The organism is Sorangium sp. So ce363, from assembly GCF_051520435.1.
Taxonomy (GTDB): Bacteria; Myxococcota_A; Polyangia; order Polyangiales; family Polyangiaceae; genus Sorangium; species Sorangium cellulosum_B.
Genome location: NZ_CP150333.1, coordinates 10,879,534 through 10,937,204, shown reverse-complemented (window position 1 = coordinate 10,937,204; position 57,671 = coordinate 10,879,534). Strand labels below are relative to the sequence as shown.

The window sequence follows — 57,671 nt, the reverse complement described above, 5'->3', positions numbered from 1 at the left end:
CTACCCGCTCTGGGCCGCTGCCGTGACCGTCGCGGTCACCGCGCTGCGGCTCGGGCGCAACGTGGGCCGCGGCCTCGTCGCGCTCTGCTTCTTCCTCGCCTTCTGGGTGACGGGGCTCATCCTGCTCGAGACCGACGGCACGCTCGTCCTCGCCGAGCACGTCATCCCGAGCGGGATCATCGTCTCCGCGGGCCTCGCCCACGCCTACGCCGACATCGCCGGCGCCTCGCGCCGCCCCGTCGTCTTCGCCTACGCCGTGTGCGCCGCGGTCGCGCTGCTCGGGGCCGTCGACCCGCGCCTCCTCTACGGTCCTGGCGCCCGCTCGCCGGGACCGCTGTTCTTCCCGCTCTCGGTCGTCATGGGCGTCGCCTGGGTCGTGGTCGGCGTTCGCCTCGGGCGCGCGGCGCTCGCGGCCCGGGGGCTCCAGCGGCGGCGCATCGCCGCGCTCTTCTTCGGCAGCGTGCTCGCGACGCTCGGCGGCGGCTTCGTCGTGGTGCTGCGTGTGCTCCGGCTCGGCGACGTGCTCCTCGGCGCGCCGCTCCTGCTCCTCGCCATCCTGCTCGTGGCCTACGCCGTGCTCATCGGCGAGCTGGGACGCTCCCGCCGCGTCTTCGCGCAGGGGCTCGCCTACGCCGGCCTGACAGCGCTCCTCTCGTCGCTCGGGCTCGTTGTCTTCTTCAAGGTCCTGCCCGCGCTCGCGCCGGGCGGCGGCGCGTCGCTCGGCTGGCTCGCCTTCGTCGTCTTCCTCGCCGCGCTGCCGTCCGATCCGCTGCGCATGCTCGTCGTGGAGCACCTCGGGCGCCGGCTGTTCTCGAGGCCCATCGGCGTCCGCGACCTCGCCGACGAGATCGAGCGCGTCGAGGTGCGCGCCGACCAGGCCGAGCGGCTCGCCGAGCTCGGCCGCCTTGCGAGCGCGGTCGCGCACGAGATCCGCAATCCGCTCGGGGTCATCGCCGCGCAGGCGAAGCTGCTCGAGCGGCAGGGCGCCAGGCCCGAGACCGTGGCGTCGCTGCGCGCCCAGGTCGACCGGGCGAGGCGCTTCCTCGACGACCTGCTCCGCTACAGCCGTCCGAGGCCGCTCGAGGTGAGCGAGGTCGACGTGCTCTCCACGCTGCGGCTCGCGGCGAGCCAGGTCCGGCAGATCGTCGGCGAGGGTGCGCCGCCCATCGAGGTGGCGCCCGAGGCAGGCGGGTCGATCTTCGTCGAGGCCGACCGCGGAGCGTTCCTCGACGTCGCCTCGGCGCTCCTGCAGAACGCGGCCATCGCGCTCGACGGGAGCCCCGAGGGGCGGATCCGGGCGGTGGCAACGCGCGGCGAGGGCGGCTTCGTGGTCGTGCGCGTGGAGGACAACGGCCCGGGGGTGCCGGCCGAGATCGAGGCGATGCTGTTCCAGCCGTTCGTGACGGGTCGGGGGCGAGACGCGAAGCACCCGGGCACGGGCCTCGGCCTGGCCGTCGCGGCGCGCTGGCTGGAGCGGCACGGGGGAGCGCTGCGCTACGAGCGCGGCCCGGGGGGCGGCGCGCGCTTCGAGGCGCGGTGGCCCGAGAGGGCGGCGGAGGCGGCGGGGTGAGGTGACGCGGATGACCTCGGCCGGGTAGGTCTCGGGATCGAGACCGTGGAGCTTGCAGCTCGCCACGAGCGAGAAGAGGTTGGCCGCGGCAGAGGCGTGGTCGAACACGCGCCTTGCGGAGATTCGGCTGGAGAGCCTGGATGTGCGCTCGAAGGAGGAGGATCAGCACTTGTGGACCGAGGCCGGGCAGGGATCGATGACGGTGCCTTCTCTGATCATGGAGCTCGAGATCGAGGGTGCTGTGATCCGTTGTGGTGCCGAGCGTTCGGGTCCAGCAGCTCGGTCGAGGTGCTTGCGCTCCAGGGAGCCGTGCCGGTTGCCGCGGTGCCCAGCGACGCGATCCGGGGACCGCCACGAGAGCGAGCCGGACGACGGGAGGAGCGCCGGGCTACCTTTTCGCGGATGATGCCGGGGGCGAAGGCGGGACCCTCCTTAAATGGGTTGTGATCCGTTGCGGGGCGGAGACCGCACGCTGCTACACATTGGACGGAATGACGACCGCGGGAGGGCTCATGGCCACGCGGGGGCGGGGGTGATGCGGGGGTACGGGAGGAAGGCACGCTTCCGGTGACCTGCATGCTGCCCTCGAACCGCTTCGCACCATAGGGATGGGAACTTTACGGCGGGCACCCAGCCAGCGGGGCGGATCCCAGGTCCGAGTCTGCACCCTGACCCAGCGCAAAGGCGAGCGAGCGGGTGTTAGCGCGATGGGTGCAGGCGGCGGGCGGGTCGATGTGCTGCCGGCGCGGACCTGCGACCCAGGCGGTGCCCCCGAGCCGGACGGGCTGCTCTTGACACCGAACGAGATCTCCGCTGGCCTTGTAGATTGGAGTGGCCATGCGGGGAGCTGGAGCGACGACGAGAACCGGAGCGATATCTCCGGACGCCTGCACGCGACGGAGCGTAGCCAGCGTAGTCCTCCGGTGTCTACCCGCTCATCCCGGATCGGGCAGCCAATAGCTCACGAGTAGCCTTATTATGCGTATCCGCCATCGGCCCACATGAGCAGTCTTTCAGCACCATAGCCCAATCCAACCAAATGGAACCAATCGTCTACGGAGAGCTAGGCATCTCAAAGGCCGACAAGGACGCCATTGCGCATCTAGAGAACCCATTCTGGAACCAAGCACAACCGGCTCCAGGTCCCTGGGACACACTTCCCTATGAGCGGATCGGCGGACTTGGCTTCGAGCGGCTTTGTTTTCACATTTTAGTCGCACACGGCCATGTTCCTCGCTACTTCGGAACCAACGGTCAAGCACAGTACGGGATCGACCTAATCTGTGGCAATGGCCTATGCTGCACCGTCTACCAATGCAAAAACGTGAAGCAAATTCGAATGCACCACTTGGAGAGCTGGCTCAAACACTTCGAGTCCAACTGGCTGTCCGGGAATGTGCATGGCTTGATCAGGCCGGAGAAGTTTGTCCTTTTTTGCCCAATTGATCTTCGGCAACGCGAAGAGCTGGAGAACGCAAAGTCGGAATTTGCAAAACGAACCGGCATTGGAGTTGAGATACAAGACCGAAATGTTATCGACGCCATTCTTCGCACTCGTCCAGACATAGTTGCTGATGTTTTCGGAGACCAAGCCGCCGAGCGATACTGTGACGTGCGGTCTTGGAACAGCGGTCTATTTCGCGCGCTACTTCCAGGATCTGGCGACAAACTCATCATCGATAGATTTCTCGAGCTGGAAGCGAAGAACCACATCGTTCATGACACAGCTATCGCCGAACGATTTTTTCGCTTGTTCGAGCAACGTCGACATGTGCTGCTCCTCGGCCCTTCTGGCAGTGGAAAAACAACCACGGCGCTAGCATTGGCACGCAATCTTGGTGTGCGTTGCCAACGGATCTTCGTCGTGAGCGACTGGGTAGACACTGCTGAGGATATCGTTGTTGATGGAATCAAGGCACGCACAACTCGACCTACAATATTCCTCCTGGACGATGTCCATAAAGATTTCGAGAAGGCTGGGAGGATTATGCGCCGCAGCCTCTACGCATGTAGAGATCGGCCCATTGGCCTCATTCTGACTGCCCACTCCGGCCGTCAAGAAGAAGAGCAAGCCATCGATCCCGAAGCAGAACTTATTGAAGAGTGCCTCGAGAATGAAACAGTAATTCACCTTGTCCCGAATGAACAAACATTTAAGGCGATTATTCAACGCGTGCGGCCCGACCTGGCGAGTCTTTCGCAGCCCGAGATCCAGCGCATGTGGGCACTTACCGCCGGAGACCTCGCACTGCTTCAATATGTTCTGGAGATGATCAAATCGCCCGAATGCCCAGAGCAGATAGATTTAGATGAATTGTTGGACCTCACATTAAAACGGTACTTCGGGCGAAAAAATATTGATGCTCGCAACCTCGAACACCTTGCGGCGATTGCACAATTCGACGTTCCAGTCCAGGTCGGATGGCTTGACAATCCAATCGAATATAAGCACCAGCCAGCGATCAAGCGACTAATCGTGGAAGATGGTCGGCCCCTTGCATATCGCTTCGTTCATCGCGCGCTCGCGGAACTTCTATTTATGGCGCTATGTAGAGCCCATGGACATCTCGATCCGATCAACGTTGCAGTTGTGCATGCGGATAAGGTCCTTGGTTCTGAGAGCATGACATGGCGCACCCGGCGAGGTCAAGTGCTCAAGAGCATGCTGAACACTCGGCTTCGACTCATGGATCATGGTCTCTTCAGAAGAAGGCTCCTATCGGAGTCTCGCACCATGGATCTGGTTGCAGCGCTGACGGGCGAAGAAAAATTTCGACTGTTGAGCTTTGCGACACAATTAACGAGCAGTGCCGAGTCCGGTGGCACTTACCGTCGTATGCTTGGCGAGGCCCTTGTGGCCGCATCGACCGAGCCGCAGTCGCTGAGTGCATACACGTTCGTGGATGCGCTTGTTCAGCTGCTTCCAATAGTTCGGCATATTGACGCAGAGCGCACCGAACAGATCGAGCATCAGATAGGGGCAGGCAATCTGGTTCGGCTCATACGGCAAAACGGCACAGTGTTCGACCTGTTGAAGATAATTCGGCACGGATCCGTTCGATTCACCGCCGATTTACTGAACAGAATGGACGAGAGCGCTGTGCAGGCGCTGGTCGATAACACGCTATCCGCTCGACGATCGATCAGTACGATCCACCTTCGCATGCAAGGATTCGCCGGTCACATAATGCCGGACGGGCGAAGTAAATTAGAGCATTTTGAACAGAAGCTAGGTGCCGAGCATATGCTTCGGCTGATCTGCCTCAACGGCACATTGGTCGATCTTCTAAAGGGGCTCCAGAATGCATCTGAGCGATTCGCGAGTGCAATGATCGTCGGGCTCGACGATGGCATGGTCGATGAACTGGTGGATAGGAACATCTGCGTTGGACGATCAATTGGCACTGTCGGGTTAGCCTTGCGTGACTTGCGAAAGCGAAAATTGTCCGATGGTCGCAGCCAACTCGAGATGCTAGAAAACAAGCTTAGCGTTGGCCATATGCTTCGACTGATTCGAAGCAACGGCACAGTGATCGAGTTGCTGAACATCCTTCAGAATTCGTCCGTTGCGCGAGCTCGCGCGATGCTCAAGGAGCTAGATCAGCCCACCGCGAATGATCTAGTTGAGAAAACGATCGGCGCCATGCGCTCCATTGGAACGTGCAACCTGTCAATACGGCACCTCCGCCACCATGCTGTCGAAAGTCTACAGCATTTGTTCGCGATGATCGGGGTTGCGGGCTGGTGGAGGTTGTTGCTTAACAATGGCGATATGGACGATCTGGCGCGCATTCTTCAAGATGTGCCCACTTCGATCCGGGAGCAGTTGCTATCGTCTGCCGCAAGGTTAACACCAGAAGCCTGGCGTGGCATGGTTGAGCGGAGTAGCTTTCAGGCCATCTCCGGATTTATGTACTACAATATCATGACATTCCCGAGTGATGCGAGAGGGTCACTCGATGCAGCGCTATTGAACGGTGCCGACTCAGCGGCGCAGCGGGCAAACTGGCATGGGATAGCAAAGGGCCTTGCGGTGCTAGAGAACGTCGCCATCAGCCCGTGCCGTGACGGACTTCGACGAGCTGCTTTCGCTAGATTCGACGGCATGCTGCTTCAGGAGGTTTCGTTTGAAGATCTAGACGAAGCAATAAACTTTGTTCATTGTGTCTGGCGCGAGCGACCCAAGAGGCGGCCTGAGATTGCATCTCGACTCTGGTCCTTACTCCCCGACACGAATCAATGGCGAAGGGATCCTAGGACGATTGTGTCGGCAAGGTTTCTCCTTCGGATTTGCTGCGATCAAATAGTGAACGAGGCTGACGCAGTCAAGGTCCTCCGAGTTGTCGCGGAACTCTTGGTTCGGCTGCCGTTGGGCGACGTGCATTCTACACCAGCATGTCTTTTTATTTGGAACCTTTACGCTCTCTGGTTCGAGCGCGGCCGTGAGGTCGCCGGCACATTCGAGGCACTTGCGCCCCAGAGTTTCTGGGATGATGCTATCAGGGTTACGGGCGAACGTCTCCGAAAACGTGGAACTCGGCAAGATCGCATAGATCACTTGGCGCTGGCGGGAGCTCTTGTTGTCCTCATTCCCGCCACACGGGATCGAATCCGAGTTCGTTTGCAAGGCGCGGTAACAGACGTGAAGGAGCTTGAGAGGAATGTTAGCCAGCTAAGTTTTCTGTCTGCCTATTTCGCGTATCATGCCTTGGCATTGGTGGCGCCTGTGCAGCGTACTGTTTTTAATGAACGCAAGCGGCAGCTTCGCAAAAAGCTCGAGATGTACGAAGATATTGGCCCCGCGCTCGCCTCGCTCGCTGCCAGTCTTTGATTTCAAAAAGCAGGTGGCTTGGCATAGCCCAGACTGTGTCTTGTGTGATATTGTGCGAAACGGATCGTGTCGACGGATCTAGGCAGGGTGCCACCTCGTGAGCAGGGCGACTAGGCGGCTGCAGCCCCGGCGTAAGCGCGAAAGGCGGCCCCATGCGGCGGCTCAGGCTCCAGACTATTTGGCTCACCTGCTCGTCCTCACGACGAGGATATACACGATGCGCTCCCGTGCAGGCGTCTGATGCAGCATCCACCAGGATAGCGCGAGCATCGATCTGGCCTTGCGGACGTCACCCTTGAACGACGACGAGAGCCATTGGCGCGGCGACCGCGACGCCCCGGCAGCGGTACGATTTCTCGTGGTACATCGCGGCCTGGTGGGCGGCAACAGCGTCCAGCGCGGCCGCTGCGGCGTTCAGGATGGGCTCAAGATCGCGCGCGTCGGGCGCTGGCGAGGTCGACGATAGGCGCTACCCGCGGAGTCGTCGGCGGCGCGCTGAGGAGCTCCGAGAGGGTACGAGCGGCGATCTGCGCCGTCGTGAGGTCACCCGCCGCATGGGCAGCGGCGATGGTCTGCGTTAGGGTCGCGACGAGCGCCTGGCGCGGGTTGCTCGCCGGCGATGCTTCTCGGGCTGCTTCGGGTCGGGGAGGGGTCGCCGACGCTGCCTCATGCGCGGGCACCGAGGGCACCGCCGGAAGCGTCACGGAATCGTCCGGCCGACCAGTGATCGCGGGGTTGGCGCTCGCCATCGGCAGGTTGACGTCGGCCTCGACCCCCTCGAAACCGGCTGAAATCCACCCGATCGTGCCATCCCGCTCCCCCTGGAAAAGCGACGCCATATTAAAAGCTTATCCATGTATCCAAGGGAGCCGTCTTTCTCCACAGCCTGCGCAGCGCACAGCGACGTACCTCAGGCGCCCCGCTCCTGAGGTCGGCACCGGCGTCGAGGCAGCAGCTATGATGTTGCCCCGCCACGGAGACTGGGCGCTGTTGGGCAGCTGAACGGAAGGGAAACGACGTGAGAAGCAGGGATGTCATCAGCTCGTTCGTCGCACACGGGGCGGCAGCGTTGATCCTCGCCGGCTGCGGCGCGAGCGAAGGCGACGGCCTTGGCAGGGCGCACTTGGCTGTCGGACAGGAGCTCGCTTCGGAGGCGGAGCCCAACGGGACGGCGCTGCAGGCGAACGCCATCTCCGACGACACGGTCGTGCGCGCCAACCTCTTTCCAGACGGCGACACGGATCTCTTCTCGTTCCAGGCGCCCGCCGGGAGCCGCGTCTACGCGGCCGTGATGAGCGCGTCTTCCACCGCGTCGCAGGACGCCGACCTCGACATCCTCGATCAGGACGGCACGACCGTTCTGGAGGCCGACGTCTTCAACGGGTCGTTCGGGGGCTCCTCTCCGAGCATCGCTGGCACGCCCCTCGCGACCGCGGGAACCTACTACGCGCGCGTGCGCGCGCCCTCCCCGACCATCCAGCTGCATCCCTACGACCTCCACCTCAAGGTGCAGAGCGGCGCGCCCACGGCGGAGGTCGAGCCGAACGACACGACGCCGCAGGCGCTCCCCGCGACCGGCTGGATCGCTGGCACGCACAGCAACGCGAGCGACGTCGACAGCTACTCGCTCTCCCTCAACGCCGGCGACACCCTCTTCGCGAGCCTCGATCAGGATCCGACGCGCGACCTCACGCAGTTCGCCGCCGCGCTCGCGATCGGTCCCTTCGGGTCCGGGTTCGACATCCAGGTGGACAACCAGTCCGGGCCTGTCGAGACACCCTACTCGGACGCCATCTTCGCGACGGTGAAGGCCGCGGGCACCTACAGGGTGACCGTGACCGGCTCGGTGACGGCGGGTGATTACGGGCTCAGCGTGAGCGTGCATCCGGCGACGCCGAGCGTGGGGTGCACCACGTACGACAGCGCGAACGTGCCCAGGGAGATCCTCTTCGGCGCGCCCACGACGTCGTTCATCGACGTCCCGGGTGCGCCCCGTATCGGTGACCTGAACGTGAGCGTCCGGCTCAGCCATCCCATGCCCCCCGACGTGGACGTGTACCTCGTCTCGCCGGCCGGCAACACCAACGGTCTCTTCACCGATATCGGCGACAGGACCTACCCGAACCTCGAACTCACGATCGACGACGAGGCTGCGTTCCCGGCCGGACACTTCACCCTGCTGAACGGCATGATGGTGCAGCCGGAGCGCGACTACCGCTTGCACTGGTTCGATGGGGAGAACGGCGGGGGCCGGTGGACGCTCACGCTCCGGGACGATACGGACAACTCGAACAACCTCGGCGTGTTGTCCGCGTGGAGCCTCACGATCTGCGACGCGCCGATCCCCGCGCTCTCGTGCTCGAGCGGCGACGCCCCGTCCACCCGGCTGTCGGCGGACTTCGAGGGCGGCGCGCAGGGCTTCACGCACGCCGGAGCAGCCGACGCGTGGGCGCTAGGCACGCCGAGCGCCGCGCCGATCGCGATGTGCAACGGCGGGACGCAATGCTGGAAGACGAACCTCTCGGGCGTGTACAACGCGAGCTCGAATCAGGACCTCGTCTCCCCGCCGATCGACCTGTCCGGAGTGCAGGCGCCCATCCAGCTCCGCTGGGCGATGAAGTACCAGCTCGACAACGCGTCCTCGGATCACGGGTGGGTGGAGATCCGAGAGGTCGGGGGGGCGAACGCCAGGCGTCTCTGGGAGTTCCTTGACGCATCGATGACCACGACCGTCGGTAGCTCCAACCTGGTGCTCCAGGAGAGCGCGGGATGGGGCACGCACTACGCCGACATCAGCGGATACGCCGGGAAACGAGTGGAGGTGGTGTTCCACCTCGACAGCGACGCGAGCGTCCAGCTTGCCGGTCTCGCGATCGACGACGTGTCGGTCCTGGGCTGCCCGCGCAGCAGCACGGGCGAAGGCGGCGGTACCGGCGGCGGAAGCACCACGGGTGAGGGCGGCGCGACGGGCAGCGGCGCCGGCGGCGCGGGGACCGGCGGCGCCACGGCGACCAGCGGCGCCGTCACGAGCGGCGCAAGCACCACGGGTGAAGGCGGCGCGACGGGCAGCGGCGCTGGCGGCGCAGGGGTCGGCGGCGCCGCGGCGGGCAGCGGTGGCAGCACCACGGGCGAAGGCGGCGCGACGGGCAGCGGCGCCGGCGGCGCGGGGACCGGCACCGCCACGGCGGTCACTGGCGCCAGCACAAGCGGCGGCAGCACCACGGGCGAAGGCGGCGCGACCGCCAGCGGCGCCGGCGGCGCGGGAACCGGCACCCCCGTGTCGGGCAGCGGCGCGGGCGCCAGCCCGAACGGCGACCCGCCCGCCAGCAGCGACACGACGGGCGGCTGCGGGTGCCGCTTCGTGGGTCGCGAAGAGCCCCCGTGGCCATGGCCTGCGGCGCTCCCGCTCATCGCGCTGCTCAGAATGCGTCGCAAGCGGTTGCGCTCCCGAAGCTCCTGAGGAGATCCTGCCCAGATGACCCCTGAAACCGTCGATGTCCTCGATCCGGACCTCTACCTCGCCGGCGCGCCGCACGATCGCTTCGAGATCCTCCGCCGGGAGGCGCCTGTCTACTGGCACCGCGAGCCGGCGGGCAGGGGGTTCTGGGCGATCACGCGGCACGCCGACGTCGCCCGCATCTCGCGCGATCCGGCCGCGTTCTGCTCGGGGCGCGGCCTCTTCATCGAGGATCTCCCGCCGGGGGACATGCGCGACAACCCCGATGTCATGATCATGATGGATCCGCCCCGGCACGCCCGGTTCCGGGCGCTGGTCAGCAAGGGGTTCACGCCCCGTGTCATCCAGCGCCTCGAAGGCCACGTGCGGGAGCTCGTGACGAGGCTCATCGACGACGCCTGCGAGCGCGGCGGGTGCGACTTCGCCAGCGACATCGCGGGCAAGCTGCCTCTCTCCGTGATCCTCGAGGTGCTCGGCGTCCCCCGCGAGGATCAGGAGCAGATGCTCGACTGGACGACGCGGTTCTTCGGGGCCAGCGATCCCGCCTATGGCGTCACGCCCGAGGAGCTGAACGCCGTGCTCCACAACATGAACGCCTATGCGCACCAGCTCGCCGAGCAGCGGCGGAAGGAGCCCAAGGACGACATGCTGAGCTTGCTCATGGCCGCCGAGGTGGACGGCGAGAAGCTCTCCTACACGGAGTTCGGCGGCTTCTTCAACCTGCTGCTCACGGCCGGCCACGACACCACGAAGAACCTCATCTCCAACGGGATGCTCGCGCTCCTCGAGCACCCCGACCAGCGCCGGCGCCTGCTCGACGATCCCTCGCTCCTCCCGACCGCCATCGAGGAGATGCTGCGCTTCACGCCGCCGGTCTATTACTTCCGGCGCTCCGCGGTGCGGGACACCGAGATAAGCGGGCAGCGGATCGCCGCCGGCGACAAGGTGGTGCTGTGGTACGTCTCGGCCAACCGCGATGAGGCGGTCTTCAGCGATCCGCACAAATTCGATGTCGGCCGGACGCCCAACGAGCACCTCTCCTTCGGCATCGGCCCCCACGTGTGCCTGGGCCTCGTGCTCGCGCGCCTGGAAGCGCGGGTCGCCTTCGAGGAGCTCCTGCGCAGGCTCCCCGATCTCGAGCTCGCCGGGCCGGCCGTGCGGCTCCGCTCGAACTGGGTGAGCGGCGTGAAATCGATGCCGGTCCGGTGCGCGCGCCCTGCCCGGTAGCGCGGCGCGCCGAGCCGCATGCGGCGGCGGCGCCCGGGGCCGCGGCGGTCCCGCGCACCCGAGGCGCCGCTCGAGGCGCTTCGGCGCTCGCTCGGCTGACCGATCATGACCAGTTCTTCTCGCTGAAGCGGTACACGACCGTTCCGAAGGCGTGCGCGATCCGGGAGGCGCCGTCGACGACGGCGACGTCGGTCCAGCAGATCCGCGCATCGCGCGCACGCACGACGGCGCGCGCGACGAGCCCGGCCCTGGGCAACGGCCCGAGGACCTGCGCGCTCAGGGCGATCGTCGCGCCCGACGCCCCCGGCGACGGCGGGACGACCGTCCACGGGCAGGTGGCGCCTGCGGCATCGATGAGCGTCAGGACGGCCCCTTCGTGCGTGGCGCCGTTGCCGTCGAGGTTCGTCGCAGCTGCATCCATCGCCATCTCGACCGCCCCGCGGCGCATGCCCAGGAGGCGCAGCTGCCTTCGCGACAGGAATGGACTGGCCGCCATCGCCGCGCGGATCGCTCCCGCGCCGCCGCCCTCCGCGTCGTCCGAGGGAGCGACGCCGGCGCGCTCTCCCTCGGGAAGATCGGTAAGGGGAGGGAATTCCGCCGGTGTGCTGTCCGGCCCGGCCTCGCTCACGGTCGACGAGGCGTGTGCGACCGCATTCCCGTCCACGTCCGTGATGAGCGTCTCGAAGAAGCCCAGCTCACGCACGCGGCGCAACGCGCGCGTCTCGACCGTCACCGCCTTGCGTGCCGCGCGCAAGTAGCCCACGTGCATCGAGACGGTGCGGAGTGGCTCCGTGACCGCGCGAGAGGGATCACGCGCGATGGCGTGCGCGGAAATCGACACGAGCGACGCGAGCGCGCCGCCGTGGACCAGCCCGAACATGGTATTCCGCTCTTCGTAGGGCAGGAAGAGGCGCGATTGCGCGTCGTCGGCGGCCTCGATCTTCACCCCGAGGTCGGCCGGGTAGGAGCCGTCCTCGAACCACGTCTTGACGTTCTCGGTCATGCGGTAGTCTGCTGAGGTCGGCCGGAGTCGTCCAGCCTCGCGTACGGACCCTCCGGCCGTTCGTCCTCCAGGCACGAGGTACCGGGCGAAACCGGGTGAAGCAGGGAGAGCGCCCCGCGCCCCGCGCCCCCGCTCCGCACAACCCTGGATCCGCGCCCTGACAACGCGGTACGGTCACCCGTGACCGAGACCGTCCTGCTCATCGACGACGATCCGGGGTTCCGCGACGCCTACCGCGAGCTGCTCGCGCTGGAGGGGTACGCCGTCGCCGAGGCCGGGGCCGCCCCGAAGGCGCTCTCGGAGCTCCGCCGCACGAGCGCGCGCCTCGTCGTGCTCGACCTGATGCTCCCGCCGACGGGCCGCGCCGAGGAGGGCGCGGCGCTCGCGGACAAGCTCCTTGCCGAGCGGCCCGCGGCCAAGGTGATCGTCGTCTCGGGCGCGGGCGAGACCCCGCTCGCCTTGCGCCTCGTCGAGCGCGGCGCGTACGACTTCCTGGCCAAGCCCGTCGACCCCGACGTGCTGCTCTCCGTGGTCGCTCGCGCGGCCGCGCGCCTCGCGCTGGAAGATCGGGTGGCGGAGCTCGAGCGCTCGCTCGCCGCCCGCGAGGGCGACGCCTCGGCGATGCTCGGTCAGTCGCCGGCCTTCCTCGAGGCGAGGACGCTGTGCGAGCGCGCGGCGCCGACCGACGTGCCGGTGCTCATCACCGGCGACTCGGGGACGGGCAAGGAGGTGTTCGCCCGCTACCTGCACGCAAGGAGCCGCCGGAAGGACAAGGCCTTCATCGCGGTCAACTGCGGCGCGCTCGCGCCGACCCTCCTGGAATCGACGCTGTTCGGCCACCGGAAAGGCGCCTTCACGAGCGCGATCAAGGACGCTCCCGGCCTGTTCGTCGAGGCGGACGGAGGGACCCTGTTCCTCGACGAGATCGGCGACATGGAGCCGGCGCTGCAAGTGAAGCTCTTGCGCGTGCTCGAGACGGGCGAGATCCTGCCGGTGGGCGCGGCGCGCCCGCTGACCGTGGACGTCCGTGTCGTGTCGGCCACCCACAGAGCGCTCGAGTCGATGGTGGCGGACAGGACCTTTCGCGACGACCTCTACTGGCGCGTGCGCGGGATCGAGATCGCCTTGCCCCGGCTCGCGGATCGCGTGGGCGATCTGCCGCTCCTCGCGCAGCACTTCCTGAACCTGTCGCGTGCCCTCGTGCCGCGCTCGCCGGCGACCGCGATCTCGCCCGGCGCGATGCGCCGGCTCGAGGCCTGCGAGTGGCCCGGCAACCTGCGAGAGCTCCGGCACGAGATGCAGCGCGCGCTCGTGATGGCCGGGGGCAGGGGAGAGATCCTCGAGGAGGACCTCTCGCCGGCGCGGCGAGGCAGCGGTCCCGCGGCGCCGGCAGGCGACGAGCCGGCCGAGGGGGCGACGCTGGAAGAGAAGATCGCGGCGCTGGAGCGGCGCGAGATCGCCGCCGCGCTCCGGGCGACCCAGGGCAACAGGAGCCAGGCAGCAGCGCGGCTCGGGCTGTCGCGGCAGGGGCTGCTCAACAAGATGGATCGTCATGGGCTGAAGTGATCCCGGTCGCTCGTGTGCTCATGAAGGAAGATTTTGATCGAGCGCGAATGACACGGGATCTCACGGCCTGACGTGATCTCGGTCACTCATGTGTTGGTGAAGGAAAAATTCAATCGATCGAGAACGACACGGGATCGGAAAGCGCCCACAAAAACATGAGCCGCGCCGAGCGCAGGCCGGCACTGAAGGAACCGAGAGCGCGGCTCCTCATGGGCTGCAGCTGGGGCGGGTGGATCGAGAACATGGTCCCGCCGGCTCGGGGTCGCCTGTGCGCCCCGATCCGGCGCAATGCCCGCCGCCTGACACGCGCGATGTCGCTCGCTCTTCGCGAGGAGCGCCCATCGCGCGATGCGCAACTTCAGGAGGAATCATGACGCTTGGCAGGTTGGTGCTCGTGGGGTGTCTGTCGCTGGTTGGCTCCGCTCTCGTCGCCTGTGGGAACGGCGACCCGGATCGCTTCGGCGAGGGGAGGAGCAACGTGGTCGGGACTCCGCCCCCGTCCGAGGGGGACGGCTGTACGCTCACCCAGGGCTACTGGAAGAACCACGAGGAGAGCTGGCCGACATCGAAGCTCACCATCGGAGGAGTCGAGTACTCCCAGGCGGAGCTGCTGGAGCTCTTTGAGAAGGCGCCGCGGGGCGACACCAGCCTGATCCTGTGCCACCAGCTGATCGCCGCGCTGCTGAACGTGGGTAGCGGCGCGAGCGACGCTGCCCTGGGCGGGGCGCTCGCGGACGCCGAGGCGTGGATGAAGGACAACAAGGACGCCGATGGCCGGCTCCCATACGGCATCAAGCAAGGCGGCGCGGCCGAGGATGCCGTCGCGCTGTCCGGTGCGCTTGCGGACTTCAACGAGGGCGGCATCGGCCCTGGCCATTGCGACGGCGGCCCCGGTAGCGGCTCCGACGACCCCGGGGATAGCAGCAGCTCCGGCGATCCGGGCGGCAGCGACGACGGCGGGCACGATTGCCCCGACGACGGAAGCACGGGCGAGAGCGATGGCGGCGGCGGCTCCGACCCCGGCGGCAGCTCCGACGGCGGCGGCTCCGACCCCGGCGGTGGCGAAGGCGGGTCGGCTCCGACGTGCGCGGATCCTTGCAGCGACGGCTGCGCCGACGGCTACATCTGCGTCGTTGGGTGCTGCGCGTTCATTGCCAACTGAGCCGGGAACGACGAGCTCGCGCAAGCCGAGCTCTCATGACAGCTCGCGCGGGTGCCGCGGCTGCCGCCGCTGCGCCCCCGCCGAGATCAAGGTGGGCGTCGCGCCGGTCCAATTTGATTGACGCCGCGTATGTGAGCGCTCACAATCGACTCGTCGATCCTTCTTCCGCTTTGCCACGGATAGGCGTGCCATGCGCACCGGGCCTTTCGTCACTTCTGCGCGTCCGCCGTGACGGTCGGGCTGGTGCCTCCAGGTGAGGCGCATCCTCGCCCGAGATCATCGCGGGATCGGCACGCGGCGAGCGCGGATAGACGAATCGGGCGATCACGAGAGGGTCTAGACGATGCCGAGATCAGGTGCTTATTCCTCTTTTCCTGTCGTCGCCTTGATGTTTCTCGCTTGCTCGTCCGAGACAGGCTCGTCCGGCACGGGAGGCGGCGGAGCCGATCAGGCCACGGGCGGCGCGGGCGGGGCCCACACGTCTGCGAGCGGCGGAGAGACCACCTCGACAGGGGGAACGAGCGATGACGCCAGCTCCTCCAGCAGCGGCACGACAGGTGGGTCGACCGGGGGCGGACCGCAGGCCGGGGGCGGTGGCATGGGGACCGGCGGCACGGAATCGCCGGCGGGCAACCCGAGCCCAGGCTGCGGCAAGTCGGGGCGGCCCGAGAGCGGAACGGTGAAGGTCGACGACGATCACATCTACACGTTCCCGGACAGCTACGATGGCAACACCCCTCTCCCCCTCTTGATGGGCTTCCACGCCTGCGGCAACCCGATCGACCAGTTCATCAACCTCACGCGAGGGTCGGCCTTCGAGACGGAGTACGTGCGCGCCGTGGGGAGGTCGTCGGACGGGGGTGGATGCTGGAACTACAACAACGACATCGCCAAGGTCCTGCGAATCTACGACGATCTCATGGACAGCTACTGCATCGACATGGACCGCGTGTTCGCCACCGGCCACAGCTCCGGCGCGCAGATGATCCTGCAGATCTTGACGCACAAGTCCGATGCCGAGCACATGAACTTCAGGGCGGTCGCGCCCGTCGCGGCCTCCGATTACGGCGCGCTGCAGGTGTCCATGCCCGTGATGTACATCCAGGGCAAGAACGACACCGTCCGCGGAGGAGACGGAGCGAGCGCGGTCGCGAGGTTCCGCACCGCCAACATGTGCGAGATGAGCTCGACGCCGTATTCCCAGGTGACGGCCTGCCAGAGCAGCGGCAAGACGGTGAACCCCGGCTGCATCTCCTACAGCGGCTGTTCGGAGCCGACGATCTGGTGCTCCCACGACGATCCCGCGTACAGCAACACGAGCCACGGCGTGCCGTGTTTTGCCATCGGGGCGATGTACGACTTCTTCACGGGCATGCCGTGAGGACGCGCCGAGCCGCGATCGCGAGCGCCGCCTGCGGGCCGCCGCCCTGAGCTCAGGGGTTCGGGGCAAACGCCACGCGGACCGTCACCGCAGCGGTGACACGGATGTTTCCGGGCTCGACGGGGAAGCCGTCCGCGCCTCCGAGCCCCTTCATCTGCTGCGCAAATTCATAACGCTCCTGCTGGACGACCGAGATCGACTGCAGCTCGGCGATCCTGACGTTCGCCGCCTTGGCCACCGCCTTGGCGTTCGCCTGCGCGTCCTGCACGGCAGCCGCGATGGCGCTGCGGCGCGCCTCGGTGCGGTCGTTCAAGAAGAACTCGAGCCCGCCGACGTCATTGGCGCCCGAGGCGAGCGCGGCCTGGAGGATCCTCGAGCCTGCGGCCTGGAGCTCGGCCGGCGACGCGCCCCGCAGCGCGACGGAGAGCTGGCTGGAAGCCGAATAGCCGATGATCCTGGGCTCGGTGATTTCCTCATGCCCCACGCGCGACTCTCGGATCGGCGAGAGCGAGATGTCGACCGTGCGGATCTCCAGCCCGGGGATAGCGAGGCCACGCAGGGCGGCGAGCACCGCCTGCGACCTGCCCGCGGCCTTGTCGCGCGCGGCCCCGAGCGTCTTTTCGCGCACCTCCACGCCGATGCTCGTGCGCATCGAATCCGCAGGCCGCGCGACCTCGCCGATGCCGCCGATCGTGATGGTCCGGTTCTCGTCATTCTCCGCCGTGGCGCAGGGTTCCTTGGCTGCGAGGCGATCCGCCGCGAGGACCTGGGCGACGGGGCGCCCGGCCAGCGCGGTCGACGAAATGCAGGTGATGACGCCGAGCGCGAGCCCTGCGATCAGGCTTCCCGTGAGGGTCGGCATAGTACGACGCATCGCGATTCTCCTCCTTCGAGCGGATCGTCTGCCCTGGCAGTCGAATTGGCTGTCAGCGCACCGAATCTAGGGCGGAGGCGGCTCGACCGCGAGGGGCGGGCTTAAGGGGCCTTCGCGTCTGTAAAGTACGGCCTCTGCCCGCGACGCGCCCGCATGCCCAGCTGCGGGCCTGCCCCGGGTTGACAGAACATCCTTCTCTGCCCGGTTCGCGCCTCACGCGCCCAGCTCGAAGAGCTGCATCGCGACCAGCGCGACGCAATCGGGCTCGCGCGAGTCCGACACGATCTGCCGGAGCTCGTGGAAGTACCTCACGTGCAAGGCCCGCAGCCGCGCGAGGTCGCCGCGCGCGACGCTGACGAGGTTGTAGGAGTACAGCCCCGGATCGCCGCGGCGCTGCCGGCCCGCGGCGACGTCGAGCCAGTGCGCCTTCAATCGCTGTCGCGGCTCGGCCGCGCCGCGGGTCATGTCGACCGTCTCGGCCGTGGCGGCGTACCGCCCTCCGCGCCATCGGATCAGGCCTGCCCGCGACAGGGCCTCGAGGCACGCGCGCACCTCGTCTTGCGGGAGCGCGAGGCGAGCGGCGACCCACGCGTCGTCATGGCAGGGGAGGGCCGCGTAGCCGGCGAGCTCGAGGACGCGCAGGACCGCGTGAGACCAGGGGAGCTCCGTCGCTATCCGCCGGCGCTCCTCGAGCACACCGAAGTCGCGCGCCACCGAGGGCAGCTGTCCCGGAGGGACGAAGAGCGCGAGGAAGTCGAGGAGCCGGTCGGTGGTCGCGTCGACGAGGGCCAGCACGTCGGGCAGCCGCGGCTGGGAGGTGCCCGCGATGAAGCGCGACACCTGGGACGCGCTGCGCCCGATGCGGGCGCCGATCTCGGCGTTGCTCAGCCCGCCCTTGACGACCTGAAGGAGGGTGGCCGTGAGGGCCGGGTCGGAGACGGCGACGGCCGCGCCGAAGGCCGACTCCTGGCGCACGAAGTCCGAGAGCACACGATGGACGTCAACGCCGTTGTACGCCGCGACGCGCAGCACCGTGGGGAACGTGGGAAAGCGCCGCCCGGACTCCCAGCCGAAGGCGACGTTCGTTCCGTAGCCGAGCCGGACGCTCAGCTGCCGCTGCGAGCGCCGGCCGCGGAGCGCCCGGCAGAAATCCCTCGCGATTTCATCGTACTGCGATGGTTTGTATCGCATCTATGCATCGATACTAGCACATTGGAGCGATAGATAATGCGTAACTGCGCTACGCGACGCTTGCGAGGGCTCCTGCGCTGCGGCAAGTGATGCTGATGGAGGCTGCGATGAACGTACGGCTTGCTTGCTGGCTCCTGGCGGGGCTGCTCATGGGGTGCACGCGCGGGGGACAGACGGGGGAGGTCGCCGCCGATCCCTGCGACTTCCTCCCGCAGTCAACGGGGCAGGCCGTGGAGCATGCGCTCTCCGACCCGACGCCCCTCGGTGTGAGCGGCCAGGAGGCCATCGACGCGACCGGGGGAACCGGAAGCTTCGACGTGAGATGGGCCAACGGGACGACGAGCGCCGTGAGCTGGTCCCTCGTCGCCGACACCGAGAGCTCACCGGTCGTGGCGTACATCGACCGCAGCAGCGAGTGCTCCGACGCGTATCTGCAGATCCTCGTGCTCGGGAATCTATCGAGCAGCGACGGCATCCTCCACCACGAGCAGCGCGGGGCGCTCTATCGGGGCGACGACGGGGCCGCGCACCTTCGCCTGTCCTTCCTCTTCGACGAGAACCCGTTCCCGGACGTGTACGCCGGGCGCGGATCGGGGGACAGCTGCGCCGGGTGCGGCGGCGCATTCGAGCTCTCCGTCGAATCGCGCTGGGCGGCGGGCGAGTCGACCCCTCGGGGCCATGTGGACCTGATCGAGAACGGGACGCTGCTCGGCGAGGTGGGCGCCTTTTGAGGGCGCGCCGGTCAGGGCAAGGCGGTGGTGATCACCTCCTTGACGGTCGCTGTGCTCTGGCCGGGGCGGTCGACACAGGACGGGTAGTACTGGCCGGCCCCGTTGAGGGTCTGGCAGACCCGGCTGCAGGGTCCGACCATGCGGATCACCCCGCACCCCACGAGCTGGCCGTCGGACAGCAGGTGGCCCGCGGCGCAGTCGCGCTGGTAGGCGCGTGAGTTGTCGACCGTCGCGCTGTTGTAGCAAGCGTTGAGGTAGGGCTGCGCCGCGAACAGGTTGCCCCAGAAGGCCCCCTCGACGTCCGGATAATCGATGAGCTCCTGGCTGGAGGAGAGCGTCTTCAGCGGATCCCGCAGCGAGCGGGCGGAGAGGAGGACCGGTACGCGATAGTAGTTCACGCGCGCCGCCACGCAGCTGGAGACCATGCGCTGCCCGAGCTCGTCGAGCGGCCCGGTCGCCCAGGTCGGCGCGGCGCCGAGCAGCCCGGGGTAGCGCTCGTTGTGGATGGTGCCGCCGGAGTCCGTCCACGAGAAGGCGAAGTACGCCGTGCTGTTCAGGGCGCAGCTCGTCGCATACCGCATGAACTCGCGCGCCAGCGCGCCGCTCGGGCCGGGATCCCGGATCGCGGCGAGGTTTTGCGCGCTGAGACCGTTGAGGTTCAGGGCGTTGAGGTTCAAGGCGTTGAGGTTCAAGGCATTGAGGTTCAGGGCGTTCGCGCTGAGCGCGTTGCCGCCCAGAAGGGCTCCCTGGGATTCCTCCACGAGCTCATCCAGCGCCTCGGTGTCCCCCACCTCCGCGGCGCAGCCCGACAGCACCCCGGCCCAGACAAGCACGATGAATGTCTCCTTGAGCGACATGGGTTCCCCCCCATTTCTGGCGCATACCCGGCGGCTCCCTGCGCGCGGCGCGCGAGCGCGGGCTTACCAACATCGCCCATAGGTTGACTATGGGTTCAATATTCTATCTTTTCGCATTATCACGCCCGTGCAAGGTGATTCAGCGGCGACGAGGGTGGGTGTCCGGGGCGTCCGATTCTGACAGCGCCGTCAGCTCCGTGTGCCAGCGACGGAGGCGACTGCCCATGACGGTCGGCGTGGTGGAGGCGGCCGCGAGGGCGCGCTCGATCTGCAACCGGGCATCGACGTACCGGCCGCGACGGAAGGCGGCGAGGGCCCGCGCCTCGAGCACCTCGATCCGCTCCTGCCCTACCGAGCAGCGCGCGGAGCGCTCCTCGAGCGCGGCCCACGCGGCGCCGTCGTCGTCGCACGTCGCGAGCTCGATCATCGAGCAGAGCACGTCCTCCGAGGGCTTCAGCGCGTCGCCGCCGGCTTCCTCTTGCGCCGCGCGCAGCCGCAGGGCGATCCCGCGAGCGCCCGCCTCGTCGCCCTGGTAGAGGCGCAGGCGCGCGGTCAGGAGCGCCACGGCGATCGGCGCGTGGTGCTCGTCGCAGCGCGGCCCCATCGCCTGGACGGCGCGCGCGTGGGGCGCCGCGGCCTCGAGATCGTCCATCAGGTACAGGTACTCGGCGAGGTTGTAGCGGCCGACGAGCTCGAACGCGGGCTGGCCGAGGTCGCGCCCGAGCGCGATGGTGCGCTCCAGGTCGGCGATCATCCCGGCGCGGTCGCCCTGGAGGGCCCGCGCGAGCGCGCGGTTGTTCAGCGCTGCGCCGAGGTGCATGAGATCGCTGCGCTCCTCGCAGCTGAGGATCACCGCGTCGAGGTCTCGCGCCGCCTCGTCGACCCGGCCGAGGCTGGCCAGGATGAACCCGAGCATCAGCCGGGCGATGATGTGTGTCTCATAGCCCTCGTCCCCGAGCCGCGCGGCTTGCTCCGCGGCGCGCGACAGCACCATGGCGGCTTCGTCCTCGCGGTCGTCCCGGTGGAGCGAGCGGCCCACGCCGAGGAGCAGACGGGCGCCGAGCAGGGGGGAGTCCACCCAGCCGGCGAGGCGCTCGGCGGCCTCGACCCGCTCGCTCGCGGCCCGGTACTCGCCTGTCCAGTCGAGGATCATGGCCTCATCGAGGAGGAGCTCGATCTCCGCCCCTGGCTCCGACGCCTCGGCCGCCTCCTCGCGCGCCGCGGCGAGGTCGGCGAGGGCCTCGGTGTGGCGCCCGAGCCGGAAGCGAGCGAGGCCCCGCGCGTGGCGCGCCGCAGGGAGCAGCGCGCCGACCAGCTCCTCGGCGCGCCCGTAGCAGCCCTCGGCGTCGAGGTAGGCCCGGCGCGCGGCCGCGAGCTCGGCGCCTCGGACGAGCAGCGACGCCGCGCGGGCGGTCAGGCCGCCGCGCTCGCAGTGCGCTGCGAGCACCAGCGGATCGGCCTCGCCCGCGCCCTCGAGCCACTCGGCGGCGAGGCGGTGGCCGAGCGCTCGATCGTCCTCGGTGAGCTGCGCGTAAGCGCCCTCGCGTAGGAGCGCCTGGCGGAAGCAGTACTCCTCCTCGCCGGGGAAGCGGCTCTCGTGGCGGCGGACGCAGAGCTCCCCGGTGACGAGCGCGGAGAGGTGATCCGCGAGCAGCGCGGCGTCGCCGCCGAGCAAGTGCGCGACGGCGCCTCGCCAGAACACCTCGCCGAGCACGCTGGCGGCGCGCAGGATCCGGCGCGCAGGGGGCGGGAGCGCCTCCAGCCGGACCTGCACCATCGCCACCACGGTGTCGGGCATCGCTTCGCCCCGGCCTTCCGCCGTCGCGCGGATCAGCTCCTCGAGGAAGAAGGGCTGGCCCTCGGACTGGGTGACCAGACGATCGACGAGCGCCCTGTCGGCCGCGCCGCCCAGCGCCTCCCGCGTGAGCTGCGCGCACGCCTTCGGCGAGAGCTGCCTGAGCCAGATCTCCTGCCGCCCGCGCTCGCCCCAGAGATCGGGGTAGGCTTGCTTGATCTCGGGGCGCGCCGTGGCGAGCACGACGAGCGGCTGGTCCGCGAGCTCGCGCAGCGCCGCGTCGATGGCCGCGACCGAGGCGCGATCGGCCCAGTGCACGTCCTCCAGCGCGAGCACCACCGGCTGGGCCGCGCACTCGGCGCGCAGAAAATCGCGCAGCGCGCGCTGCATCTGCTCGCCGAGCAGCTCGGGATTCTGCCGGGCGGCGCGGAGCGGGAGGCTGTCCTCGTCGGGGAAGGGGACGCCGGCGAGCTCTCCGAGGAACTCCTCGATCCGGCGCCGCTCCGCCTCGGGCGCGCGGCGGGCGACGCGGGCCCGGAGGAGCGCGCGCCGCTCCTCGATCGGCTCGCCGCCCTGGATCCCCGCCGCGCCCCGGATCACCTCCGCGAGCAGGCCGCCGATGGAGCCCGCGCGCAGCGGATCCCCGAGCCCCGCCCAGATCTCCGCGGGCGCGCCGGCGCGCCGGAGGGCCGCGAGGTGCTCCTGGAGCAGGCGGGACTTGCCCATGCCCGCGGCGCCGATGACGAGCACCGCCCGGGCGGCGGGCTCGCCGGCGCAGGCGGCGAAGGTCTGCTCCAGCAGGCGGAGCTCGTGATCGCGGCCGACGCAGGGCGTGGGCCTGCCGAGGAGCGGGCGCCACGGCTCGGCGGCGCTGCGCTCGCCGCGCAGCTCGACGGCGCCGGACGCGGTGATCGCGGCCTCGAAGCGGGCCTCGAGCAGCCCGGCGGTGGTCTTGTCGAGGAGGATCTGCGGCGCGCCCGCGCGGCCCGCGCTCCGGAGCAGCCCCGCCGCGCGCTGGATGGCGTCGCCGACCGGCAGGCCGCGCCCGAGCTCGCCCCAGCCGACCGTGATCGCGATCGGGCGATCGGGGACGCGCTCCCGCAGCGCCAGCGCGCAGCGCGCGAGCTGCGCGGCGACGTCGGTGGGCACGTGCGGGCGGCCGACGATGAGCACCGCCGTACCGTCGGCGAGCAGCTCCAGGCGCCCGTCGAAGCGGGCGGCGACCTCCCGGAGCGCGCCGGCGTCCGCGTCCGCCTCGCTGACCGAGAGGGTGGCGCTCTGCGCGGACGCTGGCGCGCGGCCGATCACCGCGACGCCGTGGAAGCGGCGCTCGCTGCTGGTGAGGGCGGAGCTCGTCGGTCCCGAGATCGCCCCGCCATGGACCTCCTGCGCCGCGAGCGCGGCGTGGGCCGCGGCCCCGTCGCGCGGGCGCCGCGCCGGATCCTTCTCGAGCATCTGCGAGACCAGCGCGTCGAGCCACGGGGGCGCGCCGAGGCAGCGCTCCGACAGGTGCGGCGGATCGTCGAAGATGATCCTGGCGAGCAGGGCGACCAGGTGATCGGCCTGAAACGGCGGCGCGCCGGTGACGCACTGGAAGAGCACGCAGCCGAGCGAGAAGATGTCGGCGGGCGCGCCGACCTCATCGCCGCTGCGCGCCTGCTCCGGGGCCATGTAGTCGGGCGTGCCGACCAGCATCCCGGCGCCGGTGATCGGCGCCATGTCCGGGAGGCGGGCGACCCCGAAATCGAGGAGCCTGGGCTCCTCGATCCGGCCGCCGACGAGGAAGATGTTGGCCGGCTTGAGATCGCGGTGGACGATCCCCAGCGCGTGGGCGGCGCCCAGGGCCGCGGCGACGCGCGCCCCGAGCTCCACTGTCTCGGCGACCGAGAGCCGCCGACGCGAGAGGAGCCGGGAGAGGTCCTCTCCCTCCAGCCATTCCATGACCAGGAAGGGCGTGCTCTCGCGCGCGGCGCTGTAGGCGACGTACCGGACGATCCCGGGGTGTGCGAGACGGGCGAGGAGCTCGGCCTCCCGCGCGAAGCGCGCGAGGTGGTGCGGCGACGGATCGTGCAGCACCTTGGCGGCGACCCGCCTTCCGGTGGTGACGTCCCAGGCGCGGTAGACCGCGCCCATGCCTCCGCTCTCCGCGAGCGCTTCGACGCGGAAGCGCCCCCCCAAGAGCTCCCCCGAGCGCACCGCTCAAGGATAGACGGAGAATGCCGTTCGTCCAGCGATCCCCTGGATTCAGGCCGCGGATCCTGCGCGCGGCGCCCCGGACGCATCGATGGTCGACCCCGATTCCGACCCTGGCCGATGTCGCCCCGGGCTCGCTGGGGAGGCGCCGATCGGGAGATCGGCGCTTCTGCCTGAACGTCCCTCCCGAGAGAACGAGGAGGGGCGTGGAGTCACTTCTCGAGCGTGAGCAGACCCAGCCTGTACGGCAATTTGCCGTAATCCCCCCCGACGTTCGGATCTCTCCCCTGGTAGAGGAACTGCATGTTGCACGCGTTGATGGTCATTCGCTCGTCGTTCGCGGAGCGGATCATCTCGCCATGGCTGATGTCGTCGCTCCAGTCCCCGCCTTCGTACGTCACGTTGGCAGGGCCGGCGAAGGGCTTCTGCTTGGTGTCCGCCAGGGGAGCCCAGGGGCCGTCGAGGCTCTCGGAGGTCCACGACCTGAAGAAGCGAGGGCTGTTGTCGAACGCCTCCACCAAGAGCAGGTACTTGTTCGTGCCATCCACCTTGTAGACGTTGCTGGCCTCGAACAGGAGCCCCGAGCTGGGAGCCGTCATGACGACCTCGTACCCATCGAAAGCCGGGAATTTATCGATGCTGACCTTGGAGCGGTAGAGCTTCCCGTCGTCCCGCGAGAAGAACAGATGACAGTTCTTGTCGTCGCAGATGTTCCAGAAGTCCAGCGCGCCAAGGACGTTCCCCATGGCGCCAGGCTCACCCTTGAGCAGCGGCTGGGGCCGGCTCCAGCCGTTGACGTTGTTGATGTCGTCGTTGGTCGAGTACCTGCCGTTCCACTGGTAGATGAGGTACCACTTGTTGTGCGGCCGGAAATAGAAGACCTGGGGCGCGACCGTGCCGCCGGTGGGCCAGTTCGCCATGTGCTGCTGCGGAGCGGAGTTCGCCTGAGCGAAGTCGGTGAAGTTCAAGTACACGGAGCTCCACGACCCGCTGCCCGACGTGGTGTCGAACACGGTGGCAAATACGTGGTACTTGCCGTCTTCGAACACGATCGTCGGGTCCTTGACGGAGGCGAAGGTGCGACCGGCAGGCGGCTTGGGGCCGATCACCGGAGGCCCCGACTTCCACTTGAACGTGGTGGGCAGGTCGCAGGTCACGGGCGAGCCGCCCGCGCCTGCGCCGCCGCCGCCGTCCCCCGGAGCGCCGCCGCTCCCCCCGGTCCCGGACGTCGGGTCGCCGCCCGTGCCCGGGTCGCTTCCGCTGCTCGTGCTCGTGCTCGTGCCGGGGCTCGATCCACCCGTGCCGCTCGCGCTCGTGCTCGCGCCTGTCGTGCTGCTGGCGCTCGTCGTCGGGTTCTCCGAGCCACCCGTACCATCACCGGGCGGCTGCTCGTCCCCCGTGTCGCTGGCGCAACCGGCGAGCGCGGCGAGCACACAGCCGAGGGCAGAGAGACGAAGGAGGGAACGGGAAGGAGTCAGGGTCTGACGGTGCAAATCGAAGGGAGTGATCATGCTGGTCTCCAGAGGGATGCCCAGTCGGGCAGCGAGCTCCTCAGAGCCCGACCTTCAAGGTGGATGTGCACGAGGACGATGGCCCGGCGCCGCATGGCGGCTTACCCAGGGCAAAGCGGAAGGATACCTGGGACATTGTGAGCGTTCACATTGCTGGCGTCAAACAAAAACCGGCGCGCGATCCTCCTCCCGGCGGCTCGCGCGCACCGGTGCGGAGCACGGCGAAGTGCGGCGCATCTTGGCACAAATTCGTGACGGGTTGTGCCGCTGCGCCTGTGCGCCAGGCGCGAGATCCAGAGATCTCGTTCATCTCCGCACTGACGCACGTGTCGCTTCACCGTGACGGCATGAAGCGTACGTCAACCGTGGTTGCTCTTGCGGTGATGTCTCTCGTCCCCCTCTGCATGACGCCCACGTGTGGTTCCGCCGAGACTTCGTTACCTGGCACCACCTGCGACGGCGGCGAGTCGACGGGTCCAGAGCAGAAGTTCCGCCCGCGGGCCTCGACTGGCCAGGATCTCGGCCGATCCCGAGCTCACCGTCGAGGGTTGGCCGGACGAGTCGTTCGCGCCTCTCCTCGTGAAACGCTCTACCGTGATCCCGCGGCTGCCACCGGGGCGGCGGCGCGGCCGGGAAGGAGAAAGGCGCAGCCGATCGTCAGGAGCAGCGCCGCGCCGAAGATGGACGTGGCCATCGTGTGCTCGCGGTTCACCACATCGGCCGCCGGGCGGTCGGTGAGGACGAGGCCGAGCACGGTGAGGCCGACGATGCCGCCCATGTAGCGCATCGTCGATGTGAGGCCTGCGGCCATTCCGCTCTTCTCGCGCGGGACGTCGCTCATCGCCGCGGACTGCGACGGCGCGGACGTCAGGCCGAGGCCGGCGCCGAGCATCACGAGCGCGGGGATCGCGTCCGTGAGCGCGCCCAGAGGCCGCGCCGCGAGCAGGAGCATGCCGGCCAGGGCGAGCGAGCAGCCGGCGAGCGCCAGCGCGCGCGGCCCGAAGCGATCGGAGCCGCGCCCCGCGAGGGGCGAGACGACAACCATCGTCCCCATCATGGCCAGCAGCGTCGTGCCGACGTCGCGCGGCCCGACGTGGAACAGCCGCCCCGCCACCTGGGGCAGCTCGAAGATCGTCGCGTACATGGCGAAGTTCTGGAGCGCGATGAGCAGGCTGCCGCCGAGGAACGCGCGCCGCCTGAACAGGGAGAAGTCGATGACGGGGTCCGCCGCGCGCCGCTCCCAGAGCACGAAGGGTACAAGGCCCAGTGCGCCGAGCACCGCGGCCCAGCGGAGGTGCGCGGCCTCGAGGCCAAGGACGAGCCCGATGAGCGACCCACCCAGCAGCACCGAGCCCACGACGTCGAACCGCGGTCGCGGCGCGGCAGGCGTCACGGCCGCGGGGCGCGGCGGCCCGCCGATGTGCGCGAGCGCGGCGGAGAGGAGCAGCACCGGGACGTTCGCGAGGAAGATCGAGGTCCACCCGAAGGTCCCCACGAGCAGCGCCCCGATCGTCGGTCCGGTGCCCGCCGACAGCCCCATCACCGCCCCGAAGGCGCCGAAGGCGCGCCCGCGCACCTCGGGCGGCAGCTCCGTGCGGAGCATGGCCGTCGCGCTCGGGACCACGATCGCGCCGCCCGCGGCCATCACGACGCGCGACGCCGCGAGCACCGGGAGCACCGGCCAGAGGTAGGCGAGCGCGGCCCCGACCGCCAGGAGGAGCTGGCCCAGCCCGAGCGCGCGCCGGTGGCCGAGGCGATCTCCGAGCTTCCCACCGGGGCTCTGCAGGACGATGTTCGTGAGCAGGTAGCTCGTCACGAGCGCCTGCCGGAGCGCGCCGGAGTCGACGCGAAGCGTGCGCGACATCTCCGGCAGCGCCACGGCGACCATCGTGGAGTTGAGCGGCGCGAGCGCCGTCGAGAGGGCGATGGCGGCGAGGAGCCGCACCGGCAGGCGCGACGAAGGCTCAGGCACGGGCGAGCTCGCCCGCGCCGTCCTGACGGTCGCCCCGGCGCAGGAGCGCCACCCGGCCCTCCGTCCCGTCCACGAGGATCTCCTGGCCATCCGTGATGCGCTCGGTCGCCCCGGCAGCCCCCAGGACCGCCGGGATCCCGTACTCGCGCGCGACGATCGCCGCGTGGGAGACCGCGCCGCCGACGTTCGTCACGACGCCCGCGGCCAGCGTGAAGAGCGGCGTCCACGCGGGGTTCGTGTAGCGGCAGACCAGGATCTCCCCCGCCTTCAGCCGCTCGAACTCCCGCTCGTCCCGCACGATGCGCGCCTTGCCGCGGACCACCCCGGACGACGCCCCGATGCCGCGGAGCTCGTCGCCCGAGGCGCCTCCCGCGCCCGCCCCGAACGACATCTTCTGCCACCTCGCGTTGACCACCCCGTACGTCGCGCGCCGCCGTCGAACGAGCCGCTCCACCTCGTCGAGCGGCGGCGCCGCCCCCTCCAGCCACCCCCGGAGCTCGGCTTCCGTCAGGTAGAAGACGTCGTCAGGGCGCGGCAGGCGCCCGCGCTCGCAGAGGCGACGCGCGATCTCGGCCACGATCGCCTGCAGCGCGGAGAACGAGCGCACCAGATCGAAGTGCGTGCGCTCCCGGAACACGATCGCGCTCCGCAGCCGCTCGAGGGTGCGGCGGAACGCGTCGGGCAGACCCGGCACGAGGCGAAGCGCGCGGGTGACCTCCTCGAGCGCGGCCCGGTAACGCGCGAGCCCGGCCTCCTCGGACGGCGGCTCGGCGACGTCGAGCAGGCCGCGAAGGAGCCCCCACAGCGGCGCGGGATCCTGCCGCCACGTCGGCGTCGATAGGTACAGACCGGTGCTCTCCCGGTGCCCATGCTCGTCCAGGAACGCGTCGACCTCGGCCAGGTAGGCCCGGCCGGCCTCCGATTCGCGGAGGGCCTCCGGGCGCCCCTCCCGGATCGCGCCGGCGACCTCCGGCCCGGCGCTCACCGCCCTGCGCGCGAGGTGGAAGATCGCGAGGTTCACGTCGGACGTCCGGGTGCGCAGGCCCGAGACGAGGTCGCGCATGACGGTCGCTGCCCGCTTCGGTCCCACGGCGAGGGCGACCGGGACGCGGAGGGCGATCGCGGCCAGCTGGCTGGCGCTCCTCTCGAACCGCTCGCCCAGGACCGCGGTCGTGGTCTCCGTGATCCGGTCGGCGCGGCGGAGGAGCGCGGCGTCGTCCAGCGCGCGGAGATCGACCGGCGCGCAGGCCTCCTGGAGCCGCTTGAACCCGTCGCCCTCCCACCACGCCATCGCGTCGTCGCGCAGGCTGGCCGCGACCTTCTGCGGCAGCCGGAGCAACCGGAGGGTGGGTCGCGCCCGCGGTGGAACGAAGATCGGGCGCCACACCTGGTCGACCCACGCGCGCTCCTCGGCCTCGTCCACGTCGAGCCCCAGGAAGCGCACCATGCGCACGAGCGCGGGGAGCGTCGCCCGGAAGCCCCATTGATCGAGCGGCCTGGGGGCGACGGGGAACCGGTCGTTGTCGTTGGCCTCGAGCATCCTTCGCTGCATGCGGTTGAGCTGGGGGGGCGGAGGGAGGGGCTCGATTTCGGCCGTGCCGAGCGTGGTGATCGGGCGCGACTGGAGGAGGTGAATGGAGCCCCCGGCGAAGGCGAACTCCACGTCCTGCGGGCAGCCGAAGTGGGCCTCGAGGCGGAGCCCGATGCGGCCCAGATCGAGCACCAGCGCGTCGCTCGGCGCGGGACGGCCGGCCTCCCGGCGGTCGCGGTCGTCGATCGCGAGGTCGTTCGTCCCGGGGCCCGCGGCCCCGTTCGGTCGGTCCTGGCCGGGCGCCGCGGCCCCGGCGAACGGCGCGCGCCGCAGGCGGTACACATCGCCGGTCGTGTGTCCTGACACCACGGCCTCGCCGAGGCCCGGGGCGACCTCCAGGAGCATGCGGTCGGCGCGCTGGGCCACCGGGTCGACGGTGAACAGGACGCCGGCGAACTCGGCCGGGACCATGCGCTGCACCACCACGGCGATGTTGACCCCCAGGTGATCGATGCCCCGCGCCGCCCGGTAGCCGAGGGCCCTCGGGCTCCAGAGGGACGCCCAGCACCGCCGCAGCGCGAGGAGCAGCCCGTCCTCTCCCGCCACGTCGAGGTACGTCTCGTGCTGGCCCGCGAACGAGGCGTCGGCGAGGTCCTCCGCCGTCGCCGAGGAGCGAACCGCGACCGGCGGCGCGCCGAGCTCGCGGTACGCGTCTCGGACCGCGCTCTCCATCGCGGGCAGCATCGCGCCCCGCTCGAAGAGCTCCGCCGCCTCCGAGGCCGCCGCCTCCCAGCTGCTCGCGGCGAGGTGCGCCGAGAGGCGCTCGGCGAGCCCCCATGCGCGCGCCTGCTCCGCGTACGCGTCAGCGCTCACAACGAACCCGGGCGGCACGGCCAGCCCGAGCTGGATCAGCTCACCGAGGTTGGCGCCCTTGCCGCCCGCCCTGGCGAGGTCGGCTCGGGACAGCTGGCTCAAGCGATGAACAAGCATCAGGCATCTCCTTCGGCCAAGAAAGGCTGCTTCCGCCGCGCCGCGCGCTCCCCGGCGCTCGCCCGCCCTCCGGGCAGCGCCTCGCTCGCGCCGACAGCGTCCGCTGGACCGTCACCTGAAAGTCATTGTGACGTCACGCAGTAAGTATCATGATACTTATGAATGGCAAGGCCGCGTAACATCACCGACGCGCAGATCCTCGACGAGGCACGCGCGTGTTTTCTGGAGCACGGCGCGGGCGTCTCGACGACGCTCATCGCGGAGCGGCTCGGCGTCTCGCACGGGGTGCTGTTCCAGCGCTTCGGCACCAAGGAGCAGCTCCTGCGCGCCGCGCTGCTGCCGCCGTTCGAGCCGCCGTGGATGGCGCGCGCGCGGGCGGGCCCGGACGACCGCGACGCGCGGATCCAGCTCCTCGAGCTCGCCGAGGAGCTCTCCGCCTACCTCGAGCGCATCGTGCCGTGCCTCGCGGTGCTCCGCTCGGCCGGCATGCACGTCGAGTCCATGGCCGACCGGCGCGAGGACCTGCCGCCGGTCCGCGCGCGGCGCGAGGTGGTCGCGTGGTTCTCGCGAGCGATCGCCCGCGGCCTCCTGCGCCCGGTCCGCCCGGAGCACGCGGCCGACCTCTTCCTCGGCGCGCTACACTTCCGGCCGTTCCACCAGCACCTCTCGAACCAGGGGTTCGATCGGTCCGAGGGCCAGGCCTACGTCACGTTCGCGATCGACGCGATTCACCGGACGCTCGCGCCCGCGGCGGAGCGACCGTGACGCGCGGCGCGCCGGCCATGCCGGGGAGCAGCGACGGCCAGCTGCGGGGCGGCTTGAACCGGTGGGTCGGCGCGGGCCCGTCGACGATGTGCTCTACCTCGTCGAGGCGACTGCCAGGGAGCAGCACCCCGCCCAGCGACTCCCGCACGAGCGGTATCCGCGCCGGATCGAAGCCCATCACCTGCGAGGCGATCGCGTCGACGAGGCCCGGATCGAACCCGCCGAGCAGGAGCCCTGCGCGCACGGGCGTCGCCCCGAGCGGCCCTTCGCCCTCACCCGCGACGATGCCGTCCACGATCGTCAGGTACCGCCGCTGCGGCTCCCCGCGCAGCGCGCCGCCGCGGTCCGCGAAGAACAGGATGCGGTTGAGATCCAGGATCGTCCGCCAGAGCGTGTTGTTCCCCTCCCAGCTGCCATCGATGACCTTCGGCGGCGCCCCGAGCCGCGGCGCGCGCGCGACGAGCGAGTGATCGCCGGGGAGCGGGAACCGGCTGAGCTTGTTCTCCACCGCGTCTCCGAGACCTTGAGGCCGATCGAACTCGTCGCCGCCGACCGATGGATCACCCTCGGTGAAGTGCGGGAGCCAGTACTTCTCGTTCGTCAGGCCGATCACGCTCTTCAACGACAGCGTGATACCCGTCTTCTTGTGCGTCTTCAGCTTGGGGAGGTTGATGACGACATCCGCGTCGAGGAGCGTCTGGGGGATGCTGTACTCGTGCCGCTGCCCTGCGTGGTGCGGCACCGGCGTCGCGTAATGGCTGCGGTGGAAGCGGAGCGCGGCGCTGCGCGGGGCGCCCGCGCCGGCGAAGAAGCTGCTCGATCCCAGATCGACGACCCGGTAGCCCCGCGGATCGCCGGGCAGGCGGCGGCGGAGGAGCAGGCCGAGGTTCCAGGAGCGGCCGAAGCGGCGCACGTCGTCGAGCGCGAACACCGGCGCGATCCGGAAATACCGCAGGTCGATAAAATCGACGTCATGCCCCTGGGCCCTGAGGTGACCGATGACGTCGAAGATGCCGAGCGGGCCGGCGACCTTCTCGATCTCGCAGCCCTCGACCGGGGAGTCGACGACGCGCACGCTCCCGCGCGGGCCGGCGGCGCGGAGCGCGTAGTCGAGCACGGGCCGGAGCAGCGAGCCGTGTGTGCTGGAGGCGGCGAGCCGCTCGCCCGTGATCTTCTGGTGAAGGTTCTTCGAGGAGACGAGGTTCGGCTTGACGACGACGCGGTCCCCCGGCGCGATCAGGTCGCCGAGCGGGTTCCACGCGGGCGTGCCGGCGCGGGCCGCGTCGAGGCCGAGCCGGCGGAAGAGCGCCTCGACGGCCTCGTAGACCGGGCTCGGCGGGCCATAGGGCGCGCTGCCCCCGTAGCTCACGCCCGGCCGAGAGACCGTCACCACGCGGCGGCTCGTCGCTGTCATCGGGAGCCCCCGGTCAAGCGCCCGCGCCGTTCAGGCCGGACGAGAGGATCTCCGCCGGCGCGGCGCGCTGGAAATCGACGTTGAGGCGCGAGACGCTCGCGAGGTGCTTGCCCGTGCGGACGAGCGCGATGTCGTCGGCGAACTCGACGTCGATGCGCATCCGCTCGCCGAGGTGATGGCGGAACGTCGCGAGCACCTCGTCCAGGACCTGCTGCGAGAACCGCCCGCCCTTGACCACGCGGAAGGTGATGGCGTCGCGCTCCTCCTGCACCACCTGGAAGCGCTTGATCGCGTAATCGAACTCCTTGAGGTAATGCGCGAAGAACGTGCCGGGCAGATAGCGCCCGTCCGTCCCGCGGATGATGGACTGGACGCGCCCCTCGATGCGGCCGACGCGCGGCGCCCCGCGGCCGCAGGGGCACGGCGCGGACGGGGACATCGCCTCGGCGAGATCGCCGATGCGGTAGCGGACGAACGGCATGCAGAAGTTGTTGAGATCGGTGATCACGACCTCTCCGATCTCCCCCGGCTCGGCGGGGCGCCCGTCGCGCAGGACCTCGACGATGTACCCCTCGGCCACCACGTGGTGGCCCTCGTGCGCGTCGCACTCGTACGCGATGCCCGAGAACTCGCGGCTGCCGTACTTGTCGAAGACCTTGCAGCCGAACGCCTCCTCGATGAGCCGGCGGCTCGGCAGCGGCAGCGTCTGCGCGCTCGACATGATCGCGCGCGGCCGGGCCGCGACCTTTCCGGTGCTCTTGACGTAATGGGCCAGGAAATCGAGCGCCTCGGCGTAGCCGTCCATGAGCACCGGCCGCGCGCCGGCGATCCTCGCGATCATCTCGCCCAGGTTGTCGTCGGACAGCTCGAAGATCGGGATGAACGTGCGGTTCGACAGGACGGCGTCCGCGCGCTCGCGGGCGGCCTGCCACGTCGTCATGCCGATCGTCTGGTGCCAGAGCCGCACCGTGGGGTCGCCGAAGCGGTAGCCCGTCCACTCCTGCGCCCGGAGCGTCGCCGCCCAGCGGAACTCGAGCTGAGCCCGGTCCGCGTAGCAGACGAAGGGCTCGCCGGTGGAGCCGCTCGTCGTGATCTTGAGGACCTGCGACTTGTCGTGGTTCTCCGACATGATGTCGAAGTAGAGGTGGCGCCGGATATCCGCCTTGGTGAGGAACGGCAGCTTGTGGAGGTCCTCCTGGCCGCGGATGTCCTCGGGCCGGAGCTTGAGCTCCTGCATGCGAGCGCGGTAGTAGGGCACGTTGCGGTAGCAGTGGCGGAGCAGCCGCCTCAGCTTCTCGTCCTGGAGCTCGCGGGTCTGCGACGGCGCGAGCCACTGCGTCCTGCGCAGCGTCTCGTAGTAGTGCTCGACGTCGCGCGTGATCATCCAGTGGGTGTGGTTGAACGCGGCCAGGTACGCGCGCCACCTCGCCGTGGAGAGCGGGTCGCGCTCCGGCGAGCGGTCGACCACCGGGTTGCGGCGGAGGTACTGCGTGGCGATGTCCGCCGGCTTCCGGCCCACGCGGTATTCCCAGCTCGCCTTGCCCAGGTCGTAGAACGACTTGACCACGGCGCGCGCCGCGGCCCCGTCGAGGAAGGAGACGCCCTGCCGGCGCTGCTCGAAGAGCGTCTCGACCTCCTTGTACGAGTAGCCCTTCGCGTGGGCGGCGACCAGGACGAAGGACTGCCAGTAAAAATAGCTGCCCTTGTACGTCAGGAGATCCTGGAACACCTCTCGAGCGCACATCACGAAGCCGCTCTTGTTGTCCTGGAGCGACATCCCGAAGGTGGTGTTCAGCAGCGTGTTGAACCCGCGGCTCAGGTGGTACCGGCGGTCCCTGCGGCGCCCGACGGCGCTCCTCCAGCCCTGGACGACATCGACGCTGTGCTCGTAGAGCTCCCGCCGGAGCCGCAGGAGGTCCTCGGGCTGGTACTGGAGATCGGCGTCGATGGTGGCGACGAGCTTGCCGCGCGCGGCGGCGGCGCCGGTGCGCCACGCCGCCGTGATGCCGCGGTTCTGCGGGTGGAAGCACCCCACGACGAGCCCGGGGTGCGCGGCCATGAGCGCGCGGATCGTCGTGGCGGTGCCGTCGGTCGAGCCGTCGTCGACGAGGATGAGCTCGCCCGTGAGCGCCCCCTCGCGGAAGACGCCGAGGATGCGGTCGGTGAGCTCGGGGATGTTCAGCTCCTCGTTGAGGCAGGGCACGAGGACGGAGAGCTCGATCGGCGCCTCCGGAGCGAGCTCGGTTCGGGGTTCGGACATGGTGTGTTCGCCTATCTTGCCTTGAAGGAGACACCGCAGCAGGGCGAGGGGCGCGCTGGGCGGCCCGGGAGCGGTCACCGGGGGACGCAGCGGAAGCACGCGCGGATCGGCAACGCGCCGTGCGGCGCCGCGCGGCGCTCGGTCACGCGGAAATGGCGGTCGAGGAGGCGGCCGAACTCGTCGGGGGTCCACTGGTGCAGGTGGTAGGCGTCGCCGCCCCACTGGATGCGATCCCGCAGGAGGTAGCCGACGGGCGTGCGGCGGACGATGCCCTTCAGCCGCCCGATGAGCGGGTCGTTCGGCACCGTGATCGCGGCCACGCCGCCGGGGCGCAAGAGGCGCGCGATGGCCGCGAGGACGGCGGCGGGATCCACGGTGTGCTCGAGGACCTCGGTGCAGACGATGCGATCGAAGCTCGCGGCGGGGAGGTCGAGCTTGTCGACCTCGCCCTTGAGGAAGCGGGCGTCGTAGCCCGCGAGGTTCTTGCGGGCGGTGTCGAGGAAGACGTCGGAGACGTCGATCGCCGTGATGCGGGCCCGCGGGAACATCCGGAGCACGTGCCCGCCGCCCGAGCCGACCTCCGCGAGGTCGAGGCCAGCGCAGTCGCCGAGCATGCCGCGGATGATGGCGAGCCGCTCGCGCTCGATGAGCCGGATCGGCAGCGGGGCGCGGTCGTAGTAGTCGTCGATCGGGTGCTCCCGCGCGAGGCGGTCGTTCAGCGCCTCCACGTCGATGTCGCCGGCTGTGTTCGGCATGGCGGCCCCTTAGCACGGGGGCGGCGTAGCCTCACCCCGGCGGCGGCTCCGCGCCCGGCGATGGGACCGCGCGGTCAGCCGCCGACGTGAACGTCCGGTCGACGGCGGCTCCCTGGTCGCGTGAGAGGCCGCTGACAGTGCCGTGCGGCGCGCATCCAGCTCGTCCGCCGGCAGACGTTGTTGAGCGCCCCCGGACGTATCCCGCGCGCATCACGTGATCGCGCGCAGGTTGCCGCTGCGGGCGGAAAGAAAGAGAAAAGATCGCTGAGACACCGCTTGCTGTTGGTGCCCCAAGGGAGTAACTTGGGCCCCTCACGACGTCACTGGCTCTCGACACGATGCGTTCTCTCTCTCTCCACGCGAGGGAGATCGTTGCTCGCGCGGATGACTGGACGACGCACCGTGTGCCTGCGCGGGTTCGCTGCGCGGCACGTCCCCGTTCGATCCGCGACGGCTTCATCGAATGGCAGGCGAAGAGCGCTCACGAGCGCAGCTGCAAGCCGTGAAAGTAACGTGTCATGGGTAATCGTCTCTACGTCGGCAATCTCTCGTACAGCACCACCCGCGAGTCCCTCGAGGCCGCGTTCGCTGGCAGCGGCGAGGTCCGTGAGGTCTCGATGCCGACCGATCGGGAGACCGGCCAGCCGCGCGGGTTTGCGTTCGTCACGATGGGCTCGGCCCAGGCGGCGAACAACGCCATCTCGCAGCTGAACGGCATGATGCTCGATGGGCGCTCGCTCAAGGTGAACGAGGCGCAGGAGCGTCAGGCAGGCGGCGGTGGCGGCGGCGGCGGCGGCGGTCGCGGTCGTTACTGATCGCTCCTTCGTCGCGTCGGAACATCGCGGCGGGCCATGAAGGCCCGCCGCATTTATTTTGTCTTCGAGACACCCGAGCCGCACGCCGGTGCGCGCGAGCGCCGCGCCAGGCGAGAGGGCCGCTGGACCATGGGGCCGCTGCACGGCGCCATCGTGAGCTCGTGCGGCCACCGCTACGGCGACTTCAGCTTCAACGACGACGACGGCTCGCGCGACACGCTGGCCCTCGATAGCGTGACGCTTGGCGAGCTCTCCCAGAACGACCGCCACGAGTCCTCGATGAGCCCGAGCTTCGCGGTGCGCTGGTTCGAGGTCGACCCGGCCTATCAGATCGCCCGCCTGGAGCCCGCGCCCGCGCCTGCCGAGGCGGTCCACAGTCGTCTCTGGCCGCTGATGCCCCTGAAGCGCAGGATCGTGAAAAGCCCCGCATCGACCAGAACGGCCTCTATACCATCAACTTTCGTGGTGCCGCGGCGCGTTCTCTGGTACATGATGACGCTTGCGCAGCGAAGCTGGACGCTCGCGCAGCGAAGTCGATAGCGATGCCGCCTGGACCCGTTGGGCTCGAGCGACAGGCAAGGCCGTAAAGAGCCGCTCGAGGCAGCTCCTGCATGCACATGCGGAAGCGCGCGCCCGGCGTGCCTTCCGCGTCCGTGCGGCTGAGCGCAAGGAAAGTGGTCGCCATGAAAGCGTGTTTATCGCGGGTCGTGGATGGCGTGGAACAGAGGCTCTGCTGGCGCTTCCAGGTGCACGGCAGGAGCGAGTCCCTGTACGAGCCGGCGGACGGCTCGCACGGTCCGTTCGATCGCGACCGCCAGCGGAACCTCAAGCTGGGCGAGACGTTCCAGCGGCTGGACCGCTCGGGATCCCCCCGGAAGTACGATGGGCTCTTCTGGCAGCCAAAGAGCTCGATCGGCGGGTTCGGTCCGTAAGTGAGAGGCTGGACCGTGGCGGCCGGAAGCGAGGACAACATCCATCTCCGGCATGACACGGAACCGTGAACTTGTCGCTGAGCTAGCAACCGAGTCGTGCAACACAGCCATGTCTACCTCCCAGAAGCCCGTCACCTCCGCCACCCTGCTCGCCACCGCTGCCCACCTCAACTTCCGCGCGACGTCCCGCGACCGGAGCGGCTCGACGCTCGGCGTGCTCGTCGACGCGTCCGGCGCTCAGCAGTACCTCGTGATCGCCTCTGGCGGCGCGGAGGGCACCTGGACGCTCGCGAGCGAGCTGCCCGTCGGCCTCGCGCCCTTTCTTCTGTACGAGAGCGCCGCCAACGTGCTGCGCGGCGGAAGCTTGAGCGAGGACGGGAGCATCTCCTTCCATGGAGCGCTGTATACGATCGAGTCATCGGTCGACGGCAGCACCCGCGCCGCGAAGGTGAGCGGTAGTGTTTGAGCGCTGGCGCGCTCGGATGCCAATCCGAGGATCTGGTTCAGCGCGGTTGCAGCGCTGAGGGCCGAGCCCGGCTCCCATCAAGGCTCGACGCGGCACCTCGCGCTGCACCCGTCGCCAGCCGCCGTGTTGCCGTCATCGCACGTCTCGAGCCCCGCGACGTCGCCGTCGCCGCAGACGATCGCGGGATCGACGAGCGCGCGGCGCAGCGTGAGGTCGCTGCGCAGGGCGCCCACGTGCGCCTTGAACTCGCTCAGGTCACCGCGAGTCGCGTCGCCGGCGCTGGCCTTGCCGAGCACCTGCTCCGCCTGATCGATGGCCGCGAGCAGGGCGCCCTCGTCCCACGCCGCGCTCACGATACGGGCGAGCTCGGCGCGATACCGCCCGTCGAGCGCCGGGATCTCGCGGATCCGGCGCGGGAGCACGGCGACGGGCTCCGTCTCGGTGTCGAAATGCGGGTCGTCCAGGATGCGGTCCATCCCGTGGGCGATGAACACGAAGCGCCCGTCGGCCGGGTTCTCGTAGAGATAGTAGTTGTTCGCCCGGTAGGCGTAGCCGTCCCAGTGGCCGAGCAGCGCCTCGAGGGCGTAGGTCGTGAGGAATCGACTCAGGTCGAGGCGCTCGCTCACCTCCGCGGCGAGCTGCTCGTCCGGCGCGTCCTGGATGGCGGCGGCGAGCGAGCGGAGCTCTGCCCCGCCGCCGTCATCGCCGCCGTCGAGCTCCACGGCGTCGATGTCCTCGGCGAAGTCGCCGCAGCACGGGCCCTCGTAGAGCGCGCCCTCGTCGTTCACCTCGCCGAAGTGCAGCCGCAGGAAGCGCTTGTCGATGGCCTCGGTGACGACGTAGATCCCCCTGTCCACGCCGTTGAGGCTCACCACCGCGTGCGCGGTGCGCGCCGCGGGCACGCCGGCGCGGTCGTGCAGAACCTCGCCGATCTGCTCGCGAAGGAGGCTCGGGTCCTGCTTGGAGTTGTTCAGCAGGAGCTTCTTGAGCCCGTGCAGGTTCGCCTCTTCATCGAACTCGTCGAACTTGACGCTGAAGCTCGGCTTCTCGGACAGATCCACGGCCGAGTTGCCCTTCTGCCGGATGCCAGCGCCGCTGACGACGTCGCCGTCGTAGACGATGGTGCACGGGACGCGGTTGTCGAGGTCCGTGCGGAGCTGCCCCAGGTGGGCCTCGTCGATGGTGATCGCGATCTCGTGCAGCGCCGTCCGATCGAAGACGACGTCGCTGCCCGGGTCGAGGGGCACACAGCCGCCCTGGCTCGCCGCGACGAGCGCGAGGACCGCGGGCGCATGAACGGATCTCATCGTTCCCGGCTTACTGTGGAGCATCTCGCCTACTCTCCGTCTTCCGGCGATGGTCGCCCGCCTCGGCGGGGAGCCGGCCGCCGACCGCGTGCCGGAGCTCGCCGACCGCGGTCCAGTAGCGGCGCACGAAGCGCAGCAGCCGGAGCTCCAGGCGCACGCGGCGCTCGTCGACCTCGAGCGCCCGCCCCACGTCGACGTTGCGGCCCTCGATGGCCCGCTGCGCCTCGGCGCCTGCGCGCTCGGCGGCAGGGGTCATCCGGCGCCGTAGCTCGGTCACGAGGGCCCGGGTGGCCTGGGCCTCGGCCAGGCTCGTCCGCACCTCGCGCGTCACGAGCTCGACCGCGGCGCCGAGCGAGCGCTGCTCCGCCTTGCGCGCCGCGTCCGCCGCGGCGACGGCCGGGCGGTGCGTGTCGAACAGCGGCAGCTCGATGCCGAGCCCGAACGTCCACCCGAGGCCGAGCTCGTTCTCTCGCCGAAAGTCGTAGCCGACCTCGACGAAGGAGAGCCAGGGCCACCGCGCGGCGCGCTCGGCGTGGAGCGCCGCGTCCGCCGCGTCGCCCTGCGCGGCCGCGAGCTCGATCTCGGGGCGGCGCTTGAGCGCGAGCTCGACGGCCTGCTCCTCCGTGGGGAGCTCCGGGGGAGGCCACGCGCTCTTCGGCGCGCCGAGGAGGCGCACGGGCACCGCGGGATCGAGCCCCATGCGCGACAGGAGCGCGGCGAGCGCCGCGCTCCGCTGCGCGCGCAGATCCACGCCGTCCTGCTCCGCGTCGACGGCGGTGAGCTCCGTCATCGCCTCGTCGACCGCCGTCGTCCGCGCGGCGGCGAGCTGCCCCTTCATCCAGGTGGCGAGCGATCTTCGCGCCTCGGCCACCGCGTCGGCGGCCTCGATCTCGGCGTCGAAGAGCAGCACCTCGTCGAACAGCAACCGGACGTCGGCCTCGAGGGCGATCTCGATCTCGCGCGCCTCGGCGAGCGCCTTGGCCTCGTCCACGCGCGCCTCCGCGACGTTCGCGTCGACCTCGCCAGGGCGGGTCACCGGGAAGCGGAGCGCGGTGCTCACGCGCGGCTCGCGCTCGCGGATGCGCTGGAGCTCGATGTTCGTGATGCGGAGCTCCGGGTTCTCAAGGTGGTCCTCCGCGTCGACCTGCGCCGCGGCCGCCTCGGCGCGAGCGTTCTGCGCGGCGAGCTCGGCGCTGTGGTCTCTCGCCCAAGCGACGGCGTCCTCCACCGTCATCGCGAGCGGCGCCGCGCTGGCCGCGCCTCCCGGGCGCGCGCCCGGGCCAGCGCGGCGGAGCGCCGGCGCGCCGGCGGGCGCGCGGCCCTCGCGGTAGAGGGCGATCGCGCGGTCGGACGCCGCCGGCCTCGGCGGGGAAGAGCAGCCCGAGAGGGCCGCGCAGAGCAACATGACGGGGATCGCCGCGCGGCGGCGGCGCTGGCTCACGGGCCCCACGAGAGCTCCTGGAACGAGGGCGCGGCGGCGTCGAACACGATCGTCAGCGCGCCCGGCGTGAGCGACGGCGTCATCCCCTCGGGCTTGAGCCCCGGGAACCGCTGGACGAGGCGAGGCGAGAGGACGCCGCCCTCGGGGCGATCCACCCGCCACAGCGCGCCGGCGTCGCCGTCCGCCGTCGAGGGCGTGGACGTCATGGCGAGCGCGCCGTCCGGCATGAAGACGAGCTCCGAGATGCCGCCCGGCGTGGGCTTCCCGGCGACCTCCACGTCGACGCGCGCGCGCGCCCACAGCGAGACGCGGGCCGCGTCGAAGCGCGCCGCCTCGGCCGCGATCCGATGCTTCTTCTTCGCGCTCGCGGCCTCGACCGCCGCGGCCCCCTCCCCGCCGAACAGCGCGCTCGGGGAGCCGATCCGCCAGATCATCGCGTTGCCCTGCGCGTCGAGCGGCGCCTTCAGCCCGAGGTACAGGGCGCCCTGCCGGAAGGCGAGGCCCTCGATGTCGAGCGCCCGCGTCCCGTCGGGGAGGCCGAGCGCCGCGGCGCGCGCGGGGTCCGCGTCGAGGACCTCGGCCAGGTGGATCCCGCCGTCGACGCGGAAGCCCTGGCCGTCCTGGCGGAGGCGGAGGAGCGCGGTCCGCTCCGGCTTGCGCTTCCCCTTCTTGCTGTAGCTCTGCGACGACAGGAGGTAGATCTCGCCCGCGTCCCCGGCCGCGATCCCCTCGACGTCGCTCAGCTCGTCGACGCCGCTCACCGGCACCGGATCCGCGTCGACGGCGCCGCTCGCGGACATCGCGAAGAGCCACGGCGCGCCCTCGTTGTTCTGCTCGTGGCCCGTGTCGTCGCTGACGAGGAGGTACCGGGACTCGCCGGGGCGCGCGAGGACGCCGGACGGCTCGAAGCGCGTTCGGCTCGCCAGGGTCGGGGGCACCTTCATGGGGGACTGCGCCGCGACGGCGCCGGCCTTGGGCGCGGCGCCGGGCTTCGGCGCGGTGGTGGTGGGCTTCGGCGGCGGCGGCTGGGCGGCCGCCGCGCCGCGGCGCGCGTCGAACGTGATGTCGAAGGCCTGGCCGGGGACGAGCGCCATCGGCGCGTCCAGCGAGATGGTGACGACGCGGCCCCACGCGGGGATCTCCGGCGTGAGCCAGCAGCGCGGGGGGAGCTGGGAGACGAGCGGGCCCACCGCGATGACCGTGCCCGGGATCGGGTCGCTGAGCTGGCCCCGGATGTAGAGCTTGGCTGCGTCCCCGTCGCTGACGCCGAGGGCGAAGCGCTCGGGGACGCAGGCGACCGCGCGCGCGCCCGTGCGCGCGCTCAGGAGCTGCACCAGGGGCATTCCGGCCGGGACCACGTCGCCGGGCTGCCTGTCGATGGAGGTGACGCGCCCCGCGTTCGCGGCGCGCAGCACGTAGCTCGCGCGCCGCTGCTCGAGCATCGCGATGTTCTCCGTCGCGACGCGCACGTCGGCGTCGAGCTTCGCCGTCAGCCCCGACGTCCGATCCCGGAGGCCGTTCCGCCGCCGCTCCGTCGCCTTGAGCTGCTCCGTGAGGACGCTCAGCGTCCGCGGCTTCTCGCTGGCGATCGCCGCGACCGTCGCGTGCTGCAGGTCGAGCTTCGTCAGGTCGTCGAGCACCGCCTGCCGGTTCTCGACGAGCGCCTTCATCCGCGAGATCTCGCTGTCCAGCACCTTGGCCTCGGCGACCGCCCGGCGCTGCTCCTCGCGGTGGATGGCGAGGTGGCGCTCGACCGTCTCGCGGTTCGTGTCGAGCTCCTGCTCGAGGACGGCGAGCTCCATGTTCAGATCGGCCTCGACCTGGGTCTTCTCCGCCTTGGCGACGGCGATCTCGGCGTCGATCACCGACGTGTCCAGCGTCGCGATGATCTGCCCGGCCTCGACCTCCTCGCCGACGGTCACCTCGATGGAGGCCACCCGGGCGGTCTCGACCGGCGAGAGCACCTCGGGCAGCGCCTCCGCGTAGCCGAAGACCCGCCCGTGCGGGCCGCTGCCCAGGTGGAGCCACAGGGCGGCTCCGAGCGTGAGCACGAAGGTGATCGCGGGGGCGGCGTCCTGGAGCGCCGAGCGGAGTCGCGGGTAGCTGTACATCGATGATCCTTGCGCGGTGATGACGACGGCGGCTGCGTCAACGAAGCGAGAGGGCCCACGAGGGCGTGACCGACAGGCATCCTCCGCGATGGACCTCGGCCGCTAGAGATCCAGCGTCGGCTCCTGAAGCATGAGAGAGACGTCCTGCACGCCCGGGATGGCCTGGAGCTTCGCGACGAGCGCCGAGCGCAGCTCGGGCGCGAGGACGGTGATCTGGTAAGCATGCTCCATCACGGTCCCCTGCGCAGCCTCCCGGAGGGTCACCAGCGAGAAGGTCCGGCAGTGCGCGCGGAGCACCCTCGCGAGCGCGTCCTCCACCTCGGGCACGGCGGGCGCGGTGAAGCGGAGCAGGCCATCCGGCTGTCGTCGTGAGCCCCAGCCGGTGAAATGGAGGAGCAAGGTTCCGGCGGCGAAGATCGCGGTCCCGCTGAGGGCCACGCCGACCGCCTGGAGCCCGCAGGCGATGCCGACGCCGAGCGCCGCGAAGACGAACATGACGTCGCGGGGATCGCGCATCGTCGTGCGGAACCGGACCGCGCTCAGGCCCACGGCGACGCCGATGCCGGCGGCGATGCTGCTGCCCACGGAGAGCATCAGCATGCACGTGATGACGCTGCCCATCGCCATGCTGTGCACGGATGAGCGGGAGTAGGAGAGCCCGCGAAATGTGGCCATGTAGACGAGCGCGACCGCCTGGCCGAGCCCGAACGCCAGCAGGAGCGCCACGACCGCCGTGCGGAAGTCCGTGGCGCTCCCCTGGGTGACCCATCCGAGCCAGTCTATCACGGCGAGCCGCTCTTTCCCGGGGCGATCGCCGGGCGCGGCGCGCGCCCATCTCGATCCACGCGATCCACGCGCGTCCGCGTCACGGCGCCTCGGAGGCGGCGCCGCGGCCAGGGTAGGGGCGCGCTTGCTTGATGTAGAGCGTCGGCGGCTCGTCGGGGTTCGCGTCGTCGTCGAACTTGAAGTCCACTTCCAGCGCGTACCAGCCGGTGTTCCCTGCCGCGGGCCCGTAGGCGGGAGAGAACCGCGCATGGATGGCGTCGAGCGCCACGCCGAGCTGATGAACCTGCGCCGCCGAGAGGACCGCCTGGCCTTCCGGCATGAGGCTCGATCGGCTCAGGTACGTGACGGGCTGGTTCGGCTGGCTGAAGAAGTAGAGGAACGCCTCGTTCGTCACGCCGGCGGGCGGGGCCACCACCTCCACGTCGCCGCCCGTCTGCACGTTGACGTAGAAGGCAGGCTGGACCCCGGCCGTGTCGAACGGGTTGTTGGTCGCGGCAACGCCGTTCGCCTCCTCGTCCGGGAAGTTGGGGTGCACGAGCAACGCCATCCCGATGGACCTGTGATCGATGCCGTAATAGGTGCGCTCATCGAAGGTGCGGAGCTGCCAGGCGCTGGCGTAGACCTTGCGGATGGCGTCCTCCACATCGGCCCAGTCCGCCGGATCGCCCGTCTTGGAGTCGTAGCATCCGGCGCACGGGAACCCATCGAGATCCTCGCTGTTCGTGCTGCTGCGGAAGCGCATCGGGCGCCCGGGGTAGTCCGCCTCCATCTTCGCCTTGAGGAGCTCCTGGAACTCGGCGTCGATCGGCGCGCTCTTCATGGCGTCTCGGAGCGCCTTCAGCTGCTCGTCGCGGGTCGCGGCGTCGGTGGTGAACTTCGGGTCGGCGAGCATCGCGTCGATCTGGACGTAGAACTTGTTCTGCTTCATGAACAGGTCGTAGTAGTAGACCGGGATCGCGAAGGCCTTCTGGATGGGGACCTCGGGGGTCCTGGCCAGGATGGAGTAGTGAGCCGCCTTGCCGCCGAAGGCGAGGACGGACTTCTTGATCGCGTCCCGGAGCGACTCGCCTTCCGCCGGCTCCGGGGTCACCTCCTCGATGTCGCGCAGATCGGTGACCGTCAGATCCAGCTCGGGGAGCGTGACGGGCGTGGGTTTGTGCGCCTCCCAGAACGCCTCGGCCTCCGCCTCGGTGACCTCGCGGACGCTCCAGGACGACGGCCCCGCGGTGAGCTCGACGAGCTTGTCCTTCAGCGCGAGCAGGTCGGGGTGGCTCATCGCGTTGCGCAGCCCCATGTTGGGCGTGCGCCGGTTCTGGGAGAGCACGTTGACGTGCGAGAGCGGCGTCTGGAACTCCTCGGTGATGATCCCCTGGACGACCGAGATGTCGTTGGGCACCTGGTCGAGGACGGCGATGTCCTGGTGGGACAGGTACTCCGAGTCGAGATCCGCCGCCTTCGCGAAGTGGAGCCGGCCCACCGCCGTGCCCAGCGAGAGCGGCTGGTAGTCGATCCCGGCGTAGAGATCGCCGGTGCTGATCACGGGGATGTCGGAGGGGAGCTTCTTCGCCTCGGCCGCGACGGCCTCCGACGTGGGGTGGAAGGCGAGCTTCGACCCGAAGAAGGAGGCCGCCTTGACCGCCCTGAACAGGGTGGCGATCATGTCCGCGGACGCGGTGTCGTAGGGGGAGAGCTCGAGGGCCCACACGTCGGGACCCTCGTAGTGCGTCGCCGCGCCGAGGACGAAGCGGCGATCCGGCGTGAAGTACTCGGTCGCGTTGAACTCGGCGAGGGGCGGGACGAGGGGCAGCGCGTCGCCGGAGAGGTGCGATGACACGAAGTCGTAGTGGATCTTGTAGAGAACGCTGTTCTGGAAATACAGCGCGTTCTGATCGGCTTGATCCAGCACGACCTTGACCGACCGCGCGCCGGGCAAGCTGGCGTCGACGGGCTCCGACGCGAGCGCCTCGAAGTCCGCGGCGCACCCGACGCGCTTCAGGAACTCCGTGGCTTCATCGGCGTCCTTGCGTTCGCAGACCTCTCCGGTCACGGCGATGTCGTCCGAGCCGCCGCCGCACGCCCCCGGAAGCGCCGAGGCGAGCAAGGCGAGCGCGACGATCGACGTGATGCGAGTGCCTTTGTACATGATTCCTCCTGAGACAAGTAAGCTGACCGAGGGGCGCTGCGCGCCGGTCATCCCGCGTCAAGGTGTCAGGGCGTCAGGGCGTCAGGGCGAAGCAGTAGAACCCGCCGTAACCGCCGCCGGACCCGACGGTGACCGCGCCGGGTAGCGGTCCCCCCTGCTCCAGGAGGTTGATGCCCGGCGCGCACCCTGACTCGTCGAGCGATGACATCCAGTTGGCCATGTTGATGTTGCCGCCGATGCCGCCGGCGCCGCTGCTGCCGCCGGGGCCGCCGGCCCCGCTGCTGCCGCCGGGCCAGGTGGAGCCCCCGCCACCTCCGAAGTTCCTGGGCCACGAGTGACCGACGCGCGGCCGCCCCTCGCTCGAGTCGCCCGACTTGGCCGTCCAGTCCTTGCAGGTCGCGGTCGCGCTGTAGAGCTGTCCCTGGTCGTTCGTCCCCGTCAGCATGTCGTGGTTGTCCACCTCGGGCTGGCTCGGATCGGGCTGGTGGTTGGGGACGCCGTCCTCGTTCGGAAAATCGTCGATGATCGCAGGGTCGGCCGCGGTGGGGCGGTCGTTGAGCAGCTCCTCTTTGTTGTTGGCGAGCAGCCGGCCGAGCCGGTCGTACCAGGGACCCTCGCCGATCCGATCGATCGCGTTGACCTGCTTGCCGTCCTCCCCTGCGACGGCGCTCAGGAAGGCGCGCCACTGCTTGCTCCCCGCGCCGGGGAGGCTCTTCTCGGCGATGGTCGCGCAGATCTTGTCCGCGCCGCGGAGCCCGGCGCCGGGGCCCGTCTCTCCGAAGCGGAGATCGCCGCCGAAGCCGTCCTGGGAGCCCGACAGCTCCTGCAGGGCGACGAGGCTGGTCACGAAGAAGCTGAATTTCTCGGTCGTCCCGCCCGAGCTCGACGAGGTGGTGTCGCCGCTGGACGACGAGGAGGTGGTGTCGCCGCTGGACGACGAGGAGGTGGTGTTGCCGCCGGAGCTGGACGAGGTGGTGTTGCCACCGGAGCTGGACGAGGTGGTGTTGCCGCCGGAGCTGGACGAGGTGGTGTTGCCGCCGGAGCTGGACGAGGTGCTTGTCGAGCTGTCGCCCGAGGCGCCCACATCCGGGTCCGAACTGGAGCAGCCGACCACGGGGGAGAGCAGCGCGAGGGTGAGGGGCAGCAGCAAGGGGCGATAAGTGCGTGTCATGGTCTCTGTGTCCTTTTCCTTGTTAAGCTAGACGGTCGGCCGCGCCGCGGATCGGCGAGGCTCACTTGCAGGTGAGATCGCTCTGGCAGGTCTGGCCCTCGGGGCACTGCGAGTCGTCGTTGCACGACGTGAGCCCCGCGATCACCACCGCCTGCTCGATCTGGGACGAGACGACCAGATCGACCCGGCCGGGCGGGATCGTCGTGGAGCCCACGGACCTGCGCGTGACGATGATCGTCGGGAAGCCCGCGACGCCGAGGTCGAGGAGCTGCTTGACGAGTGATGCCGGGACATCGAGCGAGCCGGTGTCATCGACGTTGCACTCGATCATCCCCTTCGTGCCCCCGTGATGGCTGATGTCGAGCTTCACGTGGAGCCTGGCAATGTCGGCCTGCCCCGGCGGGGTCCACTCGAGCTGCAAGGGCTGATCGGGATCGAGCTCTATCGTCTCGTTCAGGAGATCGAGGGGGCTCACGCCCCTGGCCTCCACCGTGAAGGCGCTGAAGTAATCGCCGCTGGCCTCGAGGCGGATCACCTGGCCCTCGTCGGCGGGCGGGTAGCCGAGCTTCACGCCGGCGGGAGGCTGGTAGTTGTTCGCCGTGGGGCTCATGACGAGGGACGCCGCGCCCGACTCGAGGTTCAAGCCGGTCACCGTCACGTCGCCGGCGCTGTGCGCGGCCGGGTAGGCCTGGCACGTGTCGTCCTCCACGCAGACGGCGCTGCCCCCGCAGGGTTCGTTGCAGAACGGGACGCGCGGCGTGAGGATCTGACAGCCCCCCTCCTCGGCCTGCACTTCCCAGACGATCTGCGAGGGCGTGGGGCCGTCGTAGATCTTCCCGATCACCGACGTGCTGCCCGCCGCACCCGGCTCGGCAGCAGGCAACGAGCGCACCTGGAAGGCGCCGACGAGCTTCGTGGGGTCGCCGGTCGGTTCGCCCGACCCTGTGGAGCCGCCGGAGCCGCCGGAGCCGCCGGCTGAGCCCCCCGAGCCCGACGCGTCGTTGGTACCACCCCCGGAGCTCGAGCAGGCGAGCGACACGAGGGCCACGACCCCGCCAAGGACACCGGCGCGCCATCCGCCTCGTGAGGGGAATTTTTCAATTCGGCAAAGGTTTTGCGACATCTCGATGGCCAGGTGGCGACGCGGCGGGATCAGGGGTCAATCTTTTTTGAAGAAGCCCCACCGCGCGGACGCCGGCGATCCGGCGTCAGGCCCCTGCGCTCAGCCGCCGCCGAGCTCGGACAGGCGCGCGCGCAGCCGCGGCGCGTGGACGCTCTCGCCGTGACGCGCGAGGAAATCGGCGATGGCCGCGCGCTCGTCGGCCGCCCGCCCGAGCCGGCGCAGGCTCTGCACCCGGCCGACCCGGGCCTCCGCGGCGAGGGGGCCGCCGGCGCCGGCGAGGTAGCGATCGAAATAGCCGAGCGCCTCCGCCGCCTTGCCCTGGTGGAGCGCGATCTGCCCGAGCGACACCAGGGCCGCCCGCGCCTCGGGGCTCGCCGGGTACTGCGCGAGCAGGGCGCGGTAGGAGGCGTTCGCCTCGGCGCTCTTCCCCTGGCCGAGCTGGGTCTGCGCGCGCAGGAGCAGCGCTTGCGGGCCCGCCGCGGGCTCCTCCGCGCGCGGCCTGGGCGGCTGCTGCGCGCGATCCCGGGCCCCGACGGCGCTGGCGGCGCTGGCGGTCGCGAGCTCGCCGGTGGGCGCGCCGGCGCCGGGCGAGGGCTCGGCGGCGGGCGCGCTCGCGCCGGGCGGCGGCTCGCCGGTGGGCGCGCTCGCGCCTGGCGAGGGCGCGCCGGCGCCTGGTGAGGGCGCGCCGGCGCCTGGTGAGGGCGCGCCGGCGCCTGGCGAGGGCCCGCCGGTGGGCGCGCCTGCGCCTGGCGGAGGCGCTTCCGGCACCGAGAGCGTGGGGAGGCTCAGGACCGTGCGCCGTGCGCCGCTCGGATCGAGCGTCTCGCTCCCGCTCGGCGCCGGCGGGGGCGCCTGCGCGGGCCCGTCGAACAGCTCCGCCGCGAGCGCGGCCAGGAGCGTCGCCGCGACGGCGACGCCCGCGAGCGACCCGGCGATCCCGCGCCGCAGCATCGGCCGAGGCGCCGCGCGCAGCCGCGCCGTGCTCTCGGGCGCGGCCTCGACGCGGGCGCCCCTCGGGTCGAGGCGAGCGGCTCGGGGCTCGACGCGGGCGCCCCCGGGCCCGAGGCGGGCGCGCGCGAGCACCTGCTGCAGCATGGCGGCGTCGCTGAGCTCGCGGCCGTCGCCTCGCGCGTCGCCGAGCCTGCCGATGGCGGCCCAGAGCGGCGCCTCGCCGCGGAGCTCGGGGTCGTCCTGCTCGGCGCGGCGGAGGAGCTCCGCGTCCTCGTGGCGGACCGGCTCGCCGCGCGCCTCCGCGGCGAGGATCGCGGGCAGGAGGTCCAGATCGATCTCGGACTTCTGCGTCCCTGTCATGATGCTCTCTTCCGGCCGACGGCGAGGTCCTGTCGCACCTGCTTGCGGAGCGCGCCGATCCCGAGGCGCAGCCGGCTCTTCACCGTATCGGCGCTGACCTCGGTCATTCCGGCGATCTCCTCGATGGAGTAATCGAGCGCGTGGTGCAGGAGGATCACGTGGCGCTGCGCCTCCGGCAGCTCGTCGAGGTACGCGCGCGCCTCGCGCGGGAGGGCCTCGAACGGGGGTTGGTGCGGCGCCTGGGCGATCTCCTCGTCGATCGCGCTCTCCGGGGCCACGGGCGCGCCTTCCCTGCGCTGCTGCCTTGCGTACCGGAGGATCGTCCGGACGGCGACGCGCCTGGCCCAGGCCTCGACGGCGGCGTCGCCGCGGTAGCTCGACGCGCTCTCGAGGATCGCGAGCAGGGCGAGCTGCGCGGCGTCGTCGGCGTCGGCCGCGCTGCGGAGGAACGTCCGCGCGATCCGGCGGACCCGCGAGATCACGTGCGTCATGAGCCAGGCCTGGGCCTCCGGGTCACCCGCGCCGGCGTGGCGCATCCGTTCGAGATCAGACGGCGAGGACACGGCGGGTGACGGGGCAGGCGGCGGGGCGGGGACGGGGCGCGTCATGGCGCTGGCCAGGAGCGGCTCGGGCAGGGGGCCGAGGCTCCTGGAGAGAGCTCGCGCGTGCTCAGCGTCCATCGCTTCGACCTGGTGCGACGCACGGCCCGAAGCGGGTCAATTTTCCTTTCGTGTCGGGTCATGCGGCGCGGGTGGTCATTTCCTGACCATGCCCGCGGGGGCCGGCGGGGCCGGCAGGTCGAGGCCGAGCTCCAGCCCGACGCCGGCGAGGATCCGCACCGGATTGGCCGAAAGCGCGAGGGCCGGGTGTACGGTGGCGTCAGGGTCCGTCAGGAGCACGTCCACACCCAGCGTCGTCTTGAGGCGGAGCCACCCGGTGAGCGGGACCCCGAGCTCCGCGACCGGCGCGACGCTCACGAGCACGTCGGTGCGGGCCTCCGGCGGCGGCAGTTGCTGCGGAAACATCCGCGGCCACCGCCACGGGGGCGGCGGTGGCGGGCCATGACCGGGAGGTGGAGGGAACGGTGGTGGCTCGGTGAGCGCCTGCTGGGTCGTGCCTTCCTCGGGGACGCGCTCGACGATATCGACGGTGGCGCGCGCGCCGAGCTGCAGGTCGAGGCCGAGGGGGAGCCTGAGGCGGACCTGGCCGGTCGTGATCACCGGGTGGCGCGAGAGCGCGAACGTGGACTGCTCGTCGCCGAGGGAGGTCGAGGGGATCAGCTCGTACCCCAGGCCGAGGACGGCGTAGTCGACCGGCGCCCAGGAGGCGCGGACCGCGGCGGCGCTCTGCCAGGGCGCGGCGCTGCTGAAGTTCGCGCCGGTGTAGCCGGCGAGGACGGCGAACGTGGGCAGCGGGCTCGCTTCGCGGCGGGCGCCCGTGGATGGCGACGGCGGGCCTGCGGGCGGCTGCAGGTCCGGCGCGGCGCCCGCGGCCGTGGCGTCCGCGGGCGCCGCGGGGGACGCGGCGAGCTCGGGGGCAGCGTCGGGCTCGGGAGGAGCCGCTGGAGCCGGCCCGATCGCGGCGACCTTCACCTCGGCCAGACCGGCGACGTGGCCCTCGCGGAGCTCCTCGGCGACCGCGCCGGCGATGTTGGCGAGCGACTCGAGGGCGGTGGCGGTCTGCCCGGGCAAGACCGGGATGCGGCGGCCGTAGATCTGCTCGCCGTCGCGCTCGACCACGTACAAGGCGAGCTCGTCGCTCGCCCCGGCGTCGATCCAGAGCACTCCCCGCGCGTCCCACGCGTCGGCGAGCGCGTTGGCTTCGGGGAGGAGCGTCTGCAGCACGGGCCTCGGCGTGCTGGGGCGGACGATCTGAAGGCGGACGCCGACGGGGCGGATATGGGCGACGACGAGGTCGATGGCGCGCTTGTCGATGCCGCCGGCGCCCGGGAAGGCGGCGAGGACGAGCACCGGTTCGCTGGCGCCGCGAGGCTCGCCCGCTGCGGCGGGCAGGGCGACGGCGGCCAGCAGGGTGCCGGCGACCGCGCTCGCGGCCGTTCGGGCAGCGCGGAGGGCGAGCGCGAGCGACGCGGCCGGCACGGGCGCGGAAAATTATCACCCTTCCCCGCGGGGCACCATCCCCCGTCGGCCGTGGGCGTTCCCACCCATCGGCCACCAACGTGAACGTGAACGTTTACGTGGTCGTGGTCGTGGTCGAGGTCGTCAACGGCAGGTCGTCAACGGCAGGTCGTCAACGGCAGGCCGTGAACGACCACGACTACGACCACGACCACGACCACGACCACGACCACGTAAACGTCCACGTAAACGTTCGGAGGTAGGAGAACGCGGCGCGAGGCTTCGTTGACGGCGATGCCCCCGCCCGGGCCCGGCGGGATGGCCGCGCCCGCGCCTCAGCGCGCGCCGGTCGACCGCGGGTAGCTCCCGAGCACCTTCACCATCTCGCAGCGCGCGCGGAGCCGCTCGATCGCGTCGGCGACGCGCGGATCGCTCCGGTGGCCCTCCAGATCGACAAGAAAGACGTAGTCCCAGTGCTTCTGCCGGCTCGGCCTCGACTCGATCCGGGTCAGGTTGATGCCCGCGTCGTCGAAGATGGCGAGGACCCGGCGGAGCGCGCCGGGCTCCTCCTGCACGGAGAAGACGATCGAGGTCTTGTCCGCGCCGGTGGCGGGCGCGTCGCCCGGGGCGATGACGATGAAGCGGGTCGCGTTCTCGGCGCGGTCGTGGATGCGCTCCCGCAGGAGCGGAAGCCCGTAGAGCTCGCCCGCCCCGCGGCTGCCGATTGCCGCCGCGGCGGGGTCGCCGAGGGCCTCGTGCGCCGCCGCGGCCGCGGAGACGGTCTGGACGATCTGCGCGCCGGGGAGGTGCTTCGCGAGCCAGAGGCGGCACTGCGAGAGCGCGTGCGGGTGCCCGTGGACCCGCGCGACGCCGCTCAGCCCCTCCGCCTTGCTGAACAGGCAATAGGCGACGTCGAGCACGAGCTCCTGCCGGATCTGGAGGTCGCTCTCGATCAGGGCGTCCGCCGTCAGGGTCACCGAGCCGTCGGTCGAGCTCTCGACGGGGACGACGCCGCAGGCCGCCTCGCCCGCGCGCACGGCGTCGAAGACGCCCTCGATGGTGCCCGTCTCCCGGTAGCGCGCGGCCAGCCCGAACAGGTGCCGCGCCGCGACCTCCGCGAAGGCGCCCTCCGTCCCCGGAAAGGCCACCTTCATGGGCTCCTCCAGCGACAGGCAAGCGCTCATCACCTCCCGGAAGACGACCCGGATGGCGTCGCGCGGGAAGCGCCCCGCGCCCTTCGCCTGCAGGCGGGTGAGCACGCGCCGCTCCCGCTCCGGGTCGTGAAACTGCGTGGCGTTCGCGGCGCGCTTCGCGTGCGCGACCTCGACGGCCACCTCGGCCCGCTCGGCGAGGAGCTCGAGGATCCGGTCGTCGATGCTGTCGATGCGCTCGCGAAGGTCGCCCAGGGTCGTCATGAACTGTTCCACCTCGGATGGGGAAGAGCGGGCATCAAAGCGCAGGGGGCGTCGCAGCGCAAGGCTCGCCTCGGCGCAGGGAATGCGGCGCGGACCGCGCGCGACGGAGACGCACGTCAGGGGCGAAGCGGCACCCGTGCGGGCTCGACGCGTGGAGCGGATGGGGGAGAGAGAGCCGGTGAGGGGGCAGAGGAAGAAGACAGAATCCGCACGCCACCGTGGGGCATTAACATCGCTTCGTTTGGATCGGGCGCGGGAGCGAGAAGATCGGCTGCCGGAGCGATCGGGGCGGGCGCGGGAGCGATCGGGGCGGGCGCGGGAGCGATCGGGGCGGGCGCGTGAGCGATCGGGACGGGTGCGGGAGCGATCGGGACGGGCGCGGGAGCGCCCTCAGATCGGCGCTGCCTGCTCCGCGGCGGTGTCTACCTTCGCCTTCTTGGCCTTCAGACGGGAGCGCCGGCTCAGGGTCGTCCGATGGCGCGATACGAACCTGGCTGCGATCTTGGGTTGGTCGCGAAACGCATAACGGCCGCCCTCGCGGATCTCCTTGGCGAGCTCGTCGGCGGCCCAGAAGCAACGGTTGCGCGGCTCCAGCGCGTGCGCGGCGCTCGCGTCCGATGCCTCGTTGGCGGCGGCGTCTTCGAGCGCGTCAGCGAGCGCCTTGGCCCGCGCGAGATCCTTCGTCGTGATATCGGTCACGCCGAGCGCGCCCTCGTGATCGGACCAGAAGTCGACGAGATCGCGCAGGTCCTGGATGGTGTCCGAAAGGCCGGAGCCGTCGGCGATGCGCGAGAGCTCCGCCTGGGCGGCGTTGTCGTTGCGGCAGCCCCAGCGGCCGCCGGCCACGAGCTTCGCGTCGAGCGCCTCGGCCTCGTCGCGAAGCTTGCGCTGCGCGGACGTGAGCGTCACGGCGCCGCGCGCCCTCTGCCACCCCTTCTCGAGGGCGCCGAGGCGCCGCGCGAAGCGCGCGAGGAGATCCACCTTGTCGGAGGTGATACCGATTCTCGACATGCGTGATTGCTGCGCGTGCGCGAGGCGCGCCAGGGACGTGAGCTCGCGCTCCGCAACGCTCGTGGGCATGTCGGGGGCGGAGGCGTAGGCCGAGTCCAGCGCGAGGAGCGCCTCATCGCTGGTCGGTTCGTGGGGCTTTGCGGCCGGGCGCTTCGACGTTGCGGCCGGCGTCCTGCTGGACGACCTGGCCTTGAGAGACGTGGACCCGGGCGTGGTTTTCACGGTGCTTGTCGGGGGCATGAGCTCCCTCCTGGTTGAGTGGTACCGGAGGATGGTCGCGTATCGAGAGTGGCTGTCAAGGTCGTTTGGCGCGCAGAGGCGTCTGAATGCTGCTGCGCCGAGACGTGCGCGAGACATCGAGGGAGAGGCGGCCGGCGAGGCGAGGAGAGGGCGGCGCGCTGTAATCGGTTGTAATCGAGGTGGTGTTGACACGGCGGGGCATGCGGGACATAGGTGGCCGCGAATTCAACAGACCTTGCGTCGGGAGTGTCTCGAATGCGACACGCGGGCTGGTGCGGAGCCGCCTGGCGTCGGCGCGGCTTTGGCCGCGCCGACGTGGACGAACTCGGCGTAGCAGAACCGCCCGCCGTGCGAGAGGGCGAGGTCGTAGCGCTGACCATCGAGGACGAGCGCGCCGCGCTCGTCGAGCGTCGCTCTCGCGCCCGCTCCACGGCGCTTGCTCTACGGGTCGACAGACCACGATGCAGCGGGCGAACGCGGACGGGCGTCCTCTGGGTTGACCCAGGGATACGGGACGGGCGGGGGCCGCTGCGTGGTTCGTCCGCGAGATCGCTCACGGAGAGGCGCTCTACTTGGTTCAGCGACGCCCAGGGGGACGTAGCGCCTGCGGGAGCCGGCTGCCACGTGCTTCGGCACGTCCCGTGCGCTTCGGAAGTTTCTGGCCGACCGGCAGGGTCACGATCCGCATGCGGACGGGCCGCCCTGGTGGCTCGGATGGTGCGCGATAACGCTTTCTTTATCGTTCACCAGCCACCCCCGAGCGCCCCCTTTGCCGTGCGGGCTCGTTCCCATCCTGCTCGACGCGGTCGTCGACGGTCTGCTCACCCTCGGAAGCGAACTCCCGTCGGGTTGTGGGATGTGGGAGCAAGCCCTGACCGCCGCGCCAGCGGGGGTGGCGAACCGATGTCAGCCTCCGCCTCCTGCGCTTCCATGAGTCCCGTCAATCACAGTAATCGTTTTGATCATTACTATCGATTCATGACCCGGGCTCGCCATGGCTATTGAGCATCAGCTCGTCTCGAAGGATCCCAAGTTTCCTTGACAGCAGTAGGCCCGCATTATTCCACTATCCGCCGCTCTTCTCTTCCTCTGGCTTCTGGGATTCCCGTTGGCCCCCCACGTGCCCGGAAGCCAAGCTTCACCAAGGAACTCAGAGCCAATTGTGCAAACGTAACTGAATCACTCAACCGTCGCCAGGAATGGCGTTTGCAGTCGAGGCAGAACGACGCGACTGAGTAAGCCGCGAGCGGTGCACATTTAGATGCAGGAGAAATCGCAGCCATGTCAAAACGCGCAATCGTGACGTTTTCTGCATGTTTTGTGTCGGCCATGGCGATGGCTGTGCCAGCAATGGCAGAATTTGGATATGAATGCGAAAACCAGGTTATACGCAACGTGCACTCAACTGGAGGACCTGAAATTGGGGGGATTTTACGCGACAACAAGATTCACATTAACTGGTATTACCGTGGCGGGTGCATGGACTTCTATCAGATTCGCTGGGGGGTGGCCGGGCGAGGGGAGCAAGAGTTTCAGATTCAGGGTGGCGATTGCACATCCGGCTGCGGCTATTCGCTTGATATAGACCGGGACAAGCCTTATGTTGTTAGGGTGGAGGCCTGCCGAAGTCGCTTTCTGGCCCCCTCCAGGTGCTCGAATTGGTCGATTCCAGCAGTGACGCTTCCATATGGCCATAATACATGCATGGATGGGTATGTTTGGCGAGAAGCGTTTCCTGGCGATATGGTTTGTGTGACGCCGGGGGCCCGCGCGATGGCCGCGATAGATAACATGCTTGCCCCATCTCGTAGAAATCCGCTCGGTGGTGCTTATGGACCGGATACGTGCCTTTTGGGGTACGTCTGGCGAGAAGCTGTTCCTACCGATCACGTTTGCGTTGTTCCACAAACGCGCCAGTCGACCGCCGACGACAATAGGCTGTTCCTTTATCGTCGGGTAGTCGGAGGTGTCGTGAAATTTCCATTTAGCTGGATAAGCTGACCGGCGAGGGCTTCGGCTCTGGGCACCGGAAGCCCTTGATCACAGCATGCCTGGCAGCGCCGCGAGCAGCGGCGCGTCCGCTGCGTTGATGACAATGCCGCCCCGGCCCCGGGCGACGCTGACCACCGGGACCGGGGCGTCGTGCCGGTCAGGTCGACGACGACGGCGGGGAACTGCGCAGCGATCCAGAGCCACCCGTGCCCCTCTCTGCCCCGACGATTCTCATACTTCTGCGCAGGTAGGGGGGAAGGTTCTGGGCGCATCCTCCATGGTGCTTTCTCGTCAGAAGTTCACCAGATGAGCAGTTCTCGCGCCTCCTCGTGCGCAGGGCTCGCGACGCGGGCGGCCTCGTTGAGGCGAGCGCGGAGCGCGGCGGTCCTCGCGGTGTCTCCCGGACCGGTGTGCGCCCGCGGGTGCCGGCGGGAGCTCGGGCTACGCGGCCTCGTCGACCAGCAGCAGCCGCGCGGTGAACATCCCTCTGTCGAACCACCACCCCAGGTCATGCAGGCGACCCTCGTGCAGAAGAGCGCCGCTGGCGTCGAGCGTGCCGGCGCGGAGCGCCGCCCAGACCTCGCGCGAAAACATCACCGGCCCGAGGCCAGGGGGGCCCTGGCGGCCCCTCAGCGCCTCGTAGGTGGCCGGGCGCGGGGTGCTCGGCAGCTCCAGGGCCGTCCACCGCGCCTGGCCCGGCCCGGGGCCCTCGACGACGGACAGGGCGACGCTCAGGTCTCCGTCGGACGCGAACGTCCCCCACGCACCGCCGCCGATCGGCCGGTAGTCAAGCCGCGCGGCCACAGCGAGCAGATCCCGATCGAGCAGCGGTCGGGGCGGCGTGAGCTCGGGCCGCGTGGTGGGTTCGGCCGGCGTGCTGTCCGGCGGAGCAGGGGAGGGGCGCGGAGCGTCCCGGGGCAACACCGGGACGACGCGAAAGCCGCCGCGATCCACGAAACCCTCGCCATGCACGCCCCGGCGCGGGTGGAGCCAGTCGCCGTCGAGCGCTACGTGGGCGAGGCCGAGCGCACCGGGCGCGTCCTGCGCGCCGGAGGCCTGCGCGCGGAGCGGGGCGGGGATCTCGCTCGGCGAGAGCCGGCCGAGCGGCGTGCGCGGCATCGGACGGGTGATCGCCTCGGGGCTGCGCGTGGTCGCAGGGCCGGTGCTCGGGCACCGCTCGGAGGCAGCGCTGCCCGGCGTGGATGTCGCCACGGCCGGGCCGACGTCGACAAGCGCCGCGTGGCAGCACTCGCCGACGTACCAGAGGGCGAGCTCGTAGCGGTAGCCGTCGAAGCAGAGCGCGCCGGACGTGTCGAGCGTGGCGGAGCGCAGGACGTCCCAGGTCGAGCGCCGGAACATGAGCGGCCCCACGCCGGGCGGCATGGGCTCGACCTCGGGGAAGGGGCCGCCGGCGTGCGCGCGCGCTCGCTCAATGATGGCCCAGCGCATCCGGCCAGGTGTCGCTCCCTCGACGATGGCGAGAAACCACGTCCGGTCACCCTCCGCGGCGAAGGTCCCAAGACCCTCGAACGGGCCCGCGAACGGCTGGAAGTCGAGCCGGGCGACAAGGTCGAGGACCGACCGCGCGAGGCGAGGCCTCGCCGGCGTCAGCACCTGGCCCTCTTGCGGAGCTCGGCCGCGGCGGCGCCGCCGTGCGCGGCGAGGCGCGCGGCACTCGAGCGCGGGATGGTGACGGCCTGTCCGGTTGAGCAGCGCCAGGAAGATGGCGGCCCCCGGGCGCCATCCTGAGCGCGTTCTTTGAGGGGCGAGGAACGAAGCCCCCCAGAAAACTTGCTCGAAGTCCTCCGAGGGGGCTCGCCTTGCGGCCATCCTCCGCGGCCGAGGACGCCGCGCAGCGCGAACTCGTCGAGCGCGTCGGCGTTGAGGCATCCGGCAGCGCGCAAGGGACGGGCGAACGGGCGTTCTGGGTACAAGGCGGCTAACCTGCCGGCCCATGATGGCCGGTCAGCGCGGGACATCCCGCTCGCGGCGTCGGGCGCCCCATCCGTTCGAGCCAGCCGACCAGGGCGACGCCGCCGCGGGTCCGTGCCCCTACGGGTCGACGGACCACGTTGTAGCGACGAAGGAGGACGGTGGGATCTCGTCTCCGAGAGGGAAATAATCGAACGCTGCCGTGGGCGTCTGCGCCTTGCATGCGCCGGTGCTGTCTACGGTGTAGATGGATGTGGGGTTGAGCCGCGCTCCGACCGAGAACAAGCGAATGCGGGCTGATGGTTCGCACGCCGTGTTGGCTTGGAAGGTCTGGTACGCGTACTTAGGAGCACACCCTTTT

General features: G+C 70.1%; 41 protein-coding genes (2 of these 41 only partly in view). 15 read left to right on the top strand and 26 right to left on the bottom strand.

The annotated features are described in order from the left end of the window. Together WMF12_RS41135 and WMF12_RS41130 are read left to right on the top strand one after the other, a co-directional pair. Window positions 1–1,570 carry the 3' portion of an ATP-binding protein gene (locus WMF12_RS41135; RefSeq protein ID WP_437854087.1) on the top strand. It extends 26 nt beyond the left edge of the window, so the window shows 1,570 of its 1,596 coding nt (coding positions 27–1,596); its start codon lies off the left edge, out of view; the stop codon is at window positions 1,568–1,570. Window positions 1,571–2,609: 1,039 nt separating this feature from the next. Further along, on the top strand, window positions 2,610–6,401 hold the full coding sequence (locus WMF12_RS41130; protein ID WP_437854085.1) for an AAA family ATPase: 3,792 nt from the start codon (window positions 2,610–2,612) through the stop codon (window positions 6,399–6,401). A 425-nt stretch (window positions 6,402–6,826) separates the two neighbouring features. Here the strand turns inward: WMF12_RS41130 and WMF12_RS41125 are convergent, their stop codons facing one another. Continuing rightward, a complete protein-coding gene (locus tag WMF12_RS41125) occupies window positions 6,827–7,240 on the bottom strand; it encodes a hypothetical protein (RefSeq protein WP_437854083.1) in 414 nt (137 codons plus the stop codon). A 179-nt stretch (window positions 7,241–7,419) separates the two neighbouring features. Here WMF12_RS41125 and WMF12_RS41120 point away from each other — a divergent pair, with 179 nt between their 5' ends. Together WMF12_RS41120 and WMF12_RS41115 are read left to right on the top strand one after the other, a co-directional pair. Further along, the gene (locus tag WMF12_RS41120) at window positions 7,420–9,861 is read left to right on the top strand and encodes a proprotein convertase P-domain-containing protein (RefSeq protein WP_437854081.1); all 2,442 of its coding nucleotides are present in this window, start codon (window positions 7,420–7,422) and stop codon (window positions 9,859–9,861) included. A gap of 15 nt (window positions 9,862–9,876) precedes the next feature. Next, complete coding sequence (locus WMF12_RS41115; protein ID WP_437854079.1) at window positions 9,877–11,085, top strand: cytochrome P450; 1,209 nt, start codon at window positions 9,877–9,879, stop codon at window positions 11,083–11,085. 103 nt (window positions 11,086–11,188) lie between these two features. On the opposite strand, the gene WMF12_RS41110 is transcribed toward WMF12_RS41115, so the two are convergent. Further along, window positions 11,189–12,088: a PaaI family thioesterase gene (locus WMF12_RS41110; protein WP_437854077.1), complete on the bottom strand. Its 900-nt coding sequence runs from the start codon at window positions 12,086–12,088 to the stop codon at window positions 11,189–11,191. A gap of 180 nt (window positions 12,089–12,268) precedes the next feature. Here WMF12_RS41110 and WMF12_RS41105 point away from each other — a divergent pair, with 180 nt between their 5' ends. From WMF12_RS41105 to WMF12_RS41095, 3 genes are all read left to right on the top strand, one after another. Next, complete coding sequence (locus WMF12_RS41105) at window positions 12,269–13,654, top strand: sigma-54-dependent transcriptional regulator (protein WP_437854075.1); 1,386 nt, start codon at window positions 12,269–12,271, stop codon at window positions 13,652–13,654. A 370-nt stretch (window positions 13,655–14,024) separates the two neighbouring features. After that, on the top strand, window positions 14,025–14,816 hold the full coding sequence (locus WMF12_RS41100; RefSeq protein ID WP_437854073.1) for a hypothetical protein: 792 nt from the start codon (window positions 14,025–14,027) through the stop codon (window positions 14,814–14,816). 385 nt (window positions 14,817–15,201) lie between these two features. Further along, window positions 15,202–16,197 carry an alpha/beta hydrolase family esterase gene (locus tag WMF12_RS41095; RefSeq protein ID WP_437854071.1) on the top strand — a complete coding sequence of 332 codons (996 nt, stop codon included), beginning with the start codon at window positions 15,202–15,204 and terminating at the stop codon, window positions 16,195–16,197. A 52-nt stretch (window positions 16,198–16,249) separates the two neighbouring features. On the opposite strand, the gene WMF12_RS41090 is transcribed toward WMF12_RS41095, so the two are convergent. Further along, complete coding sequence (locus tag WMF12_RS41090) at window positions 16,250–17,071, bottom strand: SIMPL domain-containing protein (RefSeq protein ID WP_437854070.1); 822 nt, start codon at window positions 17,069–17,071, stop codon at window positions 16,250–16,252. 213 nt (window positions 17,072–17,284) lie between these two features. Continuing rightward, window positions 17,285–18,262, bottom strand: coding sequence for a DUF4423 domain-containing protein (locus WMF12_RS41085; RefSeq protein WP_437854067.1), 978 nt, complete (start codon window positions 18,260–18,262; stop codon window positions 17,285–17,287). Between the two features lie 107 nt (window positions 18,263–18,369). Between WMF12_RS41085 and WMF12_RS41080 the strand changes: the two genes are divergently transcribed. Then, window positions 18,370–18,993 (top strand): hypothetical protein, encoded by a 624-nt coding sequence (locus tag WMF12_RS41080; RefSeq protein ID WP_437854065.1) that lies wholly within the window; start codon window positions 18,370–18,372, stop codon window positions 18,991–18,993. An 11-nt stretch (window positions 18,994–19,004) separates the two neighbouring features. Here WMF12_RS41080 and WMF12_RS41075 read toward each other — a convergent pair whose 3' ends face one another. From WMF12_RS41075 to WMF12_RS41055, 5 genes are all read right to left on the bottom strand, one after another. Further along, window positions 19,005–19,850, bottom strand: coding sequence for a hypothetical protein (locus WMF12_RS41075; RefSeq protein WP_437854064.1), 846 nt, complete (start codon window positions 19,848–19,850; stop codon window positions 19,005–19,007). Between the two features lie 139 nt (window positions 19,851–19,989). Continuing rightward, the gene (locus WMF12_RS41070) at window positions 19,990–23,841 is read right to left on the bottom strand and encodes a serine/threonine-protein kinase (RefSeq protein WP_437854061.1); all 3,852 of its coding nucleotides are present in this window, start codon (window positions 23,839–23,841) and stop codon (window positions 19,990–19,992) included. 209 nt (window positions 23,842–24,050) lie between these two features. Next, window positions 24,051–25,349: a non-reducing end alpha-L-arabinofuranosidase family hydrolase gene (locus WMF12_RS41065; protein ID WP_437854059.1), complete on the bottom strand. Its 1,299-nt coding sequence runs from the start codon at window positions 25,347–25,349 to the stop codon at window positions 24,051–24,053. Window positions 25,350–25,938: 589 nt separating this feature from the next. Continuing rightward, on the bottom strand, window positions 25,939–27,321 hold the full coding sequence (locus WMF12_RS41060) for an MFS transporter (protein WP_437854056.1): 1,383 nt from the start codon (window positions 27,319–27,321) through the stop codon (window positions 25,939–25,941). Continuing rightward, window positions 27,314–29,842: a PEP/pyruvate-binding domain-containing protein gene (locus WMF12_RS41055; protein ID WP_437854054.1), complete on the bottom strand. Its 2,529-nt coding sequence runs from the start codon at window positions 29,840–29,842 to the stop codon at window positions 27,314–27,316. Before WMF12_RS41055 ends, WMF12_RS41060 begins: the two co-directional genes overlap by 8 nt. 162 nt (window positions 29,843–30,004) lie before the next feature. Here WMF12_RS41055 and WMF12_RS41050 point away from each other — a divergent pair, with 162 nt between their 5' ends. Next, the gene (locus WMF12_RS41050; RefSeq protein WP_437854052.1) at window positions 30,005–30,607 is read left to right on the top strand and encodes a TetR/AcrR family transcriptional regulator; all 603 of its coding nucleotides are present in this window, start codon (window positions 30,005–30,007) and stop codon (window positions 30,605–30,607) included. Here WMF12_RS41050 and WMF12_RS41045 read toward each other — a convergent pair. The 3 genes from WMF12_RS41045 to WMF12_RS41035 all read right to left on the bottom strand — a co-directional run bounded on the left by WMF12_RS41045 (window position 30,549) and on the right by WMF12_RS41035 (window position 35,036). Beyond that, a complete protein-coding gene (locus tag WMF12_RS41045) occupies window positions 30,549–32,021 on the bottom strand; it encodes a DUF362 domain-containing protein (RefSeq protein WP_437854050.1) in 1,473 nt (490 codons plus the stop codon). The genes WMF12_RS41050 and WMF12_RS41045 overlap by 59 nt on opposite strands. Before the next feature lie 13 nt (window positions 32,022–32,034). Then, complete coding sequence (locus tag WMF12_RS41040) at window positions 32,035–34,281, bottom strand: glycosyltransferase (protein ID WP_437854048.1); 2,247 nt, start codon at window positions 34,279–34,281, stop codon at window positions 32,035–32,037. A gap of 74 nt (window positions 34,282–34,355) precedes the next feature. Then, on the bottom strand, window positions 34,356–35,036 hold the full coding sequence (locus tag WMF12_RS41035) for a methyltransferase domain-containing protein (RefSeq protein ID WP_437742190.1): 681 nt from the start codon (window positions 35,034–35,036) through the stop codon (window positions 34,356–34,358). Between the two features lie 518 nt (window positions 35,037–35,554). On the opposite strand from WMF12_RS41035, the gene WMF12_RS41030 reads away from it, so the two are divergent. From WMF12_RS41030 to WMF12_RS41015, 4 genes are all read left to right on the top strand, one after another. Beyond that, on the top strand, window positions 35,555–35,851 hold the full coding sequence (locus tag WMF12_RS41030) for an RNA recognition motif domain-containing protein (RefSeq protein WP_437742189.1): 297 nt from the start codon (window positions 35,555–35,557) through the stop codon (window positions 35,849–35,851). Window positions 35,852–35,887: 36 nt separating this feature from the next. Beyond that, the gene (locus WMF12_RS41025; protein WP_437854046.1) at window positions 35,888–36,391 is read left to right on the top strand and encodes a hypothetical protein; all 504 of its coding nucleotides are present in this window, start codon (window positions 35,888–35,890) and stop codon (window positions 36,389–36,391) included. 143 nt (window positions 36,392–36,534) lie between these two features. Beyond that, on the top strand, window positions 36,535–36,783 hold the full coding sequence (locus tag WMF12_RS41020; RefSeq protein WP_437742187.1) for a hypothetical protein: 249 nt from the start codon (window positions 36,535–36,537) through the stop codon (window positions 36,781–36,783). A 109-nt stretch (window positions 36,784–36,892) separates the two neighbouring features. Continuing rightward, entirely contained in the window at window positions 36,893–37,249 is a 357-nt protein-coding gene (locus WMF12_RS41015; protein ID WP_437527478.1) for a hypothetical protein, read from the top strand. Window positions 37,250–37,326: 77 nt separating this feature from the next. Here the strand turns inward: WMF12_RS41015 and WMF12_RS41010 are convergent, their stop codons facing one another. The 10 genes from WMF12_RS41010 to WMF12_RS40965 form a co-directional block, all read right to left on the bottom strand. Next, on the bottom strand, window positions 37,327–38,556 hold the full coding sequence (locus WMF12_RS41010; RefSeq protein WP_437854044.1) for a CotH kinase family protein: 1,230 nt from the start codon (window positions 38,554–38,556) through the stop codon (window positions 37,327–37,329). A gap of 10 nt (window positions 38,557–38,566) precedes the next feature. Further along, entirely contained in the window at window positions 38,567–39,997 is a 1,431-nt protein-coding gene (locus WMF12_RS41005) for a TolC family protein (protein ID WP_437854041.1), read from the bottom strand. After that, a complete protein-coding gene (locus tag WMF12_RS41000) occupies window positions 39,994–42,108 on the bottom strand; it encodes an HlyD family efflux transporter periplasmic adaptor subunit (protein WP_437854039.1) in 2,115 nt (704 codons plus the stop codon). Before WMF12_RS41000 ends, WMF12_RS41005 begins: the two co-directional genes overlap by 4 nt. Before the next feature lie 102 nt (window positions 42,109–42,210). Further along, complete coding sequence (locus WMF12_RS40995; RefSeq protein WP_437854037.1) at window positions 42,211–42,894, bottom strand: DUF4956 domain-containing protein; 684 nt, start codon at window positions 42,892–42,894, stop codon at window positions 42,211–42,213. Between the two features lie 79 nt (window positions 42,895–42,973). Continuing rightward, complete coding sequence (locus WMF12_RS40990) at window positions 42,974–45,037, bottom strand: PEP/pyruvate-binding domain-containing protein (protein ID WP_437854035.1); 2,064 nt, start codon at window positions 45,035–45,037, stop codon at window positions 42,974–42,976. Window positions 45,038–45,110: 73 nt separating this feature from the next. After that, complete coding sequence (locus tag WMF12_RS40985) at window positions 45,111–46,208, bottom strand: hypothetical protein (RefSeq protein WP_437854033.1); 1,098 nt, start codon at window positions 46,206–46,208, stop codon at window positions 45,111–45,113. Between the two features lie 61 nt (window positions 46,209–46,269). Beyond that, window positions 46,270–47,256, bottom strand: a complete 987-nt coding sequence (locus WMF12_RS40980; RefSeq protein WP_437854031.1) for a hypothetical protein — start codon at window positions 47,254–47,256, stop codon at window positions 46,270–46,272. Between the two features lie 174 nt (window positions 47,257–47,430). Beyond that, complete coding sequence (locus tag WMF12_RS40975; RefSeq protein ID WP_437854029.1) at window positions 47,431–48,642, bottom strand: tetratricopeptide repeat protein; 1,212 nt, start codon at window positions 48,640–48,642, stop codon at window positions 47,431–47,433. After that, window positions 48,639–49,205, bottom strand: coding sequence for an RNA polymerase sigma factor (locus WMF12_RS40970; protein ID WP_437546337.1), 567 nt, complete (start codon window positions 49,203–49,205; stop codon window positions 48,639–48,641). Before WMF12_RS40970 ends, WMF12_RS40975 begins: the two co-directional genes overlap by 4 nt. Window positions 49,206–49,397: 192 nt before the next feature. Continuing rightward, a complete protein-coding gene (locus tag WMF12_RS40965) occupies window positions 49,398–50,741 on the bottom strand; it encodes a hypothetical protein (RefSeq protein ID WP_437854027.1) in 1,344 nt (447 codons plus the stop codon). An 80-nt stretch (window positions 50,742–50,821) separates the two neighbouring features. On the opposite strand from WMF12_RS40965, the gene WMF12_RS40960 reads away from it, so the two are divergent. Beyond that, window positions 50,822–50,983: a hypothetical protein gene (locus WMF12_RS40960; RefSeq protein WP_437854025.1), complete on the top strand. Its 162-nt coding sequence runs from the start codon at window positions 50,822–50,824 to the stop codon at window positions 50,981–50,983. 72 nt (window positions 50,984–51,055) lie between these two features. Here the strand turns inward: WMF12_RS40960 and pheA are convergent, their stop codons facing one another. Continuing rightward, window positions 51,056–52,135 (bottom strand): prephenate dehydratase, encoded by a 1,080-nt coding sequence (pheA, locus tag WMF12_RS40955; RefSeq protein WP_437854023.1) that lies wholly within the window; start codon window positions 52,133–52,135, stop codon window positions 51,056–51,058. A gap of 390 nt (window positions 52,136–52,525) precedes the next feature. Continuing rightward, window positions 52,526–53,146 (bottom strand): hypothetical protein, encoded by a 621-nt coding sequence (locus tag WMF12_RS40950; RefSeq protein WP_437854021.1) that lies wholly within the window; start codon window positions 53,144–53,146, stop codon window positions 52,526–52,528. A 1,521-nt stretch (window positions 53,147–54,667) separates the two neighbouring features. Between WMF12_RS40950 and WMF12_RS40945 the strand changes: the two genes are divergently transcribed. Then, window positions 54,668–55,387, top strand: a complete 720-nt coding sequence (locus WMF12_RS40945) for a hypothetical protein (RefSeq protein WP_437854019.1) — start codon at window positions 54,668–54,670, stop codon at window positions 55,385–55,387. Window positions 55,388–55,819: 432 nt separating this feature from the next. On the opposite strand, the gene WMF12_RS40940 is transcribed toward WMF12_RS40945, so the two are convergent. Beyond that, the gene (locus WMF12_RS40940; RefSeq protein ID WP_437854017.1) at window positions 55,820–56,992 is read right to left on the bottom strand and encodes a hypothetical protein; all 1,173 of its coding nucleotides are present in this window, start codon (window positions 56,990–56,992) and stop codon (window positions 55,820–55,822) included. 438 nt (window positions 56,993–57,430) lie between these two features. Then, window positions 57,431–57,671 carry the final stretch of a DUF7481 family protein gene (locus tag WMF12_RS40935; protein WP_437854015.1) on the bottom strand. 581 nt of this gene lie beyond the right edge of the window, so only the last 241 of its 822 coding nucleotides appear in the window; the start codon falls outside the window, past its right edge — the gene reads right to left on this strand; the stop codon is at window positions 57,431–57,433.

What these genes read in the sequence shown, in the direction of transcription:
- WMF12_RS41130 (WP_437854085.1), top strand. Translation starts at nt 2,610, where the DNA reads ATGGAACCAATCGTCTACGGAGAGCTAGGCATCTCAAAGGCCGACAAG.
- WMF12_RS41125 (WP_437854083.1), bottom strand. Translation starts at nt 7,240, where the DNA reads ATGGCGTCGCTTTTCCAGGGGGAGCGGGATGGCACGATCGGGTGGATT.
- WMF12_RS41115 (WP_437854079.1), top strand. Translation starts at nt 9,877, where the DNA reads ATGACCCCTGAAACCGTCGATGTCCTCGATCCGGACCTCTACCTCGCC.
- WMF12_RS41110 (WP_437854077.1), bottom strand. Translation starts at nt 12,088, where the DNA reads ATGACCGAGAACGTCAAGACGTGGTTCGAGGACGGCTCCTACCCGGCC.
- WMF12_RS41100 (WP_437854073.1), top strand. Translation starts at nt 14,025, where the DNA reads ATGACGCTTGGCAGGTTGGTGCTCGTGGGGTGTCTGTCGCTGGTTGGC.
- WMF12_RS41090 (WP_437854070.1), bottom strand. Translation starts at nt 17,071, where the DNA reads ATGCGTCGTACTATGCCGACCCTCACGGGAAGCCTGATCGCAGGGCTC.
- WMF12_RS41085 (WP_437854067.1), bottom strand. Translation starts at nt 18,262, where the DNA reads ATGCGATACAAACCATCGCAGTACGATGAAATCGCGAGGGATTTCTGC.
- WMF12_RS41080 (WP_437854065.1), top strand. Translation starts at nt 18,370, where the DNA reads ATGAACGTACGGCTTGCTTGCTGGCTCCTGGCGGGGCTGCTCATGGGG.
- WMF12_RS41075 (WP_437854064.1), bottom strand. Translation starts at nt 19,850, where the DNA reads ATGTCGCTCAAGGAGACATTCATCGTGCTTGTCTGGGCCGGGGTGCTG.
- WMF12_RS41065 (WP_437854059.1), bottom strand. Translation starts at nt 25,349, where the DNA reads ATGATCACTCCCTTCGATTTGCACCGTCAGACCCTGACTCCTTCCCGT.
- WMF12_RS41055 (WP_437854054.1), bottom strand. Translation starts at nt 29,842, where the DNA reads ATGCTTGTTCATCGCTTGAGCCAGCTGTCCCGAGCCGACCTCGCCAGG.
- WMF12_RS41050 (WP_437854052.1), top strand. Translation starts at nt 30,005, where the DNA reads ATGGCAAGGCCGCGTAACATCACCGACGCGCAGATCCTCGACGAGGCA.
- WMF12_RS41045 (WP_437854050.1), bottom strand. Translation starts at nt 32,021, where the DNA reads ATGACAGCGACGAGCCGCCGCGTGGTGACGGTCTCTCGGCCGGGCGTG.
- WMF12_RS41040 (WP_437854048.1), bottom strand. Translation starts at nt 34,281, where the DNA reads ATGTCCGAACCCCGAACCGAGCTCGCTCCGGAGGCGCCGATCGAGCTC.
- WMF12_RS41035 (WP_437742190.1), bottom strand. Translation starts at nt 35,036, where the DNA reads ATGCCGAACACAGCCGGCGACATCGACGTGGAGGCGCTGAACGACCGC.
- WMF12_RS41030 (WP_437742189.1), top strand. Translation starts at nt 35,555, where the DNA reads ATGGGTAATCGTCTCTACGTCGGCAATCTCTCGTACAGCACCACCCGC.
- WMF12_RS41025 (WP_437854046.1), top strand. Translation starts at nt 35,888, where the DNA reads ATGAAGGCCCGCCGCATTTATTTTGTCTTCGAGACACCCGAGCCGCAC.
- WMF12_RS41020 (WP_437742187.1), top strand. Translation starts at nt 36,535, where the DNA reads ATGAAAGCGTGTTTATCGCGGGTCGTGGATGGCGTGGAACAGAGGCTC.
- WMF12_RS41015 (WP_437527478.1), top strand. Translation starts at nt 36,893, where the DNA reads ATGTCTACCTCCCAGAAGCCCGTCACCTCCGCCACCCTGCTCGCCACC.
- WMF12_RS41010 (WP_437854044.1), bottom strand. Translation starts at nt 38,556, where the DNA reads ATGAGATCCGTTCATGCGCCCGCGGTCCTCGCGCTCGTCGCGGCGAGC.
- WMF12_RS41000 (WP_437854039.1), bottom strand. Translation starts at nt 42,108, where the DNA reads ATGTACAGCTACCCGCGACTCCGCTCGGCGCTCCAGGACGCCGCCCCC.
- WMF12_RS40990 (WP_437854035.1), bottom strand. Translation starts at nt 45,037, where the DNA reads ATGTACAAAGGCACTCGCATCACGTCGATCGTCGCGCTCGCCTTGCTC.
- WMF12_RS40985 (WP_437854033.1), bottom strand. Translation starts at nt 46,208, where the DNA reads ATGACACGCACTTATCGCCCCTTGCTGCTGCCCCTCACCCTCGCGCTG.
- WMF12_RS40975 (WP_437854029.1), bottom strand. Translation starts at nt 48,642, where the DNA reads ATGACAGGGACGCAGAAGTCCGAGATCGATCTGGACCTCCTGCCCGCG.
- pheA (WP_437854023.1), bottom strand. Translation starts at nt 52,135, where the DNA reads ATGACGACCCTGGGCGACCTTCGCGAGCGCATCGACAGCATCGACGAC.
- WMF12_RS40950 (WP_437854021.1), bottom strand. Translation starts at nt 53,146, where the DNA reads ATGTCGAGAATCGGTATCACCTCCGACAAGGTGGATCTCCTCGCGCGC.
- WMF12_RS40945 (WP_437854019.1), top strand. Translation starts at nt 54,668, where the DNA reads ATGTCAAAACGCGCAATCGTGACGTTTTCTGCATGTTTTGTGTCGGCC.